The following is a 57,136-nucleotide window of genomic DNA, read 5'->3' as shown; positions in this document are numbered from 1 at the left end:
CCAGACCGGCGCAGCCGCAGCGCTCGCGGGATCGACCGCCGCAAGCTGATCGTTCAGCGGCACGTTGAAGACAACAGTGACGATGAACATGCCGACCACATAGAGGACGCCGCCGCAAATCATCGCAATTGCACCCGGCTCCTGCCAGCGCAGCGCGCCGAGCACCACCAGCGCCGCGCAGGACAGCGTGGTGCCGAGGAAGACCGGCATGAACAGCGAGCGCACGATGTCGACACTGATCGCGTTCATCGCCGAGATGCCGGCGGCCTGATCGATCCGACCGAGCGCGGTCATGACGAAAGCCGAGAACGCGAAATAAAGCCCGGCAAGCAGGCCGCAGCCGAGTGCAGAAAACCACAGCAAGCCCGAGGTCAGGATATTGCGCATCGCTCCACCCCCTAATGCGAGAGATACTCGCGTTTGTAAAATGCGATAAACTCTCGTATTGGGAACGTCAATCCCGTTTGCGGAGGACAGAGATGGCGAGACGAAAGGCCGCGCCGGCGGCGGAAGCCGCTCCGCCTGGACTGGCGCGGCTTGCCCCGACGCAGCAGCGGAGCCGCGAGCGCTTCGAGCGCATCCTCGCCTGCGCGACCGAGATCATGGCGGAAAAGGGCAGCGAGGCGTTCCGCATGAGCGACATCGTCGAACGCAGCGGAGTCGCATTCGGCTCGCTCTATCAATATTTCCCGGACAAGGCCGCCATCATCGGCACGCTGGCGGAGCGGCATAACGCCGTCGGGCGTGACTGCGTCAGGCGCGATCTGGCCGAAGTTGCGGCCGCACGCGACCTGCACCCGGCGCTCTGCCGGATCGTCGACAGCTACTACGAGATGTTCATGCGTGAGCCCGTCATGCGCGACATCTGGCAGGCAACGCAGGCCGACCGTGCCCTGCAAAAGCTCGATGCAGACGACATGGCCGTGCTCTCAGGTCTGTTGTCCGACACCGTCAAGCGGGTTGCGCCCAACATGCCGGCCGCCACCCTCGCCACGCTCTCGGGGTTGACGATGACGCTGATCGCGGCTGCCGTCCGTCACGCGATCACCTTGCCACCGAAGAAGGCGCGGCAGGTGCTGACCCAATTCAAGACCATGTTGCCGGACGACCTCACCAGGCTGGCATGATCGCGGTCGCGAAGGCGCGTCGGGAATTTCCGCTGCGCAGAGGCGATAGACAACTGGCGTAGGCGACCTACGCCGTTTGGGAGCTGCCCACGGCGCCCAGCGCTGTCCTGCTGGCAAACCATGTCAGCAAGAGCCGAGGATCGATGCGAGATGCGACTGGCGACGGTTCTGCAATGTTAGCCCTCATTGTCACGTCTCCCTAAAATTCCTGCGATATTTGACGGCTATGAATATTGCCGGGAAGAGTTTTTCGGAACATGTGATTTGTCTCACACGAGGTGCGGCCATGCCGACCTAGGTTCCCCAAGGGGTCATCAGTCATTTATTAACCAAAGCCGGCGCCATCGTTCTTTTCATAAAATTCGAACGAATCGCTCAATCCCGACCGAAGACAGTTTTGCGACCATGGCGCTCTCGAACCTCGGAGAGCGCGATGAGCGAAGTCGAATTTGATCTGCTGCTTGACGCCGTGCGAACGGCGATCGCGCCTGTTGCTCAGGAGGATTTCGTGGCCCAGCCTTCGCCCCGCATTCAGCCGCCACCGCGTGCTGCCAATGACAACCAGGCGCCGTGGCCGCTGATTCCGTTTCCTGAAGGTTGGTACGCCGCGAGCTGATGCGGCTTCTCATTTGTTGGCTGCAAGCCATTGATGAGATGAGTGGAGGCCACGACCAGAATTGAACTGGTGTACACGGTTTTGCAGACCGTTGCGTAACCACTCCGCCACGTGGCCCCTTGCGGCGGACTTCATATACGCCCTCTCTTCGATAGGCAACCAATCGCGCAACTAACGCCGGCGCTTCCGGAAGTCCCGCTTTTTGGGTTTTGGCGCCAATTCCGGCATTTTGGCCTGCACTTCGCTGAATCTCGCCAACATCCGGTCGAAACTATCGGTTAAGGTTGCGGCAATATCCGGCCGCTTCTGCAGCCCGGCCAGCAGGATCGCGGCCGCCTCGATGGTCGACAGACCGTCGCGCCTCGGTTCCCGGCGCAGCTTGCCGTAGCGCGAGGGCCGTTTCGGTCCGAGAATCACCCGCTGGCACTTCAGCATCCACGCATTGCGCCACCAAAGCGCCTTGGCTTGGCTCCAGGTGCCGTCGAGCAGGACGATGCCCTCGATGTCGGACAGGATCGCACGCTGATGCGGCTCGAGCTCGCCCTTACGGTTGATCGCGACGATCTCGGCATCGGTATCGAGGTCTTCGACCTTGGCCGAGCCGAGATAGAGCACCGCCCAGCGCGATGGGTCGGGCACCGGCCGGCCGAGTGCCTTGGCGAGGCTCGGCCAGGACAGCCCGATCCGGACCACGGCGTTCTCGAAATGCCGCGCCAGCAGCCGCGCGGTGCCCAGCGCCCTGTCCTGCTCCTGCGGATGGATCAGGATCAGGAGCTGGATGCGGCTTTTGATCGGCGTGACGCTGTCGCAGATGCACAGCGGCAGTGGCTTGCCGCAATGCGGGCAATCCTCGATCTCGTCGGCAATATCTGGCTTTGCTTCGGTCGGGTCGGACATCGCTTCGCTATACGCGCGCGGAGCCGTACAATTCAACCTATTCCGCAGGCGCGTGCACGCCTGAAGGCTCGCGGCGCCGGCGTAGCCGGTCGATCAGCAGATAGATCACCGGCGTGGTGTAGAGCGTCAGGACCTGCGACACGAACAGGCCACCGATGATGGTGATGCCGAGCGGCCGGCGCAGCTCGGTGCCCGGGCCGGTCGCGATCGCCAGCGGAATGCCGGCGAACAGCGCGGCCATGGTCGTCATCAGGATTGGGCGGAAACGGGCCCGGCAGGCCTCGAAGATTGCATCCCGTGACGACAGCCCCTGATGCCGCTCCGCGTCGAGTGCGAAGTCGACCATCATGATGCCGTTCTTCTTGACGATGCCGATCAGCAGGATAATGCCGACGAAGGCGATCACCGTCAGTGGCGTGTTGGTGACCTGGAGCGCCAGCAAGGCGCCGAGGCCGGCCGACGGCAGTGTCGAGATGATCGTGATCGGGTGCGCCAGGCTCTCGTAGAGCACCCCCAGCACGATATACATTGCGATCAGTGCGCCAAGGATCAGCAGCGGCTGCCGCCCGCTGGTCTTGTTGAAGTCGCCGGCATTGCCGTCGAAGCTGCCGCGAATCCCCTCAGGCATATGCAGCTCGTCGACCGCCTGCTGGATGTTTGTCGTTGCTACCTCCAGCGGCACGTCCGGCAGCAGGTTGAACGACACCGTCGTCGAGGGGAAACCGCCGGAGTGATAGACCGCGAGCGCCGACAGGCCGCGCTGGGTGTGCACGAGCGCCGATAGCGGCACCTGCACGTCATTGGCGCCGGCGACATAGATGCGCTCGAGGTTCGACGGATCACTCTGGAATTTCGGATCGATCTCGAGCACCACGACGTACTGGTTACGCTGCGTGTAGATGTACGAGATCTGCCGCTGCGAGAACGCGTTGTTGAGCGCGTTGTCGATGTCCTGGACGCGGACGCCGAGGCTGGAGGCGATCTTGCGGTCGATCACGAGGTTGAGCTGCAGGCCGCCGGGATCGCGATCGGACGAGACATCCGTGATGCCCTCCACCGTCTCCATGCGCTTGGCGACCAGGGGCGCCCATTTCTGCAACAGATCAAGATCGGTCGAAGAGAGCGTGTACTGATAGTCGGAATCGCTCTGCCGGCCGCCGGTGCGGATGTCCTGGGCGGCGAACATGAACAAGCGGATGCCCGGCACCATGAACAAATTGCGGCGCAGCCGGTCGATCACCTGCGCGGTCGACATGCCTCCCCGCTCCTCCGGCGGCTTCAGGCTGATGAACATGGTGCCGCGGTTCGAGGTGGCGCCGCCCGGGCCGCCGCCGGAGCCGACCGACGAGCCGATGCCGGCGACCGCCGGATCGGCCATCACGATGTCGGCGAGCCGCTGCTGCAACTGGAGCATCGCCTGGAACGAGATATCCGGCGACGCCCGCGTCGAGCCGATCACAAAACCGCTGTCGTCGGTCGGGAAATAGCCCTTCGGCGTCTTGACGTAGAGTACCACCGTCAGCGCGACGGTTGCGGTGAACACCACCATCGTCAGCCAGGGGTATCCGAGCACACTCCGCAAGGTCGACGCATAGAACGCCACGACCCGCGACAGCGCGCCCTCGATGGCACGGTCGTACCAGGTGGCGTGGTCCGAGGTCGCCTCCTTGATGTAGTGCGCGCAGATCATCGGCGTGATCGTCACCGACACCAGCGTCGACACGATAATGGCAAAGGTCAGGGTCAGCGAGAATTCGCGGAGCAGCCGGCCGACGATCCCGTCCATGAAGATCAGCGGCGTGAAGGCCGCGATCAACGACAGCGAGATCGACAGCACCGTGAAGCCGATCTGCTTGGCGCCCTCGACCGCGGCCGGATACGGCGCCATGCCCTGCTCGAGATTGCGGTACATGTTCTCGATCATCACGATAGCGTCGTCGACCACGAAGCCGACCGAGATCGCGAGCGCCATCAGCGACAGATTGTCGATCGAGAAGCCGGCGAGCCACATCCCGGCGCAGGTGCCGGCCAGCGCCAGCGGCACCGAGACGCCGGCGGCGATCGTCGGCACGATCCTGCGCAGGAATACGAACACCACGACCATGACAAGCATGGCGGTCGCCAGCAGCGTGAACTGCATGTCCTGGACGCTGGCGCGGATCGTTCCGGTGCGATCGACCAGCGTCGAGATCTCGACGCCGGCCGGGATCCACTTCCTCAGTTCCGGCAGCATCCTGCGGACGCTGTCGACGGTCTCGATGACGTTGGCGTCGCCCTGCTTGGTGATCTGGATCAGCACTGCCGGCTGCTTGTTGAACCAGGCGATCGAGCGCGAGTTGCGGACGGAATCCTCGACCTCGGCGACGTCAGAGAGGCGGACGAAACTGCCGTTCGAGGTCTTGATCACGATGTCGCGGAACTCGGCCGCAGTGCGCATCTGCCTGTTGATCGAGAGCGTCTCGGCCAGCCGGTCGCCATTGAAGATGCCGACCGGGCCCAGCGGATTGGCATTGATGATCGCCTGCCGGACGTCATCGGTCGCGATCCCGGCATTGGCCAGCGACACCGGATTGAGCGCGATGCGTACCGCCGGCTGGTCGGCACCGCTGACGGTCACCTCGCCGACCCCCGGCACCTGCGAGATGCGCTGCGCCAATACGGTGTCGGCGACGTCGTACATCGCACTGGTCGAGATCGTCTTCGAGGTCAGCGCCAGCACGAACACCGGCGCCGCAGCCGGGTTGGCCTTGCGGAACTTGGGCAGCGACGGCAGGTCGCTCGGCAGGTCGGCGAGCGAGGCGTTGATCGCGGCCTGCACGTCGCGCGCGGCGCGATCGATGTTGCGGCCGATCGAGAACTGCACCTGAATGCTCGTCGTGCCGAGCGAGCTCGTCGAGGTGATCTGGTCGACGCCCGAAATGGTGCCGAGCTTGCGCTCCAGCGGCGCGGCAACCGTCGCGGCCATGACAGAGGGATCGGCGCCCGGCCGGGACGCCGACACCCGGATAGTCGGGAAGTCGACGTTCGGAACCGACGACACCGGCAGGAACTCATAGGCGACGATCCCGACCAGGAACAGCCCGATCGCCAGCAAGGTGGTGCCCACCGGCCGGCGGATGAAGGGCTCCGAGATCGAGATCACTGCATGCCCTCGGTGGCGCCCGCGATCGGCGGGCCGCTGGGACCGGGCTCCGGCACGGCCCGCTCGATCCGGCGATTGAGCCGGTCGAGTGCGAGATAGATCACGGGCGTGGTGTAGAGCGTCAGCAGCTGGCTGAGCAGCAGGCCGCCGATGATCGAGATGCCGAGCGGAAAACGTAACTCGGCGCCGGTGCCGCTTTCGATCGCGAGCGGCAGCGCGCCGAACAGCGCCGCCAGCGTCGTCATCATGATCGGACGGAAGCGCAACAAGCAGGCCTGCACGATGGCGTCATAGGATGACATGCCCTTGTGGCGCTCGGCCTCCAGCGCGAAGTCGATCATCATGATCGCGTTCTTCTTGACGATGCCCATCAACAGGATGATGCCGATCAGGCCGATCACCGAGAGGTCCTGCCCACACAGCATCAAGGCAAGGATGGCGCCGACGCCGGCCGAGGGCAGCGTCGACAGGATCGTGATCGGATGGATGTAGCTCTCGTAGAGCACGCCGAGCACGATGTAGATCGTGATGATCGCAGCCAGGATCAGCCAGGGCTGGCCGGCCAGCGAACGCGCGAATTCGGCGGCATCGCCGGAATAGATGCCGACGATGCTGCCGGGCATTCCGATCCTGCTCTCGATCGCCTTCACCGCCTCGACCGCATCGCCCAGCGCCTCACCCGGCGCAAGGTTGAAGCTGAGCGAAACCGACGGGAATTGCGCCTGGTGCGAGATCGCGAGCGGCGCCGTGGTGCGGACCAGCGTCGCCACCGCCGACAGCGGCACCTGCGCGCCGTTGGCTCCCGGCAGATAGAGCTTGTCCAAGATCGACGGGTCGCGCTGGTACATCGGGAGCGCCTCGAGCACCACGCGGTACTGGTTGGCCTGGCCGTAGATCGTCGAGATCTGCCGCTGCGCGAAGGCGTCGTTCAGCGTGTCGGTGACGCCCTGCAGACTGACGCCGAGTTGGCCGGCGCGCTGGCGGTTGACGTCGAGCGCGGCGCGCAAGCCCCCGTCCTGCGCCTCCGAGGAGACATCGCGGAAGATCGGATCGCGCCGCATCTCTGCGACCAGCTTTTGCGCCCATTGCGAGACCTCGGCGGCATCGGTCGCGGTCAACGTATACTGGTATTGCGAGCGGCTGGACTGGGTCGATATCTGAACGTCCTGCACCGGCTGGAAGTAGACAGTCATGCCGGGCACCGTCGCGACCTTCTGCTTGAGCCGCTCGATCACCTCGACGACGCCGTCGCGCCGCTGGTCGAGCGGCTTCAGCGTCATCACCAGACGGCCGACATTGGTGGTCGGATTGACCGAGCCCGAGCCGATCACCGAGACCACACCGACCACGTCAGGATCGGCCTTGATCAGGTCGGAGACGGCGCCCTGCCGCCGCTGCATCTCGGCGAACGAGACGTCGGGGCCGGCCTCGGTCACCGCCGTGATCGAGGAGGTATCCTGCAGCGGCAGAAAGCCCTTCGGCGCCAGCACATACATCACGACCGTCAGCGCGATGGTCGCAAACGTCACCAGCAGCGTCGCGCGCTGGCGCCGAAGCACCCAGAGCAGCGTCCGATGATAGAACTCCACCATCCCGTCGATGAAGCGGCTGACCGCAGCCAGACCCGGGACCGTCATCTCCTCGTGGATGTTCTTGAGCAACCGCGAACACATCATCGGCGTCAGCGTCAGCGAGACGATCGCCGAGGTCACGACCGCGATCGTCAAGGTCAGCGCGAACTCGCGGAACATGCGGCCGACCAGGCCGGACATGAACAGCAGCGGGATGAACACCGCGATCAGCGACACCGTCAGCGAGATCACGGTGAAGCCGATCTCGCTGGCGCCTTTCAGCGAGGCCTCCATGACCGTTTCGCCGCCTTCCATGTGGCGGACGATGTTCTCGATCATGACGATGGCGTCGTCGACCACGAAGCCGGTTCCGATGGTCAGCGCCATCAGCGACAGATTGTCGAGGCTGAAGCCGGCGAAATACATGATGCCGAAGCTCGTGATCAGCGACAGCGGCAGCGCGACGCCGGCGATCAGTGTCGCGCGCAGCGACCGCAGGAACAAGAGCACCACCAGCGTCACCAGCACGACGCTCAGGATCAGCGTGAACTGCACGTCGTGGACCGAGGCGCGGATCGTCACGGTGCGGTCGGAGACCACGGTCAGCTTGACGCCGGCCGGGACCGACCGCTGCAGCCGCGGGATTTCGGCCCGGATCTGCTTGACGACGTCGATGACGTTGGCGCCGGGCTGGCGCTGGATGTCGATGATCACCGCAGGCGTGCCCTGGTACCAGCCGCCGGTGCGGTCGTTCTCGAGCCCGTCGACGATCTGGGCGACGTCGCCGATCGTGACCGGCGAGCCGTTGCGATAGGCGATGATGATCGGCCGGTAGGCGTCGGCGGCGGCGATCTGGTCGTTGGCGGCGATGGTGTAGGATTGCTGGGCGCCGTCGAGCGATCCCTTCGGCCCCGACACGTTGGCGCCGGCAATCGCGCTGCGCAAATCCTCCATCGCGATGCCGTAGGCCGCGAGCCGGGCCAAATCCGCCTGCACCCGCACCGCAGGCTTCAATCCGCCGAGGATCGAGACCCGGCCGACGCCGGAAATCTGGCTCAGCCGTTGGCCGAGGATGGTGTCGGCGAGGTCGCTCATCGCCCGCAGCGAGATCGTGTCCGAGGTCAGCGCCAGGGTCATGACCGGCGCGTCGGCCGGGTTCACCTTGGCGTAGACCGGCGGATACGGCAGCGTCTTCGGCAGGATGCCGGCCGCGGCATTGATCGCGGCCTGGACGTCCTGGGTGGCGCCATCGATGTCGCGGTTGAGGTCGAACTGCAGCGAGATCTGGCTGACGCCGAACGAACTGGTCGAGTTCATCGACGACAGCGACGGGATCTGCCCGAGCTGCCGCTCCAGCGGCGCCGTGATCAGCGAGGCCACCACGTCGGGGCTTGCGCCGGGCAACTGCGTCGTCACCTGCACGGTCGGGAAGTCGACCTGCGGCAGTGCCGAGACCGGCAACGCCCAATAGCCCAGCGCGCCACCGATCATCAGGGCGATGCCCAGCAGCGAAGTGGCGATCGGCCGGCGGATGAACGGTTCGGAGACGCTCATGGTTGCGTGCTCGCTGTTGGGTCGGACATTACGAGGTCAGGATGCCGGTCATGGCTGCGCCTTCGGCGCGCCGCCCGACGCTTCGCCCCCTGTGGCCGGCGCGGGCGCCGGGCCGGTCTGCCCCTTCTGATCGCCTTCGCTATGCTCGCGCTGGCCGCGATGCCCGCCGTTCTTGCCCTGCCCGTCCGGCTGGCCGTCCTTGCCCAGGTCTTTGCCTTGGTCTTTGCCTTGGTCTTTGCCTTGATCCTTGCTGGAGCCGTCGCCTTGCGCCCCACGCTTGCTGTCGGGATTCTTGCCGTCGGGATTGCGGCTGCGCTTGCGCGGCGCAAGATCGGCGGCCGGCGGCCCGTCGTCCTTGCCGACCACGACCCTCGATCCGTCCGCGAGATTGGCAAAACCCGTCGTCACGACACGGTCCGACGTGGTCAGGCCGCTGGCGATGACAGCCTCATGCTCGTTCTGCTGCGTGACCGTGACCGGCTTGGCGGTGGCGATGTTGTCGGCACCGATCACATAGCTGAAAGTCCCGGCCGGACCGCGCTGCACCGCCGAGGTCGGCACCACGATCGCCTGCGGCAGGGTCTCGACCTTGAGGCGGACATTGACGAACTGGCCGGGCCAAAGCTGGTAGCTGGCATTCGGCAACTCCGCCTTCAGCTTCAGCGTGCCGGTGGTCGGATCGACCTGGTTGTCGATCCCGGTCAACTTGCCGGTATCGATCACGGTAACGCCGTCATTGCCGAACACGTCGACGGCCAGCTGGCCCTTCGCGGCCGCGGCGTTCACCCGCATGATCTGCTGCTGCGGCAGGCTGAACCACACCGCGATCGGCTGCAGCTGGGTCAGGATCACGAGCCCCGTGGTGTCGGAGGCGTGGATGATATTGCCCTGGTCGACCTGGCGCAGGCCGGCGCGCCCCGCGATCGGCGCGACGATCTTGGTGTAGCCGAGCGTAGTGCGCGCATTGTCGATCTGGGCTTGGTCGGCCTTGATGATGGCCTCCTGCTGCGCGACCAGCGCGCGCTGCGTGTCGGCCTGCTGCTTGGAGCCCGCGTTGGTGGCAGCGAGCTGCTCATAGCGGGCAAGATCTATCTTCTGATTGGCGAGCAGTGCTTCGTCCTTGGCCTTCGTGGCCACCGCCTGGTCGTATTGCGCTTGATAGATCGCCGGATCGATCTCGCCCAGCACGTCGTTCTTCTTGACGTCCTGGCCCTCGACGAAATTCACCTTGAGCAGCTTGCCGTCGACCTGCGAGCGCACGATCACGGTGTTCAGCGCCCTCACCGAGCCGACGCCATCGAGATAAACAGGCACGTCATGCACCTGCGGGGTGGCCGCCAGCACCGGCACCGGCAGGTCCGGCCGGGCGCCCGCGCCGCGCCCGCCGCCTCCATTTTGCTTTGGCTGGAAAGCGAGCCAACCGAGATAGCCGAGCCCGCCAAGGATCACGAGCGTGATGAGCAGCGACACCATGCGTCCAAGCACGCGCGAGACCAGGCTGCGCTTGCGCGGGGCAGTGCTATTCTCGTCGTCCGTCGAGTCGGGCTTAAAGAGCATCGACTGGTCTTTCCATCTTCGGTTCCCAGCCGCCCCCCAAGGCCTGATACAGGCTCACGATCGCCAATAGCCGGGCCAGCTGGGCCTGGGAATAAGCATCTTCCGCCTGGAACAGGGTCAGCTGCGTATTTAACACAGTTACGATGTCGGCGGTGCCGGCCTTGAGCTGCTGCTCCGCGAGGTCGAAGGCGCGCCGCGAAGACGACAGTACATCGCGCTGCAGCTGCAGCCGTCGCGTTGTCTCGCGAATTGCGACCAGCGCGTTGTCGACATCGGTGAACGACTGCACCACCGTCTTGCGATAGGTCTGCAGCAACTCGTCCTGCCGCGCCTTGGCGTTCTCGAAATTGCCCAAGATCCTGCCGCCGTCGAAGATCGGCTGGGTCATGCCGCCGACCAGGTTGAAGAAGGCGGCGTGCGGCTGGAACAGCGAGACCAGCGCCTGGCTCTGGTAACCGCCCGTCCCGGTCAGCTGGATACTCGGAAAGAACTGCGCCCGCGCGCTGCCGACATTGGCGGTGGCGGATGCAAGCTGCGCTTCCTGCCGGCGGATATCCGGACGCTGGGTGAGCAATTCGGACGGCAGGCCCGGCGTGACGCGCGGAATCGCAACCGCGTTGAGCGAGCCGCCGGCGACGCGCACGCTTTCAGGCGGCCGCGACACCAGCACAGCAAGCGCATTGACGTTCTGGTCGAGCGTCTGCCGCAGCGGCGGCACCAGCGCGCGCTGATTGGCGAGCACGCTCTCCTGCTGGGCGACATCGAGATCGGAGCCGGTGCCGGCCTTGAAGCGATCCCGGATCGCATTGAGGATGCGCTCGGCGCTGGCGATGTTGCGCTGTGCGGTGCGCAGCCGGTCCTGGGTGGCGAGCACCGTGAAATAGGCGTTGGCGACGCTCGCCAGCGTGGTGAGCGCCACCACCTCGCGGTCGAAGCGGTTGGCGACGGCGGTCTCCTCCGCGGCCTGCGCGGCGTCGCGATTCTGGCCCCAGAAATCGAGCTGATAGCTTGCGCTCAGCGAGGCGCTGTAATTCACCACCTCGCGCCCGCCATTGGTGAGGCCGCTGGCGCTGGAGCCGGAGGTGCGCGAGTAGGTCTCCGAGCCGTTGAGGTTGACGGTGGGCAGCAGCGCGGCGCCGGCCTGCCGTGCCAGCGCGTCGGCCTGACGGAAGCGCGCAACGGCCGCGGCGATGTCGAGGTTGACGGTCTGCGCCTCCTCCATCAGCTGCGTTAGCTCCTTGGAGCGGAAGCCCCGCCACCAGTCGAGCGTCGGCAGCGCATCGGCCGGCCCACCAAGCCGCGCGGCTTTGTAGCCCTGCGGTACGTCGAGTGCCGGATCGGGGATGTCCTGGGTCAGAATGCAGCCGGCCGAGCTCGCGACCAGGCCAAGCGCGACAAGCGACCGTCCCGCGAGCCGTCGCGCGCGGACAGCGAGGCCGAACCGGCCTCCGGGCACCATCACGGACGTGGGCTGGGTCACACCCATTCTCCGCCGAGGCCAGACGTCGCCCGTGACGCAGGAACGACGCGTTCGGCAATGGTCTGGGTGACGTTCACGGGGCAATGCTTCCAATGGAACCTGACTGTCCCATCCTACCCTTGGGACGATGGGGCGGACAGCCCTGTCACGATTGCGCGACGTCGCACCGCGCGCGATTCATGGCCGCCCTGGACTCAGGCTTTGCTCTATTTTCTAAGGCATTTCCGCGCATTTTGGCCTGCGTCGGTAGTCACTATCCTAACAAAGATTTCATGGGGATTTCTGGGCCCCTGTTGCACCGAATCCGCAGGATGCGCCGATCTGTTGGCGCCACGCCCAGCGCCGTCAGTCCTTGACTTCGCCTGCCGCGCACGACGGCCGACCGCAGGGTGATTCTGCCAGGTGGGTCGACCACCACAAAACGTCATGCTCCCTTGCGCGCGACATCAGTGGCCGCGCGGTCAAGCGTGCGGAGCCCACCATTTGCCGCAGTGCAAAAGCCCTTCCCTTTTTCGATCAGCACACTAGGTTCGCGGCAAGCAAGACACAGACCGGCAAAGAAATTCCCCGACATGACATTCAACAAAGACGTCGTCCAAGCGATCGGCAACACGCCGCTCATCAAGCTGAAGCGCGCATCCGAGCTGACCGGCTGCACCATTCTGGGCAAGGCCGAATTCATGAACCCGGGCCAGTCGGTGAAGGACCGTGCCGGCAAATGGATGATCCTGGAAGCCGAGAAGCGCGGCGATCTGAAGCCCGGCGGCCTGGTGGTCGAGTCGACCGCGGGCAATACCGGCATCGGGCTCGCTGTCGTGGCGAGCGCACGCGGCTACCGCACACTGATCGTCATCCCGGAGACGCAGAGCCAGGAAAAGAAGGACATGCTGCGGCTGTGCGGGGCCGAGCTGGTCGAGGCCCCGGCGCTGCCCTTCTCCAACCCGAACAACTATCAGCATCTCGGCAAGCGTCTCGCCGAGCAGCTCCGCAGGACCGAACCGAACGGCGTGCTGTTCGCCGACCAGTGGAACAACCTCGACAATCCCAAGGCGCATTACGACTCCACGGGGCCGGAAATCTGGCAGCAGACCGACGGCAAGGTGGATGGCTTCATCTGTTCGGTCGGTACCGGCGGCACGCTCGCCGGCATCAGCCGCTACCTGAAGGAAAAGAACAAGGGCATCGTCACGGCCTGCGCCGATCCGCACGGCTTCGCGATGTACGAGCTGTTCAAGAACGGCCAGGTCAAATCGACGCCCGGCGACTCGATCACGGAAGGCATCGGCCTCGGACGCAAGACACCGGTGATCGAAACGGCTGATGTCGACGATGCATTCCTGGTCTCCGACGAGGACGCCGTGACCATCATCTATGAGCTGCTGGAGCACGAAGGCCTGTGCCTCGGCGGCTCGACCGGCGTCAACATCGCGGGCGCGATCCAGCTCGCCAAGCAGCTCGGTCCCGGCAAGACCATCGTCACCATTCTCTGCGACTCCGGCAACCGCTATCAGTCCAAGCTGTTCAACCCGGCCTTCATGCGTTCGAAGAACCTGCCGGTTCCGGAATGGCTGGAAAAGCGCACCAAGATCGAGCTGCCGTTCGTCTGAGGTGTGAATGAAGCACGTCATTCCGGGATGGTGCGTCAGCACCAGACCTCAGATGCGCAATTGCGCATCGGGGAATCTCGAGATTCGGGGTTCGATGCTTACGCATCGCCCCGGAATGACTCGAACAATCACCGCAAGATCTGGCTCAGGAACAGCTTCGACCGCGCGTGCTGCGGATTGGCGAAGAATTCCTGCGGCGTGTTCGATTCGATGATCTGGCCCGCATCCATGAACACGACCCGGTTGGCGACCTCGCGCGCAAAGCCCATTTCATGGGTCACGACCAGCATGGTCATGCCCTCCCTGGCGAGATCGACCATGGTGTCGAGCACCTCCTTGACCATTTCCGGGTCGAGCGCCGAGGTTGGCTCGTCGAACAGCATCACCTTCGGGTTCATGGTCAGTGCGCGGGCGATCGCCACGCGCTGCTGCTGACCGCCCGACATCTGGCCGGGAAACTTGTTGGCCTGATGCGGAATCTTGACGCGCTCGAGAAACTTCATCGCAGTCGCCTCGGCATCCTTCTTCGGGATGTTGCGCACCCAGATCGGCGCCAGCGTGCAGTTCTCGAGCACGGTGAGATGCGGGAACAGGTTGAAGCTCTGGAACACCATACCGACTTCACGGCGCACTTCGTCGACGCGGCGCAAATTCGGCCCGAGCTCGATGCCGTCAACCACGATCTCGCCCTCCTGGAATTCCTCCAATGCGTTGATGCAGCGGATCAAGGTCGACTTGCCCGAGCCGGACGGCCCGCAGATCACGATGCGCTCGCTCTTTCCGACCTCGAGGTCGATGTCGCGCAACACGTGGAAGTCGCCGTACCATTGTTGAGCGCGGAAATGTTGACGATCGGGGTTGTGGACATGGTGACCCTGTTCAGTGGCGGCGGTAAGCGTTGAGCCGGTTTTCGACGAAAAGCGAGTAACGCGACATTCCAAAGCAGAACACGAAGTAGATCATTCCGGCAAAAGCGAAGCCGGTAAAGGCGGTCGTCGGCGTCGTCCAGACCGGGTCCGAGAACGACGCCCGCAGGGAACCCAACAGATCGAACAGCGCCACGATCGACACCAGCGAGGTGTCCTTGAACAGCGAGATGAAGCTGTTGACGATGCCTGGAATGACGTAGCGCAGCGCCTGCGGCAGCACGATCAGCGAAGTGGTCTTCCACCAGGACAGGCCGAGTGCCGATGCGGCCTCGGCCTGCCCGCGCGCCACCGCAGCCAACCCGCCCCTGATCACCTCGGCCATATAGGCGCCGGTAAAGATCGCCACGCCGATCAGGGCACGCAGCAGGCCGTCGACGGCGAAATTGCCCGGCACGAACAGCGGCAGCATGTATGTCGCGAAGAACAACACCGTGATCAACGGCACGCCGCGCCAGAATTCGATGAAGGCGATCGAGAATATCCGGATCAGCGGGATGGTCGAGCGTCGGCCGAGCGCCAGTGCAATCCCGATTGGCATCGAGGCGACGATGCCGGTGATCGCGATCACCAGCGTCACCAGGAGGCCACCCCACAGCCGGGTGTCGACGATGGGAAAGCCGCCATGATCGAGCCCCATCAGCTTGATGCCAACCGCTATCCCGGCAAACGTCAGCAGGCTCCCGAGCAGTGCCCCGCGGCCGGTGCGCACGCCACCTCCGAGCACAAACATCACGGCCGAGACGATCACGGCGGTAACGAGGAAATCGCCCCAGACCGGCAGCGACGAGGCCTGCAACTGATCCCGCAGCCAGGTCAACGGAAGGATCAGCCAATGGATCAGAACGCCGACCAGGACGAGCACCTTGCCAACCACCCACAGCAGCGGGGCAATCGCCGAACTCTTGCTGAGATTGACCAGCAGATCGCCGGCGCCGCCGATGCTCTGCTCGAAGAGCTGCAACAGGCCGGCGATCCAGCTCACGCCGAAGCCCGAAATGCCGCCGCCATGCAGCAGGAAGAACGCCACCACCGGAAACGCGAAGAAGAACAGGCCGGAGTTCAGGCCCTTGGCCGGCAGGCGCGGCATCAGCAGCGGCAGCAACAACGCGGCGCCGAGCGCATAGGTCAGATTGACACGCCAGCGCTGGGCTTCCGGATAGAAGCCATAGATCAGTTGCGCCAGCTTGGCCTGAATATAGGGCCAGCAGGCGCCGACCTCGTGGCCGGCCTTTTCGGCGAGGCAAGCGGTGCGGTCCTTGCCGGTCCAGACCGCGTCGACCAGCAGGAACCTGACCGCCGGGACAACGATGTACCAGGCCAGCAACAGCCCCAGGATCGTGAGCAGGATGTTGCCCGGCGAATTCAACAGCCGCGTTCGCAGGAATCCGATGAAGCCGGTGGTCTTCGTCGGCGCCGCACGCTCGGCAACCAGATCCTGCCGGACAAAGGACGAGGCGGACAGATCCGTCATGCCGCCATGCTCCGGTTGATGCGCCAGCCATAGATGCTCATCAGCGCACTCGTCGTCAGCGAGAGCAGCAGGTAGACGCCCATCGTCATCGCGATGATCTCGATCGCCTGCCCGGTCTGGCTCACCGCGGTGCCGGCGAACACCGAGACCAGATCGGGATAGCCGATGGCCACCGCCAGCGACGAATTCTTGGTGAGATTGAGGTACTGGCTGGTCAGCGGCGGCACGATGACGCGCATCGCCTGCGGCACCACGATCAGCCGCAGCGTCGCGGCGCGGCTGAGGCCGAGCGAGGAGCCCGCCTCCATCTGTCCCTTGTGGACCGACATGACGCCGGCGCGGACGATCTCGGCAATGAAGGCCCCCGTGTAGGTCGACAGCGCGACCGTCAGCGCAACGAATTCGGGGATGATCCGCGCGCCGCCGGCGAAGTTGAAGCCTTTCAGCTGCGGCAGCTCGAGCTTGAACGGCCAACCGAAGATCAGCATCGAGGCCAGCGGCAGTCCGACCAGGCAACCCAGCACGTAGGGCCAGATCCGGATCATGTGCCCGCGCTCGAACAGGATACGCCGCGCGTGGTGCCGCAAGCCCAACGCCACGACGATACCGGCCGCGAGCGCGGCGAGGAACGGATAGAGCCCCGGCTCGCTGACCGGCAGCGGCACGATGAGCCCGCGATTGTTGAGGAAGAACGTGCTGAAGATCGAGATGCTCTGCCGCGGCGCCGGCAGCGCCGCGAGCACGGCCAGGTACCAGAACAGGATCTGGAACAAGACCGGCAGGTTCCTGACGATCTCGACATAGGTGCCGCCGATCCGTGACAGCACCCCGTTCGGCGACAACCGGCACAGCGCCACCACGAAGCCGATCACGGTGGCGAAGACGATGCCGATCACCGAGACCAGGATCGTGTTCAACAGACCGACGAAGAACACCCGCCAGTAGGTGTCGGAATTGTTGTAGGCGATCAGGCTCTGATTGACGTCAAAGCCCGCATTGTAGTTGAGGAAGCCGAAGCCCGACGCAATGTGCTGGGTCTCCAGGTTCGTGCGCGCATTCGCCACGATCTCGTAGGCGATCCAGGCTAGGATCGCGGCGAAGGCAATCTGCGCCGCAAAGCCGTTCCAGCCGGTCTTGCCGCCAAGCGCGCGCTTCAGCCTGAGGGCAAATTGCAGCGGTGGTTTGCGGGGCGCGATGCTCATCGCCGCAGCCGTTGGCCGGATCGATCAGCGGATCGGCGGCGCGTACTGGATACCACCCTTGTTCCAGAGATTGTTGACGCCACGAGCGATGCCAAGCGGCGAGCCGGTGCCGACATTGCGCTCGAAGGTTTCGCCGTAATTGCCGACCGCCTTCACGATCCGCACCACCCAGTCCTTGGTGAGGCCGAGCTGTTCGCCGAGATTGCCGTCGGTGCCGAGCACCCGCTTCATCTCCGGCTTGTCCGATTTGAGCATGGTGTCGACGTTCTTCTGGGTGATGCCGAGTTCCTCTGCATTGATCATCGCAAACAACGTCCACTTCACGATGTCGAACCACTGGTCGTCGCCGTGGCGCACCATCGGCCCCAACGGCTCCTTGGAAATGATTTCCGGGAGCACGATGTGATCGGCCGGGTTCGCGAGTTTCAGGCGGCTGGCATAGAGCCCCGAGGCGTCGTCGGTGAAGACGTCGCAGCGGCCGGATTCATAGGCCTTGACGGCCTCGTCAATGCTGCCGAACGCGATCACCTCGTACTTCATGTTGTTGCCCTTGAAGAAGTCGGCGAGGTTCTGCTCCGTCGTGGTGCCGGTCTGCACGCAGACCGAGGCGCTGTTCAATTCCAGCGCCGAATTGACCTTGAGCGACTTCTTCACCATGAAGCCCTGCCCGTCATAATAGGTCACGCCGGTGAAATTGGCGCCGAGCGAGGTATCGCGCGACACGGTCCAGGTGGTGTTGCGCGACAGCACGTCGATCTCGCCGGACTGCAGCGCGGTGAAGCGATCCTTCGCCGACAGCGGCACGAACTTGACCTTGGTCGGGTCGTCGAGCACCACGGCGGCAATGGCGCGGCAGACGTCGACGTCGATGCCGGTCCAGTTCCCTTTGTCGTCCGGCGCGGAGAAGCCCGGCAGGCCCTGGCTGACGCCGCAGGACAGCTGGCCCCTGTCCTTGATCGTCTTGAGGGTTTGCGCCGAGGCGGCCTGGCCCGACAGGGCGGCGGCAACGGCAAGAAAAACAGCCAGGGATGCGCATTTCATGGGCAGGGCCTTTCAGGGTCGTCCGTTGGACGTTTGCTTTGTGATCGCCTCGCGTTCACGGGCCATCCCAATGATCCCTTGCAGCAAAAAATGCTAATCCAACCGGCAGCTTGGCGTGCAAACCGATCAGGCAACGGATCGTAGGTCGCGGCAGGCCCCTCAACGTGCGGCGACTGGTAGTTGCGCCGCATCACATAGCGACTGACGAGCCGGGTCAAGGGGTTGACGCATGTCTTCTACCTCTTGTTAGTAACACCTCCCGGCGTAGCCCTGTCTTCCCGACGCGGTGCGGTTGCGGCAAAAAGTCTAAAGTCCAACGGCAGCAATCCATGACCTCCTCTGACGGCTCCACGCCCCCCCGCCCGCAAGACGTCACGACCCGCCTGGTCACGGCCGGCCGCGACACCAAGGCCCAGAAGGGCTTCGTCAACCCGCCGGTGTTTCACGGCTCCACCGTGCTCTATCCGACCGCGGAGGACCTCCACGCCCATCGCGCCGAATTTACCTATGGCCGCCACGGCACCCCGACCACCCGGGCGCTACAGGACGTGCTGATGGCGCTGGAAGGCCCGCAATGCGCCGGCGTCGGCCTCGCCCCGTCGGGACTGTCCGCGATCAGCACGACGCTGCTCGCCGTGCTGAAGGCCGGCGACCATCTGCTGGTTTGCGACAATGCCTATCGGCCGACCCGCAATGTCTGCGAAAAGCTCCTGAGGCGCTACGGCATCGAGACCAGCTATTTCGATCCGCTGATCGGCGCCGGCATCGCGGCGCTGTTCAAGCCGAACACCCGCGCCGTGCTGGTCGAGGCACCCGGCTCGCAATCGTTCGAGATGCCCGACGTGCGCGCGATATCGGCCGTGGCGCATGCCCACGGCGCGCTGATGATCGATGACAACACATGGGCGACCCCGCTCTATCGCCGTTCGCTCGAACAAGGCATCGACATCAGCATGCAGGCCGGCACTAAGTATTTCAGCGGCCACTCCGACATCATGTTCGGCACCATCGCGGCCAATGCGAAGGCCTGGCCGCTGGTCCAGGAGGCGATCGGGGTGCTCGGCGTCTGCGTCGGCCCCGATGACGTCTACCTCGCGCTGCGTGGGCTACGCACGCTGTCGGTTCGACTTGCACAGCACCATCGCTCCGGGCTCGACATGGCGCGCTGGCTTGCGGCGCGACCCGAGGTCGATCGGGTGCTGCACCCCGCCCTCGAGACCGATCCCGGGCACGCGATCTGGAAGCGCGACTTCACCGGCGCCTCCGGCCTGTTCAGCATCGTGCTGAAGCCCGTGCCGCAGACCGCGGTCGATGCGATGCTCAACACGCTCAAGCTGTTTGGCATGGGCTTTTCGTGGGGCGGGTTCGAGAGCCTCGCCATCCCGTTCGATTGCAGCGACTATCGCACCGCGACCAAATGGTCGCCGGGCGGACCGACGCTGCGGCTGCATATCGGGCTCGAAAGCCTCGACGATCTCAAGGCCGATCTCGATCGCGGGTTTGCGGCGTTGAAGGCTGCGCGCTGATCCGTCGGCGCGGACTGCACGTCAGCCGAGATTAACCACAACCGCCCGGCGGTGACGCGGCATTGCGACCCGCGTCCCGTGCATCGAGTACGCGCGATCTCCGGGATTCTGCGGAGATGTGACGGCGCCGATAAACTCGCCGTTCACCATCCCCACCAATCCCTTAATTGTCCGGACGTTCCATCAAGTTCCCTTATACTTTTGCGGCCGTAGTGATGCTCCCGGAAGGGCTGTCGGTGCCGCAAGGACGTGACTGCCCTGAGTTAAGGGCATTCAGACAATCGCATGAAGACGGCACGCATCGTGGTCCTCGGCATCGCCGGCGTCGCAGGCCTCGCGGCCATGTATCTCGCGAGCGTTGGCGATCGCAAACCGGCGCCGGTCGCGCCGCCAGTCGCACAACTCCCGACCGTCGAAGTGCTGGTGGCGAAGTCCGACATCGGCCTTGGCCAGTCGGTCAAAGCCGAAGACGTGCAATGGCAGCGCTGGCCCGCTGAAACCGCAAGCGCGGCGTTCATCCGCCACGACACCAATGCCAATGCCATGAGCGACGTGATCGGCTCGATCGCACGCGCTCCTTTCATCATCGGCGAACCGATCCGCGAGCAGAAACTGGTCAAGGCCAATGGAAGCGGCTTCATGGCCGCGATCCTGCCCTCCGGCATGCGCGCGATCTCCACGGAAATCTCGCCGGAGACCGGCGCCGGCGGCTTCATCCTGCCGAACGACCGCGTCGATGTGATCCTGTCGCGACGCGACAAGAACCCCGATCAACAGCAGGGTAACCGCGACATCATCACCACCGAAATACTGCTGTCCAACGTCCGCGTGCTGGCGATCGACCAGGCGCCGAAAGAGAAGGACGGCAACAACTCCCTCGTCGGCAAGACCGTGACACTCGAGCTCAAGCCCGAACAGGCCGAGACGCTCGCGCGCGCCCGGCAGAGCGGCACGCTGGCGCTGGCGCTGCGCAGCATCGCCGACATCAATGAGACGATCGACGAGACCAGAGACCAGGCCCCGAAGCGGGGCGAGAGCATCAAGGTGGTGCGCTTCGGCATCCCTAGCGCTCAGACGACACAGAAGTGATGGGGGCTTCGATATGACAACGGGTGCAAAAAAACTCGCGACGCGGACCACGCTGGTCCGTTCGCTGTCATTCTCGGCGGTTACCGCCCTGATGCTGATCCCGGCTCTCGCCGGCGCGACCGATCCCGACAAGAACGCGGACGTCGCAGTGACGAGCAGCATTTCCGCCAAGATGCGTTCCGTCTCGCTCGGCGTCGGCAAGTCGGTGGTGGTCGACCTGCCGCGCGAGGCCAAGGACGTCCTGGTCGCCGATCCCAAGATCGCCAACGCCGTGATCCGCTCGGCGCAGCGTGCCTATATCATCGGCGCGGCGGTCGGCCAGACCAACGTGGTGTTCTTCGACGCCGAAGGCAACCAGGTCGCGTCCTACGACATCGCGATCAAGCGCGACCTCAACGGCATGCGCGCCGCATTGAAGCAGATGCTGCCCGGCGTCCAGATCGAGGGCGTCGGCGACAGCGTAGTGCTGACCGGCACAGTGGCGAGCCCGGTCGAAGCCCAGCAGGCCGGCGACATCGCCGCGAAGCTCGTCGGCAGCGCCGACAAGGTCGTCAATTCCATCGTGGTGCGCGGCCGCGACCAGGTGATGCTGAAAGTCACCGTCGCCGAAGTGCGCCGGGATGTCGTCAAGCAGCTCGGCGTCGATCTCAGTGCCAACATGAATTACGGCACCGCTGCGGTGGTCTTCAACAACGCCAACGCCTTCACCGCCAACAACGGACCGCTCGCGCCCAGCAACGTGCTGGCCGGTGCGGCCCTGAACAAGCTCGGCGTGCCGACCGTCACCGCGACGCTGCGCGCGATGGAAAACGCAGGCGTCGTGAAGACGCTGGCCGAACCCAACCTCACGGCGATCTCCGGCGAGTCCGCGACCTTCGTCTCGGGCGGCGAGTTTCCAATTCCGACCGGCGTCACCTGTCAGACCACGACGTCAGGCACGATCGGGAATTGCGTCCAGACCGTCAGCTTCAAGAAGTTCGGTATCTCGCTCAACTTCACTCCGGTGGTGCTGTCCGAGGGACGCATCAGCCTGAAGGTGATGACCGAAGTGTCCGAAGTCTCGATGGAGAACGCGTTGACCGGTGGCCAGGGCGGCACGACGATCCCCTCGATCAAGACCCGCCGCGCCGACACCACGCTGGAGGTGCCTTCCGGCGGCTCGATCGCGATGGCCGGATTGATCCAGGAGCAGACCAAGCAGGCCATTAACGGAATGCCGGGCGTCGATCAGATCCCGGTCCTCGGCCAGCTGTTCAGGAGCCAGGACTTCGTCAACAACGAGACCGAGCTCATGGTGATCGTGACGCCCTACGTGGTGCGCGCCGTTGCGCAGAAGGAATTGTCCCGTCCCGACGACGGATTTGCTCCGGCCTCCGACGCACAGTCGGCGCTGCTGGCGCGCGTCAATCGCATCTACGGCGTTGCCGCCCGTGCCGAGCCGATCGGCGCCACGCCGGTCAATTTCGGCTTCATCATCGACTGAGGCGCGAACCTGAAGGGTTGGGGGATCCTATGATGATACGCAACACACAAGCCGGACATAAGAGGTCGCTTTCGCTGTGCGGCGCCCTCGTCGCCACGGCGATCGCGCTCGGCGGCTGCAATCTGACCGGCGACAATCTTGCCACCGGCACCGTGCCCGACGACTACCGGCAACGACATCCGATCGCGATCACCGAGGGTGAGCAGTCGATCGTCGTGTTCGTGGGCCATGCCCGCGGCAATCTCACCGAAACGCAGCGCGACGACGTCATGGGGCTGGCCCGCACCTGGCGCCGTGAAGGCACCGGCGCGATCGCGATCGATGTGCCGGCCGACACCTCGAACACACGCTCGACGCAGGCGGTGTACCAGGAGATCCGCGGCGTGCTGGCGTCGATGGGGGTGCCTGCGCACGCCATCACCCGGCGCTCCTATCACACCGACGACCCGCGCGCGCTTCCGACCATTCGCCTCAGCTATCCGAAGATGGCCGCGGTCGCCGGCCCCTGCGGCGTGTGGCCGAGCGACCTTGGTCCCTCGATCTACAATCCCGCTTACAGCGAGAACAAGCAGTACGAGAATTTCGGCTGCGCCACGCAGCGCAATCTCGCCGCGATGGTCGCCAATCCGTCCGACCTCGAACAGCCGCGGACCGAGACCGCCGCCTACACGCCGCGCCGGTCGATCGCATTCCAGAAATACCGCAAGGGTGACTCGACCGCGACCGCCTACCCCGAAGCCGATAGAGCGAAACTGAGCGACGCCGGGAAATGACCGAACAACAGGACGAACCGCAGCACGCCCACGACCACATCGCGCCGGCACCGCGGATTTCCGTGCAGGCCTTCTGCACCAGCGTCGCGACGGCCGCGACCGCGCGCGCCGCCGCCGAAGACCGGCGGCTGGCCAAGGCTCACCTCTCCGTCCACATGGGCGGCATCGCAGCGGCGATCGACACCTATCACAAGGCGCCGACGCCCAACGTCATCATGCTGGAGACCGAGCCGGACAACGATTTCCTCGCCGGTCTCGACGAGCTCGCCACGGTCTGCGATCCCGGCACCCGCGTCGTCGTGCTCGGCACGCCGGGCGAAGCTGCGCCGTATCGCGAATTGGTCCGACGCGGCGTCAACGACTACGTCGTCGGGCCGGTCAAGGTGCTCGACATCGTCCGCTCGATCTGCAGCCTGTTCTCGTCCTCGGAAGCGGTCTCGGTCGGTCGGCTGATCGCGGTCGCGGGCGCCAAAGGTGGCGTCGGCGCCTCGACCATCGCCCATAATGTCGCCTGGACCATCGCGCGCGACCTCGGGCTGGATTCGGTCGTGGTCGATCTCGACCTCGCCTTCGGTACAGCCGGGCTCGACTACAACCAGGATCCGACACAGGGCATCGCCAACGCGGTGTTCGCACCCGAGCGTCCGGACAGCGCCTTCATGGAACGCCTGCTGGCAAAATGCGGCGACCATCTCAGCCTGCTGGCGGCCCCGGCCACCCTCGACCAGGTCTATGATTTCGGCGCCGAGGCGTTCGATGCCATCTTCGACACGATGCGCATGACCACGTCCTGCATCGTGCTCGACGTCCCGCATCAATGGACCGCCTGGACCAAGCGCGTGCTGGTCGGCGCCGACGATATCCTGATCGTCGCCGAGCCCGACCTCGCCAACATGCGCAATACCAAGAACATGATGAACCTGCTCCGGACCGCGCGTCCCAATGACCGGCCGCCGCTCTACTGCCTGAACCAGGTCGGCATGTCGAAGCGCCCCGAGATCGAGGTCAAGGACTTCGCCAAAACGATCGAGAGCCAGCCGATCGCGTCCATTCCGTTCGATTGCAGGCTGTTCGGCGAAGCCGCCAACAACGGCCAGATGATCGCGGAAGTCTCTGCGCGTCATCGCACCACAAAGACCTTCCTGCGGATCGCGCAGCGCCTCACCGGCCGTCCCGATCTCGCCGAGGCCCGCGAGTCGTTCCTGTCGCCGATCCTCAAGAAGCTGCAGTCGCGCCGGAACGACGGCCGCCGTGCTGCCGGCTAGCAGCCGTCCGGATTTCGCGTGAAGACGCTCTAGTCGCGGCCGCTGGCCGCGACCGGGATCTTGTCCGAGTCGGTCCGGCTTGCATCCCTGCGCGCCAACAGCCGCTTCAGCGCGGCGACATTCGCTGAGCCCTGCTCCGGCGGCAAATCGGCCTTCATGATGGTCTCAGCCTCGGCCTGGCGGCCCTGCAGGCCGACCACGACGGCGAGATTGGTCCGCACCCGCATATCGCCGGGTGCGCGCTCCCGGGCGCGGCGCAGCGTCTCCTCGGCCTTCGGCAGGTCCTTCGACAGCAGATAGGACAGGCCGAGATTGGAGAGCACCGACGGATCGTCGGGCACGATCTTCAGCGCGCTCGAATAATACTGGCGGGCCTCGTCATGACGATCGAGTTGATCGAGCACGGCGCCTTGCGCCGACAGGATGCGCCAGTCCGGGTCTTCCGGGGTGTGGGCGCGTCCGAGCACGTCGAATGCCTGCTGGAAATTGCCGTTGTCGGCGAGCGCCCGTCCATAGCCCGCGAGCAGCGCCTTGTTGCTGGGCTGTGCCAGCACGGCCTGCTCCATGACCGCGACCGCCTGTGCCCGCTGGCCGGTGGCGCGCAGCGCCCGAGCGTATTTCAGTGCTGCGTCGGCGTCTTTCGGGTTGGCGCGGACACGCTCGTGATAGGTTGCAATGTCGCTCCGGGGATCGGCTGGCGCCGGCGTGGCCTCCGCCGTATCGCCCAATGACCCGGTGATGTCTGATGGCCCCGAGGTCTGACAGGCGGATAGGCCGATCAGCAGGATGACGGCAGGTACCGAGCCGGCGAGACGGCGCACGCGGCCTGGAGGTCGGGGTAGTTTCTCGGACATCAATGAGACTCGGAACAGCGAAGGTTCCGGGATGCTCACAGTTTAACCCTAAGTTCCGGTTAAGGATGCCATCATCTCGCCGTCATCCGGCCCAGAAGCGGTGCCGGATGCTTGGCGGAAGCCCGGCCGCTGGATCAGTCGACGAACTGGGCACCGAACTCGTGCCCGATTTGCCAGGCCAGGCGGCACTGACGCGGGTTGCCGGTCGAGAGAATGATAGTGAATTCCGGCGGAATCTCGAGATATTCGGCGATCACCTTGACACCGCCAGAGGAGATGTCGGTGATCATGCAGTCACGCGGCAACGACCCCGTGCCCAACTGAATTTTGGCAACGTTCCGGCACGGCCGGCGTTCGCTCTTGCGGCGATTCATAAACATTCTGATCCCCACGCTTTCTGGGCAGCTTCCTGGCTGGACAGCTTTCTCGTTCTTACCGTCATAGCGGCGAAAGATTGGAAACTGCCTAGCGGAACCGATCGCAATTTAGCGGTCCCGTTCGAGAATCATTTACCCGGCGTGCCCGTCGCCATCCCGTATGGAACCAGGCGCTTGGCCAAGGATAGAAGGAGTTCCGATCCGATCAGGCTGCTTCATGAGGCAGCCCCGATCGTTCCGATCGCCTTCTGCAACCGGTTCCAACGAGAACAAGAAGGGGTTGATATCAGGTCAGTTGGCTCTATAGCGTGATCCCTTCGACTCGAATTCGCCGGGATATCCAGGAAGTATGGGAAGTCTAGTTCTGCTTGATCTGATGGGGGGCGTCGCCCTCCTGCTGTGGGGCCTGCACATGGTCCACAGCGGGATTCTGCGAGCCTTCGGGCCCGATTTGCGGCTGTTGCTGGCGAGGGCGCTGAGCAACCGGTTCACCGCCCTTGGCGCCGGCCTCGGTCTGACGGCCCTGCTCCAGAGCTCGACCGCGACCGCCCTGATCACCGGTTCCTTCGCGGCCGAGGAGCTCGTGAGCCTGGTGCCGGCGCTCGCGATCATGCTCGGCGCCAATATCGGCACCACGCTGATCGTGCAGGTGCTGTCGTTCAACATCGCCGCCGTAGCGCCGGTGCTGTTCATCACAGGACTCGTCGCATTCCGCAGCGGGCCGCGCTCCCGAATCAAGGATCTCGGCCGCGTCTCGATCGGCCTCGGCCTGATGCTGCTCGCGCTGCACATCCTGCTCGATACGATGGCACCCGCCGAGAATGCCCCGGGCGTGCGCGTGTTCCTTGGCGCGATCACCGGCGATCCCGTGCTCTGCATCCTGATCGGCGCTGTCGTCACCTGGCTGGTCCACTCCAGCGTCGCCAGCGTGCTGCTGGTGATGTCGCTGGCCTATTCCCAGTTCATCTCGCCCTATGCCGCGTTCGCGCTCGTGCTCGGTGCCAACCTCGGCAGCGCCATCAATCCATTGATCGAAGGCGCGCGGCGCGACAATCCGGCAAGCTACCGGCTGCCGGTCGGCAATCTCGTCAATCGCGTCGTCGGCATCCTGCTGGTGGCGCCGTTCCTGCGCCCGATCACGGAGACCATCTACGCCTGGCAGCCCGATCTCGCCAAGGCGACCGCGCTGTTCCACATTGCGTTCAACGTTGCGACCGCGCTGCTGTTCATCGGCCTGCTCGACCACATGGCGCGTCTGCTGGAGCGTTTGTTGCCGAAGCGGGCACAGGAGACCGACCCATCTCGCCCGCGCTATCTCGACGAGAGTGCGCTGGAGACGCCGTCGCTCGCGCTGGCCGATGCGGCCCGCGAGGTGCTGCATATGGGCGACCACACCGAGGCGATGCTGCGCAAGGTCATGACGGCGATGATGACCAATGATCGCGCCGTGGTCGACCAGGTCTCGAAGATGGACAACACCGTCGACCATCTGAACGAGGCGATCAAGCTTTACGTCACCAAACTCACCCGCGGCAGCCTCGACGAGCGTGAGGGGCAGCGCGCCATGGAGATCGTTTCGTTCGCGATCAATCTCGAGCATATCGGCGACATCGTCGACAAGAATCTGAGTGAGCTCGCGACCAAGAAGATCAAGCACCGCCTGCAATTCTCTGCCGAAGGCGCCGAGGAATTGTCGGCATTCCACAAGCGCACGATCGACTCGCTGCGGATGGCATTCGGCGTGTTCATGTCAGGCGACGCCAACGAGGCGCGCAAGCTGCTTGCCGAGAAGGCTGCACTGCGCACGGCCGAATTGGCCGCCGTCGAGCGCCATCTGGAGCGCCTGCGCGAAGGCCGACCCGAGACCATCGAGACCACATCGCTGCATCTCGACGTGCTGCGCGACCTTCGCCGAATCCATTCGCACATCTGCTCGGTCGCCTATCCCGTGCTCGATGCCGCCGGCGAGACCGCCGCCGATCGCGAGAATGCGGTCGACGCAGCAGAGCTTCCGGCGCACGGGCGGCTTTGATCAAACGCGCCTTCGAGGATTATGTCGGCGACGTTGCGGCCGTTGATCCGCACCTCATAACAGAGATGCGGGCCGGTCGAGAGGCCTGTCGATCCGACATAAGCAATCGTCTCGCCCTGACGAACACGGTCGCCGATCTTCAGTCCGGGCGGGAAGCTCGCAACATGGGCATAGGTCGTCTCGTAGCCACGATCGTGACGGATGTATTTCCCATAGCCGCGTTCGTACGGTCTCGACGACGCCGGCACCCGCAGCCGCAATCGGCGAGCCGTAGGGCGCGGCAAAATCGACGCCACCATCGCGGACAATCGCGCGGCGACCGCCGGGATCAGTTCTCGAGCGTCTTCGACCCGCGTCCGCGGTTCTTCAGGATCAGCATGATGTTGCGGATGTAGATCAGCGTCGCGAGGCCCTGCCCGATGATGATGACCGGCTCACGCTTGGCGAGCCCGTAGATCAGCGTCATCAAGCCGCCGCCCATCGAGAAGAACCAGAACGCCATCGGCACCACGCTCTGGCCGGCGCGCTCGCTGGAAATCCACTGCACCAGGAAACGCGCGGTGAACAACAGTTGCGCGACGAGGCCGAACGCCAACCAGAAATCGAACTTGGCGACGAACGTGTCGTAAAAATAGGCGCTCAGCGCCTGGCCAAACTGAATCAGCATCACTTCACCTCGGTAGCGACCGGCGCTGCGGCGACATCAGTCACCTCAGTGACGACCGGCGTCGGCTTCTTGCGGCGAATCAGCCACCACACGCCGGCAAGATCCATGATCCCGATCCAGAGCCGGTCGAAGAATCCGTAGTTCGACACGCCGGAATGGCGCGGGCGGTCGACGACATCGACATAGGCAATCGCGAGCCCCTCGCGGCGGACCAGCGCCGGAAGGAAGCGATGCAGCCCGTCGAAATAGGGCATCGCCAAAAACACCTCGCGCGGAAACGCCTTCAGGCCACACCCGGTGTCGCGGGTGCCGTCGCGCAGGATAATCCCGCGCACCGTATTGGCGATGCGCGATTGCAGCTTCTTGAAACCGGTGTCCTTGCGCCCCACGCGCTGGCCTGCGGCGAGGCCGACCCGGCCATTGCCGCTCTCGATCGCCGCGATCAGGTCCGGCAGGAAGGCCGGATTGTTCTGACCGTCCCCATCGAGCGTTGCCACGATTGCGCCGCGCGCGGCGCGCACGCCGCTGCGCACGGCGGCCGACTGGCCCGAAGAGACGGTGTGGCGGAGTTGCCGGAGATTGGGTCGCTGCGCCATGATCGCGCCCAGTCGCTCGCCAGTCATATCCGTCGAGCCGTCATTGACGTAGACGATCTCGTAGGCCCAGCGTCCGTCGAGCGCAGCCGCGATCTCGGTAATCAGCGGCGCGATATTGTCCGCCTCGTTGCGCACAGGCACGACGATGGAAACGGCGACCGGCGTCTGGTCGGAAGCAGGCAAATCGGCACTCGTGGTTGGTGTTGTCAGTGGCTGGAACCCGCCCGATCCGGCCATCGGGCGACCGCTTTTATGGGGCGAAGGCGCTCCCCGCAACCCTTTTAAGGCGCCCTTCCGACGGTCCCGGCAGCGCCACAACGGTCCCATCGCGATCGATGGCGAAACCAAGGCGGCGGGCCGCAAACCAGTAGCGCATGGTCATTGCGCCGATCACGCCGACCAGCGCGCCCGCCACCACGTCGCTCGGGTGATGGGCCAGCAGCACCAACCGTGTCGCGATGATGATCAGCGCATAGGCCAGCATCACGCCCCGTGCCCGCGGCCATACGGCCGACACGGCGAAGGCCAGCGCAAACGCAGTGATCGAATGTCCCGACGGAAAGCTCGAATAGGCCTCGGTGCCGGCGAAATGCTGGAAGTTGAACGCGTTGGCCTTGCCGCCGACAAAAGGCCGCCCGCGGCCGACGATCCACTTGATCAGTTCACCGACCGCGACCGACAACATGATCGACAGGAACAGGTATTGCAGCCGCGTTCCGAGGCCGAGCAACGTCGCGCGCGGCACACCGCGCAGTGCAGGTGCCGCCAACGCCACCGCAATCAGCAGCAGGCCGAGCGCGCTCAGCACATACTCGTCCTTGCCGAAATCGGTGAGCACTTTCACCCACCAGAGACCCGGCGTGCCGCGTGGTGGCATCAGGCTGATCTCTGCGACGTCGACCACATACATCAGCGTGACGATCACGCCGCCGACGATGACGACGAGCAACAATGCGTGGCGCGCGGAGCGTCGCGCCGCCTCGGCCCGGCGCGAATGCGATGGTGCGCGCACCAGCTGGGCAAAGGACAGCCAGATCAGCGTCAGCAATCGTCCGAAATAATTGCCGGATTCCGGGATGGCGGGCGGCGCCGGCATGTCACTCCGTTCCTTCAGAACGGAAGATTGCAATCGAGACCGCCTTGCCCTGCGAGATGTTGTAGCCCTCGATCCGCACCGGCGCGTTGTAGCGCAGGCCGATGGCCTCGGCGCGCTGCACGAAGGCGCGTTCCGAGCGCTGTTCGACCAGCGCGAAGCGGCAGGAGCCCTGCCCGAGGAAATCCGCGGCACCCGATCCGTCGGTGAGCAGCGTCGAGGTATCGGTCATGAAGACGAGGCTCGGTTCATGGAAGCCGGCGGCCGCCGCCTTCGGGCCGACGCAGGTCACGTTGCGCAGGGCGCGCGCCACCTCCTGGCTCGGAAACACCGTGGTGAGCCGCGGCAGCACCACGCCATAGGTTGCTCCCGCCATCAACGCCCCGGCGATCACCGCATTGAGCAGCGACCGTTCGGCACGACTGTCCTCGAACATCCACCACGCGATCAGGCCGAACACCATCGCCACGGCGAACAGCGGCCAGGCCGGAAACAGCGGCTGATGGATCGCCTTGATCGCGCCGACGATCACCAGCACCGCGCCGAACGCGGGGATCGCGAACCACCAGGCGGCGGCGCGCAACAACCAGGGTGAGCGCGACAGCACCCGCCGCTCCAGCGCGCCCACGGTCAGGATCGCGATCGCCGGATAGAGCGGCAGCACGTAATGCGGCAGCTTGGTCAGCACCGCCTCGAACACGATCCAGGATGGAATCAGCCAGGCCAGCAGGAACTGGGCGCCGGGCTCACGGCGGGCGCGCCAGATCGCAGGTGCCGCCATGCCGGCGAGCGGTGCGCCAGGCCAGAACGTGATCCAGAACAGCAGCAGATAGAGCCCCGGCGGCGCGCCGTGGGATTCCTGTGCGCCGAGCTTGCTTAGCATGTCGCCGCCGACCGAGTCGGCAAAGAAGGCGTCGCCCGCGCGGAGGAAGATCAGCACGAACCATGGCAGCACCAGCACCAGGGTCCACATCAGACCCCAGACCGGGCGCATGCGCCAGAACCAGGCCGCCGAGCGATCGAGTATCGCAAGCCCGGCCATCGCGAGGCCGACGAACATCAGGATCAGCGGCCCCTTGAGCAGGATGCCGACCGCAAGCGCCGTCCAGAAGACCGCAGGCGGGCCCCATGATGGGCGCGCCGGATCCTCGCCGCGCTGCCAGGACATGTAGACTCGCGCCATCGCACCCATCGCGGCGGTGACCGTCAGGAGCAGCATCGCGTCGGTCTTGGCTAATCGCGCCTCGACCCCGAGCAGCACGCAGCTTGCCATCATCAAGGCGGCCAGCACCGCGCCCTGTCGTGTCACGAAGGCGAGCGCCGTCCAATATGTCAGTAGCACCGCGCCGATCGCCCCGATCAGGGACGGCAGGCGGTAGACCCAGATGCGGACCTGGGCGCGCGGCACACCGAGCGCGGAGATCGTCTTCAGCGCCGCCGCCTGCATCCAGTAGATGCCGACCGGTTTCTTGTAGCGGACGTCGTCCTGGAAGCGGATGTCGACGAAGTCGCCGCTCTCGACCATCTGTTTGGTCGCCTGGGCAAAGCGGACCTCGTCGCGGTCGATCGGCGGGATGGTGAAGAAGCCCGGCAGGAACAGGACGAGACAGGTCAGCGTCAGGAACAGGATCGAACGCCATTGGCTGGCCGTTGCGAACTCGAACGCCATGAACAGCCTGCGGCTGGAATGCGCAGGTTTTACAGACTGTTGCCCTGCTCCGAAGCGCCGGGGTTGGAGGCTATCCACCATGGGTTTCGCATACGATGAAACCGCACCGCAAACAACCGTGCTGTTCCGCTTTCCAACGGTGCCGTTCCGCTTTCCCGTGCGATCATTGCACGCGGATCACAACGGTATCCGTCGCTCCCGTGGCGTCGATCACGGTGAGCCGCGCGAAGCCCGGCCCGGGCGGCTCGATCAGGCGTTGGCGCCGGCTGTCGATGTCCCCGGCTGAGACACCATTGACGAGAACCGTCAGCGGCAGGACGCCGCCGGCGACCTTGACCGGCATCGTCGCGTTACGGCCGCCCTCGGATTGCTCGACGTCGATACGCGAGCCGTTCAGCGGAAACTGGATGTGCGGCGCCTGGTCGTTGCCGCTGCGGACCAGTTCGCCGATCGGCCGGAACCGGCGCAGCGGCGGTGGCAGCTTTGCGTTGGACGCGACCAGCACGCCGCGCGGCGGCTTCGGCAACGGCGCCGGGATCTTGCCGGTGCGCGCGAAGGCGTCGAACAGGATCGGCGCCGCCGCCGTGCGGCCGACCAGGCCCGGCACCGGTGCGCCGTCTGGACGGCCGACCCAGACCCCGACGGTGATGCGGCCGTCGAAGCCGACCGACCAGGCGTCGCGATAGCCGTAGCTGGTACCGGTCTTGAACGCGATCCGGTTGTGCACGCCGTTCTCAGGCGGTGGCGTGCCGAGCAGGACGTTGCCGACCTGCCAGGCCGCGGCTTGATCCATCAGCCGCATCGTGTCGCGGCCGTCACTTGTCTGCATGATCTCGCGCAACGGCTTGGTCGCACCAAGCCGCGCCAGGCCGGAATAGAGCTGGGCGAGATCCTGCAGCGTGATGCCGACGCCGCCGAGCCCCATCGCAAGGCCGGGCGCTTCATCTTTCGGCAGCACGAGACTGGTGCCGGCCTGCTTCAGTCGCGACGACAGCCGGCTGGCGCCGACCCGGTCGAGCAGCGCAATGGCCGGCACGTTCAGCGACAATTGCAGCGCCTTGCGGATCGGCACAGTGCCCTGGAACGTCATGTCGAAATTCTCTGGCGCGTAGGTGCCGAAGCGGATCGGCCGATCCTCGATCAGGCTGTCGGGATGGACAAAGCCGTCCTCGAAGGCGAGGCCATAAATGAACGGCTTCAGCGTCGATCCCGGCGATCGGACCGCGCGCGTCATGTCGACCTGCCCGGCCCGCCGATCGTCGAAATAATCCGCCGAGCCGACGCGCGCGAGCACGTCGCCCGTTTCATTGTCGACCACGACGATCGCAACCGAGACGTCAGGCCCCAGTGCGATGGCGCGGTCGCGTCCCAGCGCCTCCAGGTTCCGTTGCAGCGTGGCGTCCAGCGTCAGCCTGATGACGGGCGCATCCTTGATCGTCGCGATCGCCTGATCGGATGAATGCGGCGCCAGGATCGGGATCTGCTTGCGCAGCTTCGGCACCGCTGCAGCCCTCGCCTGCGCAGCGTCCTCCTTCGACGCCACGCCATCCTCGACCATGCGATCGAGCACGCGATCGCGCGCGGCATGGGCAGCTTCCGGATAACGATCGAGCCGCCGCCGCTCCGGCGATTGCGGCAAGGCGACCAGCAGCGCGGCCTCGGCGAGCGAGAGCCGCTTCGGCTCCTTGCCGAAATACGCGATCGAGGCGGCGCGGACGCCCTCGAGATTGCCGCCGAACGGCGCCATCGCGAGATAGAGATCGAGTATCTGGTCCTTCGAGAGCTGCCGCTCAAGTTCAACCGCACGCACCATCTGGCGCAGCTTGGCGTAGACCGAGCGCTGGTGCCGCGGCTCGATCAGCCGTGCCAGCTGCATCGTGATGGTCGAGCCGCCCGACACGATATGGCCGCGGGTGAGAAGCTGGAGCGCGGCACGCGACAGCGCCAGCGGATCGACGCCGTGATGCTCATAGAAGCGCTTGTCCTCATAAGCGAACAGCAGCTTCAGATAACCTGGATCGACCGACGTCTTTCCGTCGACCGGCAGCCGCCAGCGCCCATCCGCCATCGCATAGGCACGCAACAGTTTTCCATTGCGATCGATGACTGATGTCGAGACCTGCTGCGCCTGCGTGAGCGGCAACGGACCGAGCGACACGACCCAGCCGGCGAAGGCGCCGGCTGCGACCAGCCCCACGACGGCACAGATCGCCAGCACTGGCCTGATCCGTCGCCAGCGCGATCCGCGTACCGGTGCAGTCGTCAGCGTTGCACTCATTTCGCCGGCTTCACCTCGACCGCACGGGTGCCGCTGCGGCCGTAGCGCGAGGGATTGTACATGTCCTCGACATAGGCCTGCGGCAGCACGTATTTGCCGGGCGACACCGCGCGCACGACATAGGCGACCGTGAACACCGATTTATCGTTGGCGCCGCGGTCGATCGCCGCGGTGAAGCGGTCATCGCGAAACTCGGTGTTCTTCGGCTCGACGCCGTCCTCGATCCACTCGAGCGTGCCGGAATCGCCCGATGACACCAGGTTCGGGTTGTCGATCTCGAGCCCGGCCGGCAGATAGTCGGCCACCATGATGTGCCCGAATTCCGGTTTGGCTTCCGTCACCTTCAGGACAACCGCGAAGCGGTCATTCTGTTTCGCCTTGGTGACGTCCGCCGGCTTGCCGTCGAGCGTGAAATAGCTGCGCTCGACCTTGAAGCCGTTGGAAGCCGCGGGTTCCGGCGTCACCGGCGAGCCCGACACCGAGACCACCGCCTGCACCGGCGCATCGCCGGTGTTGGTGATCTTGAGCGGCTGGCCCGTCATCTCCTCGGCCTTGTAGCTGCGATAGACCGCGGTCTTGACCGGCTGGCCGTTGATGTCGAGCGCCAGCGTCTCCTTGGCGAGGGCGCGGGCCGCCAGCACCATCCACGCATTCTCCTGCGTCGAGGTGTAGGGCGACAGCCCCCGCGCCGCTTCGACGCGGAGCACGGCCTGCGTCAGCGTGGTGCGCGGCGCATTGCCTTCGCCGGCAAGCGAGACCAGCGCCGCCGCATCACGCAGCGCCGAGCCGTAATCGACCCGGCCGAACTCGATCACCGGTTTCGGGTTCAGCGCGTCGAGCGCGGCGCCATAGACCCGCTCGGCCCTGGCCTTGTCGCCGACCAGGGCCAGCGCCGCGGCAAGCTGCGCCTTGGAGATCGGCGTCGCCAGATTGCTCAGCTTGGTGTCGGCGAGATAGCGCAGATCGCCGATCGGCGCGGCGCCATTGCGCGCCAGCACGTAGAGGCCGTAGGCCAGATCGCGGCCACCGTCCTTCTCCGGCTCGTTGGCATTGACCACCGAGTTCCTGACGCGGTCGAGCGCGTTCTTGAACAGCACGTCCGGCACCGCAAAGCCCTTTTCACGGGCCCGGGTCAGGAAGTCCGTGACGTAGGCATCGAGCCAGGCATCATCGCCGCCCGCCGACCACAGGCCGAACGAGCCGTTCGAGCCTTGTCGAGCCAGCAGCCGCTCGATCGCATCGCGGATGCGCTGGTCAACCGCGGTGTCCATCGCGAGGTGGGCGCCGGCTGCAAGATCGTTGACATAGAGCAGCGGCAAAGCGCGGCTCGTGATCTGCTCGGAGCAGCCATAGGGGTAGCGATCGAGCGCCTTCAGGATGCTCGCGGCATCGAGCGCGGTCGACAGGCTCGCCGAGATCGACACGCTACCGGTGCCCGGCACGAGATCGGAGAACATGTCCGAGGTCAGCGTCAGGCTCTCCCCCTTCGCCAGCGTGCGGATCGAGCGGCGCGCCAGCACCTGAGTGGCCGGCTTGACGTCGAGCGCATAGTGCCGCGCCAACGCGAGCCCGTTCGGCCCCGAAATATTGACGTCGAACTCGGCGCGTCCGGCACCGCCGGCCTCGAGGCCGAGCGACAGCGATGAACGCTGCTTGGCTGCGAGCTTCACCGTCGTGGTCGAATTGCCCGAAGCCTTGATCGGGCCACTCGCCTTGACGCTGACGGCGTAGTCGCCGGCGGCGCCCTCGACATTGTCGATATCCATGCTGATGGTGCCCTTGTCACCGGTCAGCAGGAAGCGCGGCAGGGTCGCGGTCACCACCACGGGGTCGCGCACGATCACATCGGTCGTGGCGCGGCCGAGCTTGGTGGCGCTCCACGCCACCGCCATCACCCGCGCGGTGCCGGCGAAGTCGGGGATGTCGAAGTTCACCTCGGCGGTGCCGTCAGGGCCAACCGTGACGATGCCGGAATAGAGCGCGAGCGGCTTCTGCGTCGGCGGAGAGCCCTGCAACTCGGCGCCGGCGGCGTCACCGCCGCTGCGGATCTGGCCGCGCGTGCCCTGCATGCCGTCGATCAGCTGGCCATAGAGGTCGCGGATCTCGGCAGTCAGGCGGCGCTGCCCGAGATAATAGTCATCCGGCGCCGGCGGCTTGTAGTTGGTCAGATTGAGAATGCCGACATCGACCGCGGCCAGCACCACCTTGGCGTCCTCGCCGGGATTGAGCCCGCCGAGCTTGACCGGGATCTTCAGCGTCGAGCCGGGGCGTACCAATGCAGGCGGCGACAGCGCGACGGCAAGCGTGCGCGTCATCTTGTCGATGCCGAACCATTTCAGCCCGATCGCACGGCCCGGCATACGCCCGGCGGCGGCATCGAGCGGACGGCGCAGCGTCGTCATCACATAGGCGCCGGTGCCCCAATCGCTGCCGACCGGGAGCTTGACCTGCTGGGTGCCCTCCTTGACGTCGACGCTTTGCGTCGTCAGCAGGCGGTCGCCGAGCACATAGACCGTGAGCTTGCCTGATGTGCGCGCGTTGACCGACACGGTCATGGTGTCGCCCGAAGCATATTCCGGCTTGTCGATCGAGGTCTCCAGCAGATCGGGCGTGTCGGCGCTGCCGTCGGAATACCAGCCGACGTCGAACTGCACCGAGGTCACGGGGCCGTCGGCGTCGGTCGCTTTCACGTCGAGCCGGTAGCGGCCGGGCTGCGGCTGGAAGGTCAGGCGCATCGGCTTGTCGGCCGCGAGGTTGGCGTCGCCATCGGCAACGCGGCGGGTCGACTTGACTGGCTCATAGTTCCACGACGAATTCTGCCGGTACCACTGGTAGCGCGACTCCAGCTTCAGCAGTTCGTAGCGCAGCCCGTCGCGCTGCAGCTGCTTGCCGTCGGGCGCGACGAACACGACATCGAACTCGGCCTTGTCACCCTCGGCCACGCTCTTGTCGCCGAACAGCGGCTTGACGCCGATCAGCGAGGCCGCAGGCGCCACCGGCAGCACGATCTTGCGCTCGACCGAACGACCGCCGGTCTCCGCCATGCGGATGAAGATCTGGGCCTCCTGCGGCCGGGTCGAAGCCGGCACCTTGTCGAGCTTGACCGGGAAGCTGGCGGCACCATTGGCATCGGCCTCCGGCAGGTCCTCGATCGGGGTCCGCTCGTTGCTCGCGGTCTGCTCATCGTCGACACCGAACTGGTAGCCGGCATAGCCGGGCCGGCCGTTCGCCGCGGGTGCGACCAGCATGTCGCCTTCGAGCTGCAGGCCTGAGGCCGGCGCGCCGTAGAGGAAATGGCCGGAGACCTCAAGTTCCACTGGAATTTCAGCTTTGATCACCTTCTCCTTGCTAGTCAGATCGAATTCGACCCGCTCGGGGATGTAATCCTCGACCATGAAGGTGGTTTCGCCGACCGACGAGCCCTTGGGATCGGTGAAGACGCGGGCGCGCCAGGTCCCGGTCGGCACCGCCGAGTTCAGCGCCACCGCCAGCATCCGGCCGCCGGCACCCTGGTCGGGCAGCACGGCACGGCGGAATTCGACGCCGTCGGGTCGCTCGATCACCATGGTCAGCGGCGTCCCGGTCAGAGCATTGCCCTGGCCGTCGCGCAGCAGCGCAGTCAGATAGACGGTCTCGTTGGAGCGGTAGACGCCGCGCTCGGCGTAGACGAAAGCGTCCGCACCGGCCGGGATCGCCCGGCCGGCGACGCCGCGGTCGGTCAGGTCGAAGGCATTGGTCTTGAGGCTCAGGAAGGCGTAGTCGGCTTTCTCGCCCGTCACCGTCAGCAGCGCCGGCGACAGCCCGCCCTCGCCGCGCGCCAGCCCCTGCTCGAACAGCACATGACCGGCCGCATCCGTCTTGCGGGTCGCCAGAATCTCGTTGTTGCGGGCGACCAGCTTCACTTCTGCGTTGGCGACCGCCTCGGTCGAAGCCAGCGAATTGACGAAGACGTGGATACCGTCATTGCCGGAGAACGCCGACAAGCCCATGTCCGAGACGATGAACCATTGCGTCGCCAGCGTGCCGTCGTCGTCGCTGCCCGGCCCCTTGGCCGCAGCGGTCATGACGTAGACGCCCGGTTGCAGGTCGCCGAGCGCCTGGTCGACCGGAAATGCGGTGACGACGTCCTGGTTCAGCGTGGTGGCGGTCGCAAGCTCGCCGGACCACACCTTGACCCCGCGCTGGTCGCCGAGATCGGAAAGCTGGTAGCGGCTCAACGTACTTTGGAAGTCGCTGTCGATCACCGTGTTGATCAGGTTGCGGTCACCGATCCGGAAGACGTCGACCTTAACCGCCGGCGTGTTGACGCTCACCACCGGGATACCGCGCTGTCCGGTCCGCGGCAGCACATAGGCGCGCCCAGTGAACCGCACGAATGGCTTGCGGTCGCGCACGTAGATGTTGAATTCGGCCGATTTCGGTAGGGTCTCCTTGACGGTCGACGGCAAGCCGGCGCGCAGATTGATGTTGTAGCGCTCGCCATGCTTCAGCCCGTCGACGCAGAGCTGCTGGCCTTCCGCCGACAGAGCCGGCTTGTCGGTGCCGGCCAGTGCGAGATATGGCGCGAAGTCGACGCGCTTAGCCAACTCCTCGGAGAACTGGAAGCAGGCCCGCGGCGAGGCTGCGTCGGAATCGACGGTATAATCGAGCAGCCGGAAACCGTGCTCGTCGCGCATTTTCTCATACTGGCCGCGGACATCGGCCACCTCGCGCATGTCGAGCGACATCCGCAATGCATCCAGCGCCGGGCGCCACAGTTTGCGCTCGGCAAGCGCCTTGCCGAGCACCGCCAGCGCGTCGGCCTCCTCGCCCGCATTGCCGGCACGCTGATAGGCGATATAGGCGGCGGTCGAGGCGCGCTCCATCAGGAAGGTCTGTTCGCTTGAGCTCGCCGAACGGATCTGGAACACGGTCCTGGCGAGCCGCAGCCAGTTGGCGCCATCCTCGGGCGCGGTCGCCGCGATCTGGCCGAGAATCGTGAGCCCGCCGCGGAAATCGTTGCGCTTGAAGGCGGCATCCGCGTCGGTGCGCAGGGTCGCGGCCGACTTGTTGACCGCGCCCGCCTCGCCCTTGATCTGGGCCTCCAGCTTGATCGCGGAATCGGCGAGATCATCGCGTTTGAAGGCCTTGTCCGCAGCCTGCGCGCTCACCAGGCCGAGCGCCAGCGTGGCGCAAATTGCGGCGGCACGAACCAATCCGATCATGGTGGAGCTCCTGAACGCCCCGCGGTCGACCGCCGCGTTGGGGCTAAAAAATGCGCGAAAACGTGACGGAGTGAAGGCACCGACATGAACGGACGAAAACGTCGCAGATCGCATTGCCGACATTCCTTCGACCTGCCCCGGCGGCAGCGCAATGCCGGCTCGGCGGGCTGGTCTGGCCAACACAGGGCGGGCCCCCTGCTCGCCTTTGTCGTCCGACCACAAAAATCGGTTCGGACGGACTTGGCGGAATGGCGGATTTTTCATATTGGCGGTGTTACAAGGCGGCCACGGTCCCGTAGCTCAACTGGATAGAGTAGCGGATTTCTACTCCGCGGGTTGCAGGTTCGAATCCTGCCGGGATCGCCAGCCATTTCAACACGATACTTGTTCCGTCCATCGAAGTGCCGCGCCTCGGCGCTGGTTGACGGAATCCCGTTGATTTCGGGCCTTCCCGCTTAGTCCGCTGAGTCGATTTGGCGCGGATCGTACACCAAGACCAGCCGGCAAAGCCGAGACAGGAGACGCGGCCCGCTCCAGCTGAGAGAGTTCGACGTGCCGACCGAGTCGGGGCCGTTCCCGGCGGTCGATCGAAAACGGCGGTCGGACGCGATCGATTTCAGTGTGCGACGCGGACAGAGATCTCGCTTCCGTTCGACCTGCCTGGTCTCAGGGAGCGAGTCCGGCATCAGACTCCCCCGACCGTATTCTTACGGACCCGCTACTGGCAGGCAATTTGCGATGCGCGTTTCAATCGTTCGGCGCCGGCTGTTCTCGATGTACCGAACTCAGACATTCGGAGCACGCAAATGAACATGCATCCCCTATGTGACAGCTCGCAACAACACGGCACCGGATTCGACGGTTAGCAAAAATTCAGCACAAGGTCGTCAGCGAGGCGGCATGGTTCGATCTTCGACCAACTCCATGTTCGTTGGGTCTTCGTGCAACGGACCAATTGCCAGCTGAATCGCGATAGCAGGCGGCTGGTCACTTGCTTGCGCCACCGCTGGCTGCAGTCTAAAACGCTTTATATTTTAAAGCTCCGGCAGAATTTTCATGAATGGAATTGCAGTGGCGCACGCCCGCGCGGAGCACAGCGGATACGACCGCGCGTTAGCCATTGCCTGCCTGATCGTGCTGAGCCTCACTCTCCTCCTGTTTGTACCGAAAACCGTTGACGGGAGCGGCGCAACCGGGATCGACTTTTCGTGCTTTTGGAGCGCGGGGACCATGGCCCTCGATGGCCACGCGGCCGCCGCCTACGATTGGCAGCAGCTACAGCAACTGATCCTCCGGGTTCATCCGATCCTGAACCAGGCTCCGTATCCCCTTGATCAGAATCCTGTCCCGTTCTTCTACCCGCCGGTGTTTTTCTTTGTGGCAGCGCTGGTGGCGTTGCTGCCGTTTCCGACTGCGTTCTGGATCTGGAGCTCGGTAAAGCTGCTGTGCTGGGCGCTCGTTACTTTCGCCATCCGGCCACGCTTCGCCGCTGTGCTGCTGGCATTCGCTACGCCGCCCGTGCTGTACGATTTCATCGTCGGCCAAAGCTCACTGCCCGCGGCATCCCTGCTTGGCATCATCCTGCTGACGCTGGACAGGCGCCCAATCATCAGCGGCTTGCTGATCGCGCTACTGATCTTCAAGCCGCAATATGGCGTCCTGCTTCCCCTCGTGCTGATAGCCACTGGGCGCTGGCGCGTCTTCATCACGGCCAGCTTGGCCATACCGATCCTCATGCTGCTTACCGGGTTGACCTTCGGCTGGGACACCTTTGAGGGATTCCGCGCGGCGGCAACCTTCGCGACGACGCAGTTTCACCTCACTGGCGGGCTGGCCTGGTTCAAGCTGCAGAGCATTTACGGCACGCTTCGGTTTGCCGGCGTTGGTTACGAATTGGCCATGGCATTGCACATCGCCGTTGCCGGCGCAGTCGCAATCTGGGTGCTGATCATATGGCGCCGCAACGTCAGCTTCGCCATCAAGGCCGCGAGCCTGCTTGCCGCAACGCTGCTCGTCTCTCCCTACTTCGCGATCTACGACACGGCGCTGCTGACTGTCGCCCTCGTCTTTCTCATGGACGCGCCCGCGGCCGAACCGGGCTCGCTTCTCTCGAAGCGCGCCGCACTCCGGATCGGGTACGGCGTGCTTGTCCTGTTGGGGTTCGCCTACCCGATCGCACTTGCGCCCGTTGGTCCGTTGATGTGCGCGACCATCATCGCGATCATCTGGACGCAATGCCGGCAACCGGCGATGTCGCGGCAGTCCGGGGACGCGCGCCGATGAAGCAAATGCTGGACTGGGACGTTTCTGCGGGAGACGACCCGGCGCAAGCGTTGGCTTGCACTGTCCTGCTCGGCATGACGATCGTTGCGGCGGTGCTGATGTTTGTCAGTGGCGGAAGCAACGCCGGGATCGACTTTTCATGCTTTTGGGGCGCCGGCACGATGGCACTCGAAGGCCATGCGGCGACCGCCTACGATTGGCAACAACTGCATCAGCAACTTGTTCTGCGGATGCAGCCGATGGGTCACGCGCCCTATCCTTACGATGAAATTCCCGTGCCGTTTTTTTATCCGCCGGTGTTTTTCCTGGCTGTAGCCCCCCTGGCGCTGCTGCCGTTCCCGATTGCATTCGCGGTCTGGAGTGCGGCAAAGCTGCTCTGTTGGGTTCTCGTGGTGCATGCGATCCGACCGCGCTCCGCCGCGCTGCTGCTGGCACTCGCCGCTCCGCCCGTCTTCTACGATTTGATTGCCGGTCAAAGCTCTCTGCTGGCGGCTTCGCTGCTCGGCGGAGTTCTCCTGACGCTGAATCGGCGCCCGCTCCTCAGCGGCTTCTTGCTCGGGCTGCTGATCTTCAAGCCTCAATACGGAGTTCTTCTCCCCTTCGTGTTGATCGCGACCAAGCGCTGGAGTGCCTTCATCACGGCGTCTCTGGTGGTGCCGGCGCTCCTTCTCATCAGCGGAATTATCTTCGGCTGGGATACATTCGAGGGGTTTCGTGCGGCGGCAACGTTCGCGACGACGCAATTTCACCTCAGTGGGGCGCTGCCCTGGCCTAAATTGCAGAGTGTCTATGGTCTTCTTCGGTATGCCGGGTTTGGCTACGGATTGGCGATGACGTTGCACGTGGCCACCGCGCTGGCAGCCGCAGTTTGGGTGCTGATCATATGGCGCCGCAAGGTCAGCTTCTCCGTCCAGGCCGCAAGCCTGCTTGCGGTGACGCCTCTCATTTCTCCTTACTTCGCCATCTACGATATGCCGATCCTGGCGATCGCGTTGGTCTTTCTCATGAACGCAACCATGGACGACGAGATCTCGCCGCCTTCGAACCGACGCACCTTCCGGATCGGCGTCAGTGTCATATTCGTCTTGGGATATGCCTTCCCGTTCGTGTTCGTGCCCGTTGGTCCGTTCATGTGCGCCGCCGTGATCGCGATCATCTTGATGAGATACCGGCAGCCGAAGGCTGCCATGCCTCCTTTCCCGCAACGGGCATGACATGTTGTGCCGCGAGATCACCGGCCAGAACCGCCACCCAGCTCCCCCTCGATGAAACCATTTTCCGCAAGCCGCGAAGCCGGCCGGAAACAAACCCGGCCTAGCGTCTCAGCATTGGACCAAGGGGATTCGGTCATGTGGGATTTCATCAACGAATTGTATCGGGATTTTTGCCTGGCTCGCTTGCAGGAGATGCGGAAGCTCGAGCACCACAGCTGAAATCGGGCGGAGCGTGGACAGCGACCAGACCTTGGCCGGCGCCATCCGAAGCCCCGTATGATTACGGTGGCTTCGAACCTTGGCGCCAGTCTTGCAGACAGACAATCACTGGGATTGCGGGCCCAGATTGGAACAGGGCGCCGCCGGGACATTGAATTTCGAGCCCGGCGGCGTAGTTTCGCAGGACAGGCTGAGCGTGTATCCGAACGGTCTGGCGTCGGCGCCAGGGCCGCTCGTTGCGCTTTTTCCTGCTGCCTCTGCCACGCCGATATCGACCTTGCCTGAGCAAGCTGCTTCGACGTCGCGACCTTGGGTCGCTCGCATACGTTTCCTTCCCGCTGCGGCAGCCCCCGATCTCTAAGGCTCTCTTAACCACAAGCGAAGGCCGCATCAGAGGTCATGGGCCGATTGCGCGTCCATTCGCGTTGTACAGCACCATGCGTCCAACGAACCATTCGATCGCCTCTGCCGCATGTGTTGCGGCAGTTCTTGTTACGCCCGTCGGACCGGCGGACGCGCAGCAGGTGGAGGCCGGGACGCTTGAGTGTCGCGGTGGCCCCGATACCGGGTTCATTTTAGGCCCGGTGACCAATCTCGACTGCGTGTTGCATGTCGATAGCGCGCCGGATCGGCGCTACGTCGCGGCCATCCGCAACCTCGACGCTTTCATCGGCGATCAAGACGTCTCCGTGACCTGGAAGGTGATGGCGGCGGTGCCGTGGCTCGGACGCGACGATCTTGCCGGTGGTTACACCCACGCCGACGGCGCCGGCGTCAACGTGCTGATCGGCGGATCGAATGCTCCGATCACGTTGCTTCCGCCGAACGAGCAGGACGCTCCCTCGCCGTCGGTGAAAATCGAGAACCTCGAACTTCGGCCGGTCGATCGCTGACCTGAGCGCAGCCTGGCGGGAGCCCGCCGTCGCCAAAATGCACAACGCCGCCCGCTTGAAATACATGCGGACGGCGTTGGCCCTAGCCCCAGGAAGGTGATGCAAAATCCTGACAGTTCCAAGTCTGCACACTTCGTGCCAACGGCGCATGTCCCAAATTGGCTATCACGGAGGCGGCCTGCCCGCATTGGAACTCGTCGGCCCCACAATGAAGCGTGGCGAACCACCTCGTCGCAAGCGGACCGCGAGCACAATCCGGCGTCAGGTTGCCCGGAATTGCAGCTTGATCGACATCCAATGGAGCGGCCGGATCGTGTGCGTTCTGCGCATGTGAGAGGGTTCACAAAGGCTTCGCGAGCCGAGTGCTACACTGCGAGAATTCTTACGGACATTCTTTGCTGACGAATTTCATGACGAAGCTTTTGACGGTCACCGTAGCCGTGTTTGCTGTGCTGATGATGGTGCGGAGCCAGCCCAGTGCATTCGTTCCGCTCCCGACAAAGCCGATGCCTGGTGTTCTCGTTCCATGATGTCATGAGCGGTGCCGAACAAGCATTCTGCCTTATGCTGCTGTCCAGCTGCCTTGGCGCTTGTCTCGTCTCGGCCTTCCATGAGATCGAGCAATGGCGAGATTGGCAGCGTCAACGAACCGAGCTTGTGCGCAACGCAATGAGGTTCGTCGTGCCGCAATCAAAGAGAGACGCAGATGAATACACAACGCCGTCCGCTTGAAATGCTTGCGGACGGCGTTGGCTCCAGCCCCAGGTGGTGCAACATCCTGATGGTCCGAAGTCTGCACACCTTGTGCCAGCGATCATGGCCCATATGGGCTATTTGGCTGGAGCGAAACGAAGATAGGTTAGGCACCGAGGCGCCGGTGACGGTGCCTCACGACCAAAGTGTCAACTTGGCCTCAGCGCGGCCCACGCGCTGGGGCCTTTCTTTTGATGTTCACGGTCTGCTCTGAAATCGCGTCTTGTTTTTATCATTCAGCGCACGAAACGCTTCCGTAGTTCTCCGTGCGTGAACAAAGTTCCGCCCCGATTGCACACGACGCGCTTGGTAATTTCTTAATCCGGAATTGCTTCCTCAAGCAGATTGCAAACGTTCGCGCTGCTCGTCGGCATTTCAGGAATACCATGGAAGATTCCGTCCAGGTCCGTTGCACACGCTGCAAGAACGTCTTTCGCGACCGAGCCAAGCGGCTGCAGAACGGGTATTCGCGCCAGTGCCCGAGCTGTGAGATCGTCCTTTTCTTCGACGAGGACTCGCACGATCCAAACATCAAGCGCGCGATGCGAACGGCGCGGCGTGCACGGAAGGAAATGCGTGAGAGCGAAGGTGTGAGCGCGCGAACGGCTGCCGCCGTCCCCCGGCAGTACGGCGGCCGCTCGGCCTCGAACTCACGGAGCACCGAAGCCGAGGACGACGATTGAGCTCGGCGCCGGCGGCTCCGCGACTAACCGCCCAAGCCAACGTAGGACGAGGCGCGGTCAAGCCATTGCCGCGTCGCCTCGTCGCTCCAGCCGGGAACGGCGAAGCGCGACGGCGGCGTCACAGCCGCGGGCGCGCGAACGGCTCCGGGTTGGCGTGCGTGGGAGTGGCGCAGCGGTGCGGCGCTCGCAGACACGCACAGGATGACCAGCAGACCTGGTGCCAAGACAAAACGCATCGCATTTGCTCCGGATCACTATCGCGATCGCGCCGACCGACCTGTCACCTCACCCGCTTGCTCGGCCGATGCACCATCGCCGCTTCAACGCCTGCTTCAGGCTCGCCGGCATCGTCGCGCGCGGTCGCTTCAACGTCACGTCGTCCTCCGGTCGCCGCGGATCAGGATCGCTGGTTTGCTTCGACGTAGCGTTTGAAATTATCCAGGATCGCCTGCCAGCCGCCGCGCTGCTGCTCGACCGAATGGGTGTCCTCGCCGTCGAAGCTGACCTGCACCTTGACGCCGCCGCCCTCCGGCGTGAATGCAACCTGCGCGGTGCGATCGCCGAATGCATATTCGAGCAGCCGGGGCTCCTCGACCTTGGTGTAGGTGCCGGCGAAATCGAACCCCATGCTGCCGTCCTTGGCTTCCATCCGCGACGAGAAGGCGCCGCCGGCGCGCAGATCGACGGTCGCGGCCGTGGTGTGCCAATCCTCGGAGGCGGCATTCCACTGCTTGATGTCGCCGGGCGTGGTGTACGCGCGCCAGACATCCGCAATCGGCGCGGCAACGGTGGTTTCGACGGCAATCCTCATGTGCATTCCTTCGTCATTATGGCGTGAAGTGGATGCTCCCATCGCGCCCCGCCTGGGGCGCCTCGGCGCTGGACATTCTACTAGGGCCATTCGCCCTGATCCACAAATGGCTCCGTCAGATGCCGTCGCCTGCTGTGTGGCCGCCACAAGAATTTCGTCAGGATTGACCGTGTATGGAAGATGGGTCCAACGCGCGGAGAGGACGTCATGCGGAACCTGAACACTGTCCTGAGCAAGCTGAACGATCGCCTGTTGCGGCTGGAGGGCGAGCTGTTCGTGTTGCGATCGATCGCCCGCGCCGCCCTCACCGCCGGCGACGAGTCCGCCGTCCGCACCCGCAAACTGCTCGAAGGCGCCAAGCTCGCGCTATCAGACGAAGCCGAACGGCCGCTGGACGCCGCGACCGAAAAATACGTCGCCGCCGCGATCGCCATGGTCGAGGAACTGCTCGAGAATCCCCGCGAGGCAGCCCCGCTGTTCAGGGTTATCGACGGCGGCAGGCGAGACGACTAGCGCGCCGCCAAAAGTTACACGCCGACTCTAGCCTGCGCCCTGCACGGCCGCGTCATATGCCTCGATCGTCACCTTTGCCCTGACGGCGATATCCGCGACCGTCATGCCCGCCTTGTAGAGGCTGCTGCCGAGGCCGAAGGCGCGAATGCCTGCCTTCACGTACTCTGCGAAATTCTGGTCCGAGACACCGCCGACGGCGGCGATCATCACATCCGGCGGCAGCACGGCGCGGATCGCAGTGATGCCGGCTGCGCCGAGCACACTCGCCGGAAAGAATTTCAGGCTCGATGCGCCGGCGCGTGCCGCGAGCAGGGCTTCGGTCGGCGAGAACACGCCCGGCATCGTGACCATCGCGTGATCCCGGGCGCGGCCCAGCACGTCGACATCGACATTGGGCGACACCATGAGCCCGCCGCCGGCGTCATGGAGACGATCGACATCTGCCGCGGATAGCACGGTGCCCGCACCGATCAGCACGTCGGTGGGTGCGCGCTTCGCCGCGATCTCGATCGAACGGAACGGCTCGGGCGAGTTCAGCGGAATCTCGATCGCCGTCATGCCGGCGTCGATCAGCGCGCTCACTATGCCACTGGCTTCGTCGGGCTTGACGCCGCGCAGGATCGCGACCAACGGACGCTTCATCGGCGGAAATGGAATGCTCATGCATTGGATCCCTCAATTGTTCCAGATCGCCGCGGCGGCGCCGGCAAGGCCACGGCGAACCGCCTCCTCCGCATCCACGACACTGAGCGGAATCGAAAGGCGTTCGAGCGCCATTTGATAGAGCCGCTGCAGCCGGCCTGACGCAATCAGCGTAACCGGCACTGCTCGCTCCCGCTCGGCAAGGCCCGCGGCCAGCTCGACGCCAATCAATGTGCCCGAGATCGTCTCACGCGCGGCCTGCGCGCTGCCGCCGAACAGCAGCTGCCGCGATCGCACACGAAACAGCAGATTGGCTAAGTGCGCCGGCGCGGCATACGCCTCGGCGACGGCCGCGCGGAACGCATCCCCATCGACCGCCTCCTCCGCGCCGGCAACGGCGTGCGACAGGATGGTGTCGCGCGCGACCGCACTGAACAGCTCTCCGGTCATGAAGGTCGCAAAGCGCTCGACCGTGCCGCCACGCACCCGCACCCATTTGGAATGCGTTCCCGGCATGCAGACATCGGCCGCATGTGCCGGGTCCAGACCGAGCGCGCCGAGCAGCTGGGTCTCCTCGCCACGCATCACGTCGGGTGCCGCGGCATCGCGCTGCGCAATCCCGGGCAGGATGCGGATATCGCGCGGCTGCCCGTCGACCACGACGGCGCCTTTGAGGATGTCGGAGAGATGCGCGGGTGTGTCGACATAGCCGACCTCGACCCAGCCTTGCCGCGCGCCCGCCATCCCGCAGATCACGACGGGCAAATCGGCCGCGACACCCAGTTCGTCGAGATGCGATTGCAGCACGCCCGCAAAGCCGGTCCTGGCGGCCGCGGTCATGCCTTGGTCGCTGCGGCGTTCGCCGTGCACCTGGCCGCCGGCGCTCATTAGCCAGAGCCGGAAGCTGCTGGTGCCCCAATCGACCGCGACATAGGAAGGACCGCTCATCGCGCTGTTCCACGCCCTCAGTTTCCGGCCCGATGACGGCGCCGCTAAGAGACGCGATAAAGGCGTTCATTGCGCCGCGCAAGGCGGCCGTTGGCGTGGCGCCGCGTGGCCTCACTGCCGCTCGCAAGGGCAAATTCGCAGATCGATTACCGCGCGCCCTTCAGCGTGCAGGAGGTCGTGCAGGTCGTGACGTTGCCGTGGTCACATTTGATGCAGGCGTTCACGCACTGATCCATGACCTTGGGATTGAACTGACTATAGAGATTGGCCGCACAACTGTTGGTCGATCCCGTGACCTCGGGGTCGGGCCAGCAACCGGACAGTAAAAATGCTGCGGCACTCAAAATGGCGACCTTGCGCATAAGGCCTCCTGCCACGCTCGAAATCCAAGTAACCCTGCAAGTAACCTTGATAGGTTAGGTTAAATTCCGGTTTCAATTGCGGCCCTATCCGGAAGCGGTATTGCTTATCCACCGGACATTTCCCCAAGGTCCGGGCCCACACCGGCAAGGCCGTCAGGCGACCCCGCCTGGCGGCTTTGTTGCCCAGCAATGCACAAGGATACCAACAAGATGGCCCGAAAGCCGCGGTGGTCGTTCAAGGAGGACCGACGACTGATGGAACTGGCACGCTCCTCAAAGTCGCTAGAGGAGGTCGTGAAAGCGACCGGCCGCTCGCCGGAGCGAATCAAGAAGATGGCGATGCGCCTCGGCCTCTCGATCAAGCCGCGTAGCGCCATCAAGAAATAATTCGAAATACGGCCGCAGCGTCCACCCGGCCCACCACGGCTGCCGCGAGCGAAGAGCGCAGCGGTTCGCATGAAGACGACGCGTCAGAAAGCCAAAACCTAGAGCTCCGGCGGACAATCGTCCTTCGCCCGTACCGGGACCGCCTTGAGCTCGCCTTCGGCCTCGCGCTCGGTCCCTGCGGTGCGGGTGCAAGTGGTCAGTACGAAAGCCACCTGGCTGCATTGCCACGCGGGCCCGAGCGCCGCGCTCGACACCGGTTCGGGGGACGCCAGCGCCAGGGACAGATACGCAACCAAAACGGCACCCGCCGCGCCTGCGGCAGCCAGCGCCGCGCCCTTTCCGGACCACAGCTTTGACATCATGGCCTTGGTTCCCGCCGATCTCTGGGAATAGATGAGGCAGCCCGCCCGTCCGCGTGTGACTGGAATCACAACCGGGACCCAACAGTTCAGCCCTAGTCTTCACGGGAGAAGTGGGATCGATATTGCACTGCCGCAAGGCTGGGTCAGCGCGCCGGCTCGATCACATTGCAGTTGGTCCGGCCCGACATCAGGCAATCCTGCATCTTGCTCGCCGCCGTCAGGTTGCGCGCAAGCCAAAGTCCGACCGCGAGCATGACGACCGCTACCAGCAGTCCGATCAGCGCCCCGCGGCGATTGCCTCCGTCTTCGGATTCGCTCATGCCCGCTTCGGTTCCCAATTGCCGACGCCCGCATCATGACCGTTTGCACGGTTGCGTGCGATCAATTCTGCAACAGTCTCCCAACGAAATGCGCACACTTAGCTGTCGGCGCCGCAATTCCATTGCGGGGTGCCACGACTCGCGAAAAACTAGGCGCTGAAGTGGAGCGCGTGTGTGGGGCGTGCCGGTGAGCGAGCAAGAAGCGACCTACGACTATCAGCGTTACAGGCAGCTGCTTTCGGAAGCTGTCGACGAGACCAGCAGGCTGCGGCTGATCAGCCTCCTGATCACCGAAAAGGCCCGCGACAGGCTGGAAGCCCAGCGCGTCTCGGACCGGAGCGCGATGACCGCCGAGACCGTCGCCAAGGTGTTGGGCACCAAGGTCTCGGACATCAAGGTCTTGGATATCAAGGTCTTGGGCACCAAGATCTCGGGCACCAAGGTCTCGGGCAACGGGCGGCGCGAGCAGTTTCAGCGCGGCTAGGCAGCCGGCAGCTTCGGTGACCAACCACTCACCACGCCGGCGGCCAGGTGGGCGCAAATGCTGCCTTCCGCCATTTGCCGTCCGCTCATATCTCCATTGCTCCACAACCCACCGTTCACCACTGGCATTTTCGTCGCCTTTCACTTATTGAAGCGCCGAACCGACCCCAATCCATCATCCGAACAGAAAGCAGCAAGGCTTCCTCTATGAGTGGCTTCAAGGAACCGGGTTTTGCCGACCGCCAAAAGGCGGCCCTGCAGGCGCGGCAAGACCTCCTCAACAAATTTCGCTCCCAACCGGGGGCTGACGATCCGACCGTGAAGGCCCGCGCCGAAGAGCGCGCGGCGATCGCCGACCGCCGCGCCAAGGCCAAGGAAGCCCGTGAGGCCGAGAAGGCTGAACAGAAGCGGCGCGAGGAAGAGGCCGCCGCAGCCGAGGCCGCGCGGATCGCACGCGAGAAGGAAGAGGAAGCCGCCCGTGAGGAGGCGCTGCTCGCGGACCAGAAGGCCAAGCGCGATGCCCGCTACGCGGCGCGCAAGGAACGCGGCAAGAAGAAGCGCTGAGGCGCAACCAGGCCCGCCGCGACGGCGGGCCTGCAGACGATGAGCGATGGCGGCAATCAGTTCTTCTTCATGCCGTCGTCTTTCTTCATCATCGCGCCGCCGTCCTTCTTCATGGCGTCGTCCTTCTTCATCATGCCACCGTCCTTCTTCATGGCATCCTTGGACATCGTGTCTTCCTTCTTCATCGCGTCATCCTTGCCCATCTTGTCCTGAGCGAAGGCGGCGGGCGCCAGCGCCAGGCTGAACGAGAGCAGCGCGGCGGAAAGGCCGAGGCGGGTCTTGGTGGTCATGTCGATGATCCCTTGTGTGATCGAATGTGAGCGCGACGACTTGCCGCTCTCTGCTCGACGCACTTGCACCGCCCGTTGTTACCTCCAATAACGATTTCTTGAAGCGACGCTGCACGCCCGGACGTTTGGTCGCGCGAGGGTTGAGTGGCGGCGCTGTGCCATGGCGCGGCAGTGTGCGCCGCAGCAACGGCACGACTTGCTGACGCACATTGGCTCGCACTATCAGGGCGCCTCGAACTATCAGACTAGAGAATATTCACGCCGAGACCGGCTAAGCTGAAGCGCCGCGCCGGCCTAACAGCCGCTCAAGAAGCTCTTCAGGGGAACAACCATGCTCACACGCCGCCACGTCCTCGCTTCCGCCCTCTCCGCACCCGCGATCCTGCGGATGGGCGTCGGGACCGCGCACGCCGCGACCACGCTGAAGATCTCGCATCAGTTTCCCGGCGGCACCATCGACAAGGGCGACTTCCGCGACAGGTTGTGCCGGATGTTCGCGGCCGAGGTCGCCAAGCGCTCGGGCGGCGACCTCACCGCAGAGGTCTATCCGAACTCGTCGCTGATCAAGACCAACGCGCAGTTCTCGGCGATGCGCAAGGGCGCGCTCGACCTCAGCCTCTATCCGATGCCCTATGCCGGCGGCGAATTGCCCGAGACCAATATCGGCCTGATGCCGGGCCTGGTGACGACCTACGACCAGGGTCTGCGCTGGAAGAAGGAGCCGGTCGGCAAGGCATTGAGCGACTTCCTCGCCGACAAGGGCATCCTGCTGATCTCCTGGGTCTGGCAGGCCGGCGGCGTCGCCAGCCGCTCCAAGGCGATCGTGGCACCCGAGGACGCCAAGGGCCTCAAGGTGCGCGGCGGCTCGCGCGAGATGGACATGGTGCTGCAGACCGCCGGCGCCGCCGTGCTGTCGGTGCCGTCCAACGAGATCTACGCCGCAATGCAGACCGGTGCCTGCGACGCCGGTATCACCTCCTCGACCAGCCTGATCTCGTTCCGCCTCGAGGAGGTCGCGAAGTCGCTGACCTCGGGTGCCGGCGCTTCCTACTGGTTCATGCTGGAGCCGTTGATGATGTCCAAGGCGATCTTCGACAAGCTGCCGAAGAACCAGCAGGACATCATCCTCGCTGTCGGCACCGAGCTCGAGGCGTTCGGCCGCAAGGGCGCGCAGGACGACGATGCCGAAGTCGCCAAGGTCTATGAGAAGGCCGGCGCCAAAGTCAGCGCGCTCGATGCTGCCGTTGTCGGCAAGTGGCGCGACATCGCCCGCGACACCGCCTGGAAGGACTACGGCGCCAAGACGGCGACGGCAGCCAACCTGCTGAAGCTCGCAAGCGACGTCGCCGCATGATGCATGGTCCGGTCGCGGATCAGGCTGAAGCCACAAGCACGGCGGCGGGCAATACGCCCGTGGCCATGCTTGGACGCGCGCTGTCCGTCTGCAACAACATCATCGTGGTGTTCGCCGCGCTCGCATTGATCGCAGCCTGCGTGATCCTGAGCTACAGCGTGCTCGGCCGCGCCCTGTTCCATAGCCCGAACTATTGGCAGGACGAGGCCGCCGTGTTCCTGCTGGTCGGCGCCACCTTCATGACCTCGGCCTATGTCCAGAGCCAGCGTGGCCATGTCAGCATCGAGGCGTTCGTCGGACTGCTCTCGGCGCGTGCCAACAGCATCAGGCTGTGGCTGGTCGATGTCGCGAGCTTTGCGTTCTGCACCTTCTTCGCCTGGAAGTCCTGGACCCTGGCGCACGAGGCCTATGTCGACGGCCAAGTGTCGAACTCGATGTGGTCGCCGCCGCTTGCCATCCCCTATGGGCTGATGGCGCTGGGCATGACGCTGCTCTGCGTGCAGCTGTTGTTGCAAATCCTCATTCCGCTGACTGGTGGCGCGCGTCGATGACCGTGTTTGGTATTGGCATCTCCTACGGGCTTGCCACCCTGCTTGCGATGTTCTCCGGCATGCCGATCGCATTCGCGCTCGGTGCGGTCGCGGTCGTGTTCATGGCGATTTACATGCCCGCGGCCTCGCTCGATACGGTGACGCAGAACGTCTACGAGGAGATGGCCTCGATCACACTGCTGTCGATCCCGCTGTTCATCCTGAAGGGCGCGGCGATCGGCAAATCGCGCGCCGGCCAGGATCTCTACTCGGCGCTGCACGCCTGGCTGCACCGCGTGCCCGGCGGCCTCGGTGTCGCCAATGTGTTCGCCTGCGCGCTGTTCGCGGCGATGGCCGGCTCCTCGCCCGCGACCTGCTCGGCGATCGGCTCGGCCGGCATTCCCGAGATGCGCAAGCGCGGTTATTCCGGCGGCTTTGCCGCGGGGATCATCGCCGCCGGCGGCACGCTCGGCATCCTGCTGCCGCCCTCGATCACGATGATCCTGTTCGCCGTCGCCGCCGAGAAATCGCTGGGACGGCTGTTTCTCGCCGGCATCGGCCCCGGACTGCTGCTGGTGTCGCTGTTCGGCCTCTACGCCGTGTTCCGCTTCCGCAAGGAATACGCGATGGCCAAGGCCGCCTATGACGCGACCGGCAAGGATGCCGCGATCCTGCAACGCGACGAGTTCACCATGGCCGAGCGCTTCAGCGCGCTGCCGCGCGTGATCCCGTTCGTGCTGCTGTTGACCGGCGTGATGATCGCGCTCTATGGCGGCTACGCCACGCCGTCGGAAACCGCCGGCCTCGGCGGCCTGCTGGCGCTCGGACTGATCGCCGTGATCTACAGCGTGTGGAAACCGAGCGACCTGTCGCCGATCCTGAAATCGACCATCCGCGAGTCGACCATGCTGATGCTGATCATCGGCATGTCGCTGCTGTACTCCTACGTGATGAGCTATCTGCACATCTCGCAGTCGGCTGCGGAGGCGATCGTCGCGATGCACCTGCCGCGCTGGGAGCTGTTGTTTGCGATCCTTGTGATGGTGATCGTGCTCGGCTTCTTCCTGCCGCCGGTCTCGATCATCCTGATGACCGCGCCGATCATCCTGCCGCCGCTGCGCGCGGCCGAGTTCGACATCATCTGGTTCGGCATCGTCATGACCATCGTGATGGAGATGGGCCTGATCCACCCACCGGTCGGCCTCAACATCTTCGTCATCCGCAACGTCGCGCCCGACATCCCGCTGAGCGAGGTGATCTGGGGCACGCTGCCGTTCGTGCTGCTGATGATGTTCGCGGTGCTGATGCTCTGCTTCTTCCCGGAGATATCGACCTGGCTGCCGAACCTGGTGATGGGGCCGGACGGCGGGCGCTAGCGCGTTCGTGAGCGACCTGGCCACCGGTCAGGCGGCCTCCTGCTCCCTTGCCGCCAGCGCCAGCTCGATCCGGCGGACCAGTAGCGCGGTCGGACGTCCCTCGCGCTGCAGCCGGCGGAGCTCGTTCCATAGCCTGATGATTTCGCGGTCTCGCTCGGCGTCCATGGCATTCTCCCGGGGCAACTCAACATGAACGAAACAAGAACAAAATTCAAGATCAAAGCGGCCCGATCCAGCAAGGCTGGAACTAGACGGCCGCGGCGCGATTGGGTCTTTCATGAAAATGGCCAAGGCAATTCGCAAGCAGGCCCAGACCGCGGAACGGGTCGCGTCGGCAACCGCCGATGCAATCGTCGCCGATCAGATGCGCTCGCTGGCCCGCGCCTTCCGAAGCCAGGCGGACATCCTGAAGAAGAAAGAGAAGAAAAAGAAGAAGCAGTCCTAGCTCTCGGGCAACGGCTCAGGGATAGCCGGCACCCGGCGTGTCGACCTCGACGACATCGATCCGCGACACCGATTTGCCCTTCCGCAGTTCCTCGTAGGACGTCTCCGCGCTCAGGCAGAACAACGTGCTGCGCTCCGCGCCGCCGAGCGCACAGGCGAGCGCACGACGGCCGGGTACCGTGATGCGCGCACGCTCCACACCGTTGCGATCGATCCGGACAAACGCGTCTTCGGTGAATGACGCGACCCAGACCGCCCCGTCGCGATCGAGGCAGATGCCGTCTGGTTCGTTGACGCTGCCGAGCCGCCCGCGAAGGCTCAGGCCGCCGTCAGGCGCGATGTCGTAGTCAGCGAGCGTAGCACCATCCATTTCAGCGACAACGAGCCGACGATGGTCGGACGAGACCGCAATGCCGTTGGGGAAACGCAGGCCGTCCGCGACGACGCGGGCGTTGCCGTCGGGCATCACGAGGATGATCTTCCCGACGGCGCCGCGGCCCTCCGGCGGCGGCAGATTGAAGCCGAGATCGCCGACATAGGCGCGCCCTTGCCCGTCGACGATCATGTCGTCGATCGTGCCGGTCGCGACCTCTGACAGGTCGGCATAGAGCGTTAGCCCCCCATCCGAAAACCGCAGCAGCCGCTTCTTGAACATCGTCAGCACGACGATATCGCCGTCAGGCAGCACACCGAGGCCGCACGGCGTGTCGTCGGTCACCCCTGCATGTTCCTGCAAGTCGCCCGACGGGCTGATGCTGAGCAGCGTCCGTGCCATGCAGTCGACGAACCACAGCCGCCCGCGATGCCAGCGCGGGCCTTCGAAATAGCGGCCGCCGTCAAGGATGGTTGTGAGGCCGGGCATCACGACGCCCCGAATGGCAACAAGTGATCTGTCTGTGACATCGGCCCCCCCCGCGGCGCGCTTGTAACGAGGGTACATCTCCGATGGAACCGTGCAAAGTGGGGCGCCATCTGTCCGCTCTTCACCCGTATAAACCCCGGTTCCCGCGGGTTCCGCTGGTGCTATTCTATATTTCGCCGCGTTTCCCTGTTGAGTTGCAGCAGCATTAACGCTCGAGAATCGAGGGTAGTGATAATCTGCGGCGGTTGTGCCGCCGTATGACGCGTTCTGTTTGTACCTCATGGTTTCTCAGGGGGGACCAGGGAATGAACCGTTGCCTACGTCCGCTGGCGTGCTTCGCCACCGCCGCCGCGCTCGCGCTGCTTCCAATCAAGGCAGACGCCAAGCCGCATCACCAGCACCAGGCCAAGAGCGGCCACGGCGACAAGAAGGTGCATGGCGCGAAGGCCGGCTCGAAGGCCAGCAGCAAATCCGCGCGCGAGGCTTCCGGCAAACGCCGGCACGCCCGGCACGGCGCTGACAAACACAAATCCGCGAAGGCCAAATCCGTTCCGTCCAAATCGGCCGAGACCACGAAAGCATCGGAGCCTGAGAAACCCGCCGGGCCGCAGCTGTCCGGCGATCTCGCCATGGTCAGAGATGCGATCATCGCCGCGCGCCGAGGCAAGACCAACGACGCCACGGATATTCAGGCCAAGATCACCGACCCGGTCGGGCGCAAGCTCGTCGAGTGGTATCTGCTGCGCCACTCCGAGTCGAATGCACCATTCAGCCGCTATGCGGCATTCATCACCGCCAACCCGGACTGGCCAAGCATCACGCTGATGCGCAAGCGCGCTGAAGCGCGGATGTGGCAGGAGCGCAGCGATCCGGCCACGGTGCACGGCTTCACCCTCGACCAACCGATCAGCGCCAAGGGCAAGTTCGCGCTCGCCCGCACGCTGCTGGCCGAAGGCGACCGCGACGGCGCCACACGGCTGGTTCGCGAGGCATGGCGCTCGGACGAATTGCTGGACCGGACCGAGAGCGACGCCTACGACGCATTCAAGGACCTGCTCACGCGTGACGACCACCGCGCGCGCATGGACAAGCGGATCGGCGCCAAGGATCTCGCCGGCGCCCGGCGCGCGGCTCAGCATCTCGGCAGCGACGAGCTCGCCATCGTGAAAGCCTGCGGCGCGGTCCGCGGGCAATCAAGCAAGGCAGAGGACACGCTTAACGATGTGCCGGCCGATGCGCGTAGCGATCTCGGCTACACACTATGCCGTATTCAGTTTCTGCTCGCAAAGAACAGGATCGACGACGCCGCGCGCGTGACGATTGCAGCCGCACCCGAGACAATGGCGCAGCAGGACACCGACCAGTGGTGGCGCGAGCGCCGCATCCTCTCCCGAAAGCTGCTCGATCAGGGTGAATACCAGGCGGCCTCTGACGTGATCCGGGGCGCGGCGGCGCCGGACAATCCCTATTACCGTTCCGACATGCACTTCATGCGCGGCTGGATCGCGCTGCGCTATCTCGACGATGCAAAAACCGCCGCGGCGCATTTCGCTCACATCGACGAAGGCCAGACCAACCCGACGGTGCTGGCGCGCGCCGCCTATTGGCGCGGTCGCGCCGCCGAGGCGCTCGGCAACACCACAGCGATGCGGGCCGACTACCAGGCCGCCGCGAGGTACCCGACCGCCTATTACGGCCAGCTCGCGCTGGCCAAGCTCGGCCGCGACGGCATCGAGCTGCGCG

49 protein-coding genes, 2 tRNA genes and 2 pseudogenes (1 of these 53 cut by a window edge) are annotated in these 57,136 nt (G+C 64.7%); 23 read left to right on the top strand and 30 right to left on the bottom strand.

The genetic code is table 11. The annotated features are described in order from the left end of the window. Positions 1–387: the 5' portion of an anthrone oxygenase family protein gene (locus H8A92_RS15640; RefSeq protein WP_229196616.1), read on the bottom strand. It extends 99 nt beyond the left edge of the window; the window shows 387 of its 486 coding nt (coding positions 1–387); its start codon is at positions 385–387; its stop codon lies off the left edge, out of view. A 92-nt stretch (positions 388–479) separates the two neighbouring features. On the opposite strand from H8A92_RS15640, the gene H8A92_RS15635 reads away from it, so the two are divergent. After that, a complete protein-coding gene (locus tag H8A92_RS15635) occupies positions 480–1,127 on the top strand; it encodes a TetR/AcrR family transcriptional regulator (RefSeq protein WP_229196615.1) in 648 nt (215 codons plus the stop codon). A gap of 433 nt (positions 1,128–1,560) precedes the next feature. Beyond that, on the top strand, positions 1,561–1,743 hold the full coding sequence (locus H8A92_RS15630) for a hypothetical protein (protein WP_229196614.1): 183 nt from the start codon (positions 1,561–1,563) through the stop codon (positions 1,741–1,743). A gap of 43 nt (positions 1,744–1,786) precedes the next feature. On the opposite strand, the gene H8A92_RS15625 is transcribed toward H8A92_RS15630, so the two are convergent. From H8A92_RS15625 to H8A92_RS15600, 6 genes are all read right to left on the bottom strand, one after another. Then, a tRNA-Cys gene (locus H8A92_RS15625) sits at positions 1,787–1,860 on the bottom strand. Positions 1,861–1,914: 54 nt separating this feature from the next. Further along, positions 1,915–2,640, bottom strand: a complete 726-nt coding sequence (locus H8A92_RS15620; protein WP_229196613.1) for a tRNA-uridine aminocarboxypropyltransferase — start codon at positions 2,638–2,640, stop codon at positions 1,915–1,917. Positions 2,641–2,677: 37 nt separating this feature from the next. Next, a complete protein-coding gene (locus tag H8A92_RS15615) occupies positions 2,678–5,782 on the bottom strand; it encodes an efflux RND transporter permease subunit (RefSeq protein ID WP_229196612.1) in 3,105 nt (1,034 codons plus the stop codon). Next, positions 5,779–8,907 carry an efflux RND transporter permease subunit gene (locus H8A92_RS15610; RefSeq protein WP_229196611.1) on the bottom strand — a complete coding sequence of 1,043 codons (3,129 nt, stop codon included), beginning with the start codon at positions 8,905–8,907 and terminating at the stop codon, positions 5,779–5,781. Before H8A92_RS15610 ends, H8A92_RS15615 begins: the two co-directional genes overlap by 4 nt. A gap of 48 nt (positions 8,908–8,955) precedes the next feature. Further along, a complete protein-coding gene (locus H8A92_RS15605) occupies positions 8,956–10,464 on the bottom strand; it encodes an efflux RND transporter periplasmic adaptor subunit (protein ID WP_229196610.1) in 1,509 nt (502 codons plus the stop codon). Continuing rightward, complete coding sequence (locus H8A92_RS15600; protein ID WP_229196609.1) at positions 10,454–11,950, bottom strand: efflux transporter outer membrane subunit; 1,497 nt, start codon at positions 11,948–11,950, stop codon at positions 10,454–10,456. Before H8A92_RS15600 ends, H8A92_RS15605 begins: the two co-directional genes overlap by 11 nt. Before the next feature lie 566 nt (positions 11,951–12,516). Between H8A92_RS15600 and H8A92_RS15595 the strand changes: the two genes are divergently transcribed. Further along, complete coding sequence (locus H8A92_RS15595) at positions 12,517–13,551, top strand: cysteine synthase A (RefSeq protein WP_229196608.1); 1,035 nt, start codon at positions 12,517–12,519, stop codon at positions 13,549–13,551. A gap of 128 nt (positions 13,552–13,679) precedes the next feature. Here the strand turns inward: H8A92_RS15595 and H8A92_RS15590 are convergent. The 4 genes and pseudogenes from H8A92_RS15590 to H8A92_RS15575 all read right to left on the bottom strand — a co-directional run bounded on the left by H8A92_RS15590 (position 13,680) and on the right by H8A92_RS15575 (position 18,194). Continuing rightward, positions 13,680–14,419 (bottom strand): annotated as a pseudogene (locus tag H8A92_RS15590) (amino acid ABC transporter ATP-binding protein). Between the two features lie 11 nt (positions 14,420–14,430). Beyond that, positions 14,431–15,951: an amino acid ABC transporter permease gene (locus tag H8A92_RS15585; RefSeq protein WP_229196607.1), complete on the bottom strand. Its 1,521-nt coding sequence runs from the start codon at positions 15,949–15,951 to the stop codon at positions 14,431–14,433. Beyond that, on the bottom strand, positions 15,948–17,153 hold the full coding sequence (locus H8A92_RS15580) for an amino acid ABC transporter permease (protein WP_229196606.1): 1,206 nt from the start codon (positions 17,151–17,153) through the stop codon (positions 15,948–15,950). Before H8A92_RS15580 ends, H8A92_RS15585 begins: the two co-directional genes overlap by 4 nt. A gap of 24 nt (positions 17,154–17,177) precedes the next feature. Next, positions 17,178–18,194, bottom strand: a complete 1,017-nt coding sequence (locus tag H8A92_RS15575; RefSeq protein WP_163151557.1) for an amino acid ABC transporter substrate-binding protein — start codon at positions 18,192–18,194, stop codon at positions 17,178–17,180. Between the two features lie 329 nt (positions 18,195–18,523). Here H8A92_RS15575 and metC point away from each other — a divergent pair, with 329 nt between their 5' ends. The 5 genes from metC (at position 18,524) to H8A92_RS15550 (ending at position 24,330) form a co-directional block, all read left to right on the top strand. Then, the gene (gene metC / locus H8A92_RS15570; RefSeq protein WP_229196605.1) at positions 18,524–19,720 is read left to right on the top strand and encodes a cystathionine beta-lyase; all 1,197 of its coding nucleotides are present in this window, start codon (positions 18,524–18,526) and stop codon (positions 19,718–19,720) included. A gap of 285 nt (positions 19,721–20,005) precedes the next feature. Further along, positions 20,006–20,809, top strand: a complete 804-nt coding sequence (gene cpaB / locus H8A92_RS15565; protein WP_229196604.1) for a Flp pilus assembly protein CpaB — start codon at positions 20,006–20,008, stop codon at positions 20,807–20,809. A 13-nt stretch (positions 20,810–20,822) separates the two neighbouring features. Continuing rightward, complete coding sequence (locus H8A92_RS15560) at positions 20,823–22,292, top strand: type II and III secretion system protein family protein (RefSeq protein WP_229196603.1); 1,470 nt, start codon at positions 20,823–20,825, stop codon at positions 22,290–22,292. Between the two features lie 29 nt (positions 22,293–22,321). Continuing rightward, the gene (locus tag H8A92_RS15555; RefSeq protein ID WP_229196602.1) at positions 22,322–23,065 is read left to right on the top strand and encodes a CpaD family pilus assembly protein; all 744 of its coding nucleotides are present in this window, start codon (positions 22,322–22,324) and stop codon (positions 23,063–23,065) included. Beyond that, entirely contained in the window at positions 23,062–24,330 is a 1,269-nt protein-coding gene (locus H8A92_RS15550) for a CpaE/TadZ family protein (protein ID WP_229196601.1), read from the top strand. The genes H8A92_RS15555 and H8A92_RS15550 overlap by 4 nt, the downstream gene beginning before the upstream one ends. A 29-nt stretch (positions 24,331–24,359) precedes the next feature. Here H8A92_RS15550 and H8A92_RS15545 read toward each other — a convergent pair whose 3' ends face one another. Next, positions 24,360–25,184 (bottom strand): tetratricopeptide repeat protein, encoded by an 825-nt coding sequence (locus tag H8A92_RS15545; RefSeq protein ID WP_229196600.1) that lies wholly within the window; start codon positions 25,182–25,184, stop codon positions 24,360–24,362. Between the two features lie 134 nt (positions 25,185–25,318). After that, complete coding sequence (locus H8A92_RS40995; protein WP_338026545.1) at positions 25,319–25,564, bottom strand: PilZ domain-containing protein; 246 nt, start codon at positions 25,562–25,564, stop codon at positions 25,319–25,321. A 346-nt stretch (positions 25,565–25,910) separates the two neighbouring features. Between H8A92_RS40995 and H8A92_RS15535 the strand changes: the two genes are divergently transcribed. Continuing rightward, positions 25,911–27,593, top strand: coding sequence for a Na/Pi cotransporter family protein (locus H8A92_RS15535; RefSeq protein WP_229196598.1), 1,683 nt, complete (start codon positions 25,911–25,913; stop codon positions 27,591–27,593). 52 nt (positions 27,594–27,645) lie between these two features. Here the strand turns inward: H8A92_RS15535 and H8A92_RS15530 are convergent. The 7 genes and pseudogenes from H8A92_RS15530 to H8A92_RS15500 all read right to left on the bottom strand — a co-directional run. Then, a pseudogene (locus H8A92_RS15530) lies at positions 27,646–27,887 on the bottom strand (M23 family metallopeptidase); the annotation flags it as partial. Between the two features lie 34 nt (positions 27,888–27,921). Then, the gene (locus H8A92_RS15525; protein WP_163150535.1) at positions 27,922–28,260 is read right to left on the bottom strand and encodes a lipid-A-disaccharide synthase N-terminal domain-containing protein; all 339 of its coding nucleotides are present in this window, start codon (positions 28,258–28,260) and stop codon (positions 27,922–27,924) included. Further along, on the bottom strand, positions 28,260–29,039 hold the full coding sequence (locus tag H8A92_RS15520; RefSeq protein ID WP_229196597.1) for a glycosyltransferase family 2 protein: 780 nt from the start codon (positions 29,037–29,039) through the stop codon (positions 28,260–28,262). The genes H8A92_RS15525 and H8A92_RS15520 overlap by 1 nt, the downstream gene beginning before the upstream one ends. A 67-nt stretch (positions 29,040–29,106) precedes the next feature. Continuing rightward, positions 29,107–29,952 carry a phosphatase PAP2 family protein gene (locus H8A92_RS15515; RefSeq protein WP_229196596.1) on the bottom strand — a complete coding sequence of 282 codons (846 nt, stop codon included), beginning with the start codon at positions 29,950–29,952 and terminating at the stop codon, positions 29,107–29,109. A gap of 1 nt (position 29,953) precedes the next feature. Continuing rightward, positions 29,954–31,699 carry an ArnT family glycosyltransferase gene (locus H8A92_RS15510; RefSeq protein ID WP_229196595.1) on the bottom strand — a complete coding sequence of 582 codons (1,746 nt, stop codon included), beginning with the start codon at positions 31,697–31,699 and terminating at the stop codon, positions 29,954–29,956. A gap of 82 nt (positions 31,700–31,781) precedes the next feature. Continuing rightward, positions 31,782–33,896, bottom strand: a complete 2,115-nt coding sequence (gene pbpC, locus H8A92_RS15505) for a penicillin-binding protein 1C (RefSeq protein ID WP_229196594.1) — start codon at positions 33,894–33,896, stop codon at positions 31,782–31,784. Further along, positions 33,893–39,100, bottom strand: coding sequence for an alpha-2-macroglobulin family protein (locus tag H8A92_RS15500; RefSeq protein WP_229196593.1), 5,208 nt, complete (start codon positions 39,098–39,100; stop codon positions 33,893–33,895). The genes pbpC and H8A92_RS15500 overlap by 4 nt, the downstream gene beginning before the upstream one ends. Before the next feature lie 289 nt (positions 39,101–39,389). Between H8A92_RS15500 and H8A92_RS15495 the strand changes: the two genes are divergently transcribed. From H8A92_RS15495 to H8A92_RS15475, 5 genes are all read left to right on the top strand, one after another. Then, positions 39,390–39,466 (top strand) — tRNA-Arg (locus H8A92_RS15495). A gap of 690 nt (positions 39,467–40,156) precedes the next feature. Next, complete coding sequence (locus tag H8A92_RS15490; protein WP_229196592.1) at positions 40,157–41,383, top strand: glycosyltransferase family 87 protein; 1,227 nt, start codon at positions 40,157–40,159, stop codon at positions 41,381–41,383. Continuing rightward, complete coding sequence (locus H8A92_RS15485) at positions 41,380–42,597, top strand: glycosyltransferase family 87 protein (protein WP_229196591.1); 1,218 nt, start codon at positions 41,380–41,382, stop codon at positions 42,595–42,597. Before H8A92_RS15490 ends, H8A92_RS15485 begins: the two co-directional genes overlap by 4 nt. Before the next feature lie 644 nt (positions 42,598–43,241). After that, entirely contained in the window at positions 43,242–43,709 is a 468-nt protein-coding gene (locus H8A92_RS15480) for a DUF992 domain-containing protein (RefSeq protein ID WP_229196590.1), read from the top strand. A gap of 1,139 nt (positions 43,710–44,848) precedes the next feature. Then, positions 44,849–45,145, top strand: a complete 297-nt coding sequence (locus H8A92_RS15475; protein WP_229196589.1) for a Zn-ribbon domain-containing protein — start codon at positions 44,849–44,851, stop codon at positions 45,143–45,145. 23 nt (positions 45,146–45,168) lie between these two features. Here H8A92_RS15475 and H8A92_RS15470 read toward each other — a convergent pair whose 3' ends face one another. Both H8A92_RS15470 and H8A92_RS15465 read right to left on the bottom strand, forming a co-directional pair. Continuing rightward, positions 45,169–45,381 carry a hypothetical protein gene (locus H8A92_RS15470; RefSeq protein ID WP_229196588.1) on the bottom strand — a complete coding sequence of 71 codons (213 nt, stop codon included), beginning with the start codon at positions 45,379–45,381 and terminating at the stop codon, positions 45,169–45,171. 161 nt (positions 45,382–45,542) lie between these two features. Then, a complete protein-coding gene (locus H8A92_RS15465) occupies positions 45,543–45,956 on the bottom strand; it encodes an SRPBCC family protein (RefSeq protein WP_229196587.1) in 414 nt (137 codons plus the stop codon). A gap of 207 nt (positions 45,957–46,163) precedes the next feature. Between H8A92_RS15465 and H8A92_RS15460 the strand changes: the two genes are divergently transcribed. After that, positions 46,164–46,469 carry a hypothetical protein gene (locus tag H8A92_RS15460; protein ID WP_229196586.1) on the top strand — a complete coding sequence of 102 codons (306 nt, stop codon included), beginning with the start codon at positions 46,164–46,166 and terminating at the stop codon, positions 46,467–46,469. A gap of 27 nt (positions 46,470–46,496) precedes the next feature. Here the strand turns inward: H8A92_RS15460 and H8A92_RS15455 are convergent, their stop codons facing one another. From H8A92_RS15455 to H8A92_RS15445, 3 genes are all read right to left on the bottom strand, one after another. Continuing rightward, positions 46,497–47,132, bottom strand: coding sequence for a 2-dehydro-3-deoxy-6-phosphogalactonate aldolase (locus H8A92_RS15455; protein WP_229196585.1), 636 nt, complete (start codon positions 47,130–47,132; stop codon positions 46,497–46,499). 12 nt (positions 47,133–47,144) lie between these two features. Next, entirely contained in the window at positions 47,145–48,059 is a 915-nt protein-coding gene (locus tag H8A92_RS15450; protein WP_229196584.1) for a 2-dehydro-3-deoxygalactonokinase, read from the bottom strand. 146 nt (positions 48,060–48,205) lie between these two features. Further along, on the bottom strand, positions 48,206–48,421 hold the full coding sequence (locus H8A92_RS15445; protein WP_163150406.1) for a hypothetical protein: 216 nt from the start codon (positions 48,419–48,421) through the stop codon (positions 48,206–48,208). Positions 48,422–48,631: 210 nt separating this feature from the next. On the opposite strand from H8A92_RS15445, the gene H8A92_RS15440 reads away from it, so the two are divergent. Continuing rightward, a complete protein-coding gene (locus H8A92_RS15440) occupies positions 48,632–48,808 on the top strand; it encodes a hypothetical protein (RefSeq protein WP_229196583.1) in 177 nt (58 codons plus the stop codon). Positions 48,809–48,906: 98 nt separating this feature from the next. Here H8A92_RS15440 and H8A92_RS15435 read toward each other — a convergent pair whose 3' ends face one another. Next, positions 48,907–49,170 (bottom strand): hypothetical protein, encoded by a 264-nt coding sequence (locus H8A92_RS15435; protein ID WP_229196582.1) that lies wholly within the window; start codon positions 49,168–49,170, stop codon positions 48,907–48,909. Positions 49,171–49,313: 143 nt separating this feature from the next. Beyond that, positions 49,314–49,490, bottom strand: coding sequence for a hypothetical protein (locus H8A92_RS15430; RefSeq protein ID WP_229196581.1), 177 nt, complete (start codon positions 49,488–49,490; stop codon positions 49,314–49,316). Positions 49,491–49,677: 187 nt separating this feature from the next. On the opposite strand from H8A92_RS15430, the gene H8A92_RS41190 reads away from it, so the two are divergent. Continuing rightward, positions 49,678–49,974 (top strand): hypothetical protein, encoded by a 297-nt coding sequence (locus H8A92_RS41190; RefSeq protein ID WP_233285467.1) that lies wholly within the window; start codon positions 49,678–49,680, stop codon positions 49,972–49,974. 206 nt (positions 49,975–50,180) lie between these two features. Further along, on the top strand, positions 50,181–50,537 hold the full coding sequence (locus H8A92_RS15420) for a DUF6481 family protein (RefSeq protein WP_229196619.1): 357 nt from the start codon (positions 50,181–50,183) through the stop codon (positions 50,535–50,537). Positions 50,538–50,593: 56 nt separating this feature from the next. On the opposite strand, the gene H8A92_RS15415 is transcribed toward H8A92_RS15420, so the two are convergent. Continuing rightward, on the bottom strand, positions 50,594–50,827 hold the full coding sequence (locus tag H8A92_RS15415) for a pentapeptide MXKDX repeat protein (protein ID WP_016842498.1): 234 nt from the start codon (positions 50,825–50,827) through the stop codon (positions 50,594–50,596). Positions 50,828–51,158: 331 nt separating this feature from the next. On the opposite strand from H8A92_RS15415, the gene H8A92_RS15410 reads away from it, so the two are divergent. The 3 genes from H8A92_RS15410 to H8A92_RS15400 are packed head-to-tail and all read left to right on the top strand — an operon-like array spanning position 51,159 to position 54,087. Beyond that, positions 51,159–52,181, top strand: a complete 1,023-nt coding sequence (locus H8A92_RS15410) for a TRAP transporter substrate-binding protein (protein ID WP_229196580.1) — start codon at positions 51,159–51,161, stop codon at positions 52,179–52,181. After that, the gene (locus H8A92_RS15405; RefSeq protein ID WP_229196579.1) at positions 52,178–52,732 is read left to right on the top strand and encodes a TRAP transporter small permease; all 555 of its coding nucleotides are present in this window, start codon (positions 52,178–52,180) and stop codon (positions 52,730–52,732) included. Before H8A92_RS15410 ends, H8A92_RS15405 begins: the two co-directional genes overlap by 4 nt. Next, positions 52,729–54,087: a TRAP transporter large permease gene (locus H8A92_RS15400; RefSeq protein ID WP_163150396.1), complete on the top strand. Its 1,359-nt coding sequence runs from the start codon at positions 52,729–52,731 to the stop codon at positions 54,085–54,087. The genes H8A92_RS15405 and H8A92_RS15400 overlap by 4 nt, the downstream gene beginning before the upstream one ends. Before the next feature lie 27 nt (positions 54,088–54,114). Here H8A92_RS15400 and H8A92_RS15395 read toward each other — a convergent pair whose 3' ends face one another. Next, entirely contained in the window at positions 54,115–54,252 is a 138-nt protein-coding gene (locus H8A92_RS15395; protein ID WP_229182240.1) for a hypothetical protein, read from the bottom strand. Between the two features lie 118 nt (positions 54,253–54,370). Between H8A92_RS15395 and H8A92_RS15390 the strand changes: the two genes are divergently transcribed. Beyond that, a complete protein-coding gene (locus H8A92_RS15390) occupies positions 54,371–54,532 on the top strand; it encodes a hypothetical protein (RefSeq protein ID WP_229196578.1) in 162 nt (53 codons plus the stop codon). A gap of 15 nt (positions 54,533–54,547) precedes the next feature. Here the strand turns inward: H8A92_RS15390 and H8A92_RS15385 are convergent, their stop codons facing one another. Further along, positions 54,548–55,393 (bottom strand): SMP-30/gluconolactonase/LRE family protein, encoded by an 846-nt coding sequence (locus tag H8A92_RS15385; protein WP_229196577.1) that lies wholly within the window; start codon positions 55,391–55,393, stop codon positions 54,548–54,550. A gap of 305 nt (positions 55,394–55,698) precedes the next feature. On the opposite strand from H8A92_RS15385, the gene H8A92_RS15380 reads away from it, so the two are divergent. Further along, positions 55,699–57,136, top strand: a 1,438-nt coding sequence (locus H8A92_RS15380) for a tetratricopeptide repeat protein (RefSeq protein ID WP_420831327.1), incomplete at its 3' end; no start/stop codon positions are given.

The sequence above is a fragment of the Bradyrhizobium acaciae genome (assembly GCF_020889785.1).
GTDB lineage: Bacteria > Pseudomonadota > Alphaproteobacteria > Rhizobiales > Xanthobacteraceae > Bradyrhizobium > Bradyrhizobium acaciae.
Note: the sequence above shows the minus strand (reverse complement) of the source record. Positions and strands in the feature narration are given on the sequence as shown.

Excerpts from the sequence above, each read along its gene's own strand:
- H8A92_RS15635 (WP_229196615.1), top strand. The coding sequence starts at position 480 with ATGGCGAGACGAAAGGCCGCGCCGGCGGCGGAAGCCGCTCCGCCTGGA.
- H8A92_RS15630 (WP_229196614.1), top strand. The coding sequence starts at position 1,561 with ATGAGCGAAGTCGAATTTGATCTGCTGCTTGACGCCGTGCGAACGGCG.
- H8A92_RS15620 (WP_229196613.1), bottom strand. The coding sequence starts at position 2,640 with ATGTCCGACCCGACCGAAGCAAAGCCAGATATTGCCGACGAGATCGAG.
- H8A92_RS15610 (WP_229196611.1), bottom strand. The coding sequence starts at position 8,907 with ATGAGCGTCTCCGAACCGTTCATCCGCCGGCCGATCGCCACTTCGCTG.
- H8A92_RS15605 (WP_229196610.1), bottom strand. The coding sequence starts at position 10,464 with ATGCTCTTTAAGCCCGACTCGACGGACGACGAGAATAGCACTGCCCCG.
- H8A92_RS15600 (WP_229196609.1), bottom strand. The coding sequence starts at position 11,950 with ATGGGTGTGACCCAGCCCACGTCCGTGATGGTGCCCGGAGGCCGGTTC.
- H8A92_RS15595 (WP_229196608.1), top strand. The coding sequence starts at position 12,517 with ATGACATTCAACAAAGACGTCGTCCAAGCGATCGGCAACACGCCGCTC.
- H8A92_RS15585 (WP_229196607.1), bottom strand. The coding sequence starts at position 15,951 with ATGACGGATCTGTCCGCCTCGTCCTTTGTCCGGCAGGATCTGGTTGCC.
- H8A92_RS15580 (WP_229196606.1), bottom strand. The coding sequence starts at position 17,153 with ATGAGCATCGCGCCCCGCAAACCACCGCTGCAATTTGCCCTCAGGCTG.
- H8A92_RS15575 (WP_163151557.1), bottom strand. The coding sequence starts at position 18,194 with ATGAAATGCGCATCCCTGGCTGTTTTTCTTGCCGTTGCCGCCGCCCTG.
- metC (WP_229196605.1), top strand. The coding sequence starts at position 18,524 with ATGACCTCCTCTGACGGCTCCACGCCCCCCCGCCCGCAAGACGTCACG.
- cpaB (WP_229196604.1), top strand. The coding sequence starts at position 20,006 with ATGAAGACGGCACGCATCGTGGTCCTCGGCATCGCCGGCGTCGCAGGC.
- H8A92_RS15560 (WP_229196603.1), top strand. The coding sequence starts at position 20,823 with ATGACAACGGGTGCAAAAAAACTCGCGACGCGGACCACGCTGGTCCGT.
- H8A92_RS15555 (WP_229196602.1), top strand. The coding sequence starts at position 22,322 with ATGATGATACGCAACACACAAGCCGGACATAAGAGGTCGCTTTCGCTG.
- H8A92_RS15550 (WP_229196601.1), top strand. The coding sequence starts at position 23,062 with ATGACCGAACAACAGGACGAACCGCAGCACGCCCACGACCACATCGCG.
- H8A92_RS15545 (WP_229196600.1), bottom strand. The coding sequence starts at position 25,184 with ATGTCCGAGAAACTACCCCGACCTCCAGGCCGCGTGCGCCGTCTCGCC.
- H8A92_RS40995 (WP_338026545.1), bottom strand. The coding sequence starts at position 25,564 with ATGTTTATGAATCGCCGCAAGAGCGAACGCCGGCCGTGCCGGAACGTT.
- H8A92_RS15535 (WP_229196598.1), top strand. The coding sequence starts at position 25,911 with ATGGGAAGTCTAGTTCTGCTTGATCTGATGGGGGGCGTCGCCCTCCTG.
- H8A92_RS15525 (WP_163150535.1), bottom strand. The coding sequence starts at position 28,260 with ATGCTGATTCAGTTTGGCCAGGCGCTGAGCGCCTATTTTTACGACACG.
- H8A92_RS15515 (WP_229196596.1), bottom strand. The coding sequence starts at position 29,952 with ATGCCGGCGCCGCCCGCCATCCCGGAATCCGGCAATTATTTCGGACGA.
- H8A92_RS15510 (WP_229196595.1), bottom strand. The coding sequence starts at position 31,699 with ATGGTGGATAGCCTCCAACCCCGGCGCTTCGGAGCAGGGCAACAGTCT.
- pbpC (WP_229196594.1), bottom strand. The coding sequence starts at position 33,896 with ATGAGTGCAACGCTGACGACTGCACCGGTACGCGGATCGCGCTGGCGA.
- H8A92_RS15500 (WP_229196593.1), bottom strand. The coding sequence starts at position 39,100 with ATGATCGGATTGGTTCGTGCCGCCGCAATTTGCGCCACGCTGGCGCTC.
- H8A92_RS15490 (WP_229196592.1), top strand. The coding sequence starts at position 40,157 with ATGAATGGAATTGCAGTGGCGCACGCCCGCGCGGAGCACAGCGGATAC.
- H8A92_RS15485 (WP_229196591.1), top strand. The coding sequence starts at position 41,380 with ATGAAGCAAATGCTGGACTGGGACGTTTCTGCGGGAGACGACCCGGCG.
- H8A92_RS15475 (WP_229196589.1), top strand. The coding sequence starts at position 44,849 with ATGGAAGATTCCGTCCAGGTCCGTTGCACACGCTGCAAGAACGTCTTT.
- H8A92_RS15470 (WP_229196588.1), bottom strand. The coding sequence starts at position 45,381 with ATGCGTTTTGTCTTGGCACCAGGTCTGCTGGTCATCCTGTGCGTGTCT.
- H8A92_RS15465 (WP_229196587.1), bottom strand. The coding sequence starts at position 45,956 with ATGAGGATTGCCGTCGAAACCACCGTTGCCGCGCCGATTGCGGATGTC.
- H8A92_RS15460 (WP_229196586.1), top strand. The coding sequence starts at position 46,164 with ATGCGGAACCTGAACACTGTCCTGAGCAAGCTGAACGATCGCCTGTTG.
- H8A92_RS15455 (WP_229196585.1), bottom strand. The coding sequence starts at position 47,132 with ATGAGCATTCCATTTCCGCCGATGAAGCGTCCGTTGGTCGCGATCCTG.
- H8A92_RS15450 (WP_229196584.1), bottom strand. The coding sequence starts at position 48,059 with ATGAGCGGTCCTTCCTATGTCGCGGTCGATTGGGGCACCAGCAGCTTC.
- H8A92_RS15445 (WP_163150406.1), bottom strand. The coding sequence starts at position 48,421 with ATGCGCAAGGTCGCCATTTTGAGTGCCGCAGCATTTTTACTGTCCGGT.
- H8A92_RS15440 (WP_229196583.1), top strand. The coding sequence starts at position 48,632 with ATGGCCCGAAAGCCGCGGTGGTCGTTCAAGGAGGACCGACGACTGATG.
- H8A92_RS15435 (WP_229196582.1), bottom strand. The coding sequence starts at position 49,170 with ATGATGTCAAAGCTGTGGTCCGGAAAGGGCGCGGCGCTGGCTGCCGCA.
- H8A92_RS15430 (WP_229196581.1), bottom strand. The coding sequence starts at position 49,490 with ATGAGCGAATCCGAAGACGGAGGCAATCGCCGCGGGGCGCTGATCGGA.
- H8A92_RS15420 (WP_229196619.1), top strand. The coding sequence starts at position 50,181 with ATGAGTGGCTTCAAGGAACCGGGTTTTGCCGACCGCCAAAAGGCGGCC.
- H8A92_RS15415 (WP_016842498.1), bottom strand. The coding sequence starts at position 50,827 with ATGACCACCAAGACCCGCCTCGGCCTTTCCGCCGCGCTGCTCTCGTTC.
- H8A92_RS15410 (WP_229196580.1), top strand. The coding sequence starts at position 51,159 with ATGCTCACACGCCGCCACGTCCTCGCTTCCGCCCTCTCCGCACCCGCG.
- H8A92_RS15405 (WP_229196579.1), top strand. The coding sequence starts at position 52,178 with ATGATGCATGGTCCGGTCGCGGATCAGGCTGAAGCCACAAGCACGGCG.
- H8A92_RS15400 (WP_163150396.1), top strand. The coding sequence starts at position 52,729 with ATGACCGTGTTTGGTATTGGCATCTCCTACGGGCTTGCCACCCTGCTT.
- H8A92_RS15395 (WP_229182240.1), bottom strand. The coding sequence starts at position 54,252 with ATGGACGCCGAGCGAGACCGCGAAATCATCAGGCTATGGAACGAGCTC.
- H8A92_RS15390 (WP_229196578.1), top strand. The coding sequence starts at position 54,371 with ATGGCCAAGGCAATTCGCAAGCAGGCCCAGACCGCGGAACGGGTCGCG.
- H8A92_RS15385 (WP_229196577.1), bottom strand. The coding sequence starts at position 55,393 with ATGCCCGGCCTCACAACCATCCTTGACGGCGGCCGCTATTTCGAAGGC.